Origin of the sequence: Thermophagus xiamenensis (assembly GCF_900112795.1) — a bacterium.
In the GTDB taxonomy this organism is placed as follows: domain Bacteria; phylum Bacteroidota; class Bacteroidia; order Bacteroidales; family Marinilabiliaceae; genus Thermophagus; species Thermophagus xiamenensis.
This window is the reverse complement of sequence record NZ_FONA01000013.1, coordinates 1-57671: the sequence shown is the minus strand read 5'-3', so window position 1 is coordinate 57671 and position 57671 is coordinate 1. Positions and strand designations below refer to the sequence as shown.

Sequence of the window (57671 nt, the reverse complement as noted above, 5' to 3'; positions counted from 1 at the left end):
ATCACATCTTTTTTATAAACAAAAATAAATTACGCAAGCATGAAAAAAAGACTATTGTACCTGTTCATCCCTATTGTTCTTTTGTCCATAGTTACCTGTAACCGTGTACCAAATACAGGAAAAGTAGAACTCAAAACGCAACTGGACAGTTTAAGTTATGCCTTGGGATTTTACGAAGCCAACAGCTGGAAAAACAATTTAAAACAAATACCCTTCGATACGATCGACTATAGGAAAGTAGCCTTATCATTAAAGAACTCAAACCTGTTACAAAGATATATAGACTTTCGCCATAAACAGTTTGATTCAATTAACGTTGAAATCTTCAAAAAAGGATTTTTTAATGAATTAGCCTATGACCATTCCTATTTTACCGAAATGACAGCCGACTTATATATTCGTAAAATCTACCAACAAATAAGGGAGAGAAAAGATAGCTTGAAAAATGCCAAAGCCAGGGAAAATCTTAAAAAGGGAGAAGAATTTTTAAACAAAAACGCTCTTAATAAAGGAATTATTTCATTAGAAAGTGGACTTCAATATCAAATTATAAAGGATGGAAAAGGTCCTAAACCTAATGCAACCGATAAGGTGCGTTGCACATATCATGGTACACTGCTGGACGGAACCGTTTTCGACAGTTCCATTGAACGTGGCGATACGGCCACCTTTAGAGTGAACCAGGTTATTGAAGGATGGAAACAGGCTTTAATGTTAATGCCAGTAGGTGCCAAATGGAAATTATTTATTCCTTCCGACCTGGCCTATGGAGTAAATGGAGCGGGTGATAAAATTGGACCTAATGAAACGCTTGTATTTGAGGTGGAATTGATAGAAATTCTTTAAAACACCATCAACCTCTTTAAAGGACACAATTTTAATAACAAAAGCAAGGAGATGTTCATTTTCCCCACGATACATCCAAAAACGGATTGGACGTCTCCTTTTTTTATAATTCACATTTTTATATCAGGGAAACTATACCCTTTAGATTTTTGACTTCACGGGAAAAATACAGCTCACCACAATCCCAACATCTACCACATAAAATTATACATATAGAACTTGCCTATCAACATTATCCATAAGATACATTGAAAACACTCACAAAAAAGAGTGAAACTGTTAATTACAGCCCCACTCCTTTCACACACAACTAATAAAACCTATTAAAACGTCAACAATATACAATAGAAATTTAGAATTTAGAAATACCGGCTAAAAGAAAATCATTCTACAACCGAAAAATGAAAAAACAAGCATGGCCGAGTTAGCTTGTAACTGTAACAAAATTATAAACTTACTGCCATTGCTTTTCATTAAACCAATTACAAAAATTTAATCCGAATATTTAAATGGTATTCAATCAATGGCTACCTAATTGATTACCACGGGATTTCCAATCTTTTCAGCTTCGGAAGAAATGTATGCTTTAAAATTTTCGGGATTTTTCCACTTTTCATTTTCCAGCCCCCAAACTGCAAAGAAATAATGCCGTGCTGGTTTATCGGCTTTTATTTTTTGAGCTACATAATAAGTTTCTGAAATAACATGACTAAAACCTTTCTCCACCACTGTTTGGTAACCTCTTTCAAAAAAATTGATATCAGTAGTCCTGGCAATCCTGGTAACTTCATTGTCCTTAAGCATCACGGCCATTCCGAGTTCATCATTATTTTCTGATTGTCGGTCGTGTGTGCCTATTACACGATACCCGGGTTCAGCCTTAAACTCAAATGGATCATTCGTAAGCTTGCTTGTAACAATTCCTGTAACCAGTTGTTTAGTCCCTTCAAAATCAGAAACAGTTACATCTGACATAAACCAATATTTGCCAGGATAAATAGTAATTCGCTCAACAGCCGACAGGGATTGATTTGCCACTTTCCAACCTTCGTATTTAAGATCAAAGACAGAACGAACAGGCCCTTCAGTAATCTTTTCAAAGGAATATTTTTCAGTAGATCCCAAACGGTAAAGAGAATCAGCCTCTAACATGGCCAGTCCACCGGCACCTAAAGAACTTCCACAGTGCAAAATATCCATTCCCCAATCAGACAGCTCATGATAATTAGGTATATCTGGAGTATGAAGCTTATCGAGAATGATATCGGGTTTTAGCTTCCCAAATAAGTCCTTTATATTTCTAACATCAAAATAGTTACGAAACCCCATTTTATCATTTTCCCAGCTTACACTTTCTCCCTGTGCTATAATTTTAAACCCTTCAGAAATAGATGGAGCATCATATTTATCTACCTCTTTATAAGAACTATCTGATTGAAGAATACCAAGTTGGATATTGGTCCGCATTGGAAAATCCGGATACTCATTTTCCGGTATTGTTACTACATTGAGCGATAAAGTTTCAGAAGGCTTAAAATCAAGCGTAAAAACAAGTTCATCCCATATACCATCTCCATCCATATCATCAACCTGGGACGGAACATATTTATTATCGAGCTTAAGTGCCACAGCATATCCATCCGGGATTTCACCATAACGCTGTTCCAGCTCAGTTCGTTTTACTATAATGGTTTCATCTATTCTTTCCACATCCAAAGGATTAGAAACCACGAGCAATTGTTTTTTAGAACAAGAGGATGTCCACAAAAGTAAAAAAACTGCAACTCCAAGTATTATTTTTATTCTTTTCATAATTAGGTAGTTTGTTTTGCTATAATGGTCAAAAGGAATACATAAACTGTTCTTATTTATTTAGTAACAGTCATGACCTATTCATTGGGCAAATCGTTTTCACCTTTAACATACCCAAAGTTAGCTAAGATACCACCATCAACGTATAATACGTGTCCGTTTACAAAATCACTAGCCCTACTGGCCAAGAAAAGCGCAGCATTACCTACATCTTCAGGGTCACCCCATCGACCTGCAGGCGTACGTGTCATTACCAGGTCATTAAAAGGATGGTTGCCTTCACGAATGGGCGCTGTTTGAGATGTAGCAATATATCCGGGCCCGATTCCATTTACCTGAATATTGTACTTGGCCCATTCACAAGTCATATTGGCAGTAAGAAGTTTCAGTCCTCCCTTTGCGGCGGCATAAGCCGATACCGAATTGCGCCCATAAACGCTCATCATTGAACAAAGATTAATAATTTTACCTTGTCTCTTTTTTATCATACCAGGCACCACCCGCTTCGAAACAATAAAGGGGGAAACCAAGTCCACATCTATCACCTGTTTAAAATCTTCGACAGGCATCTCCAACATTGGCACCCTTTTTATCATACCGGCATTATTCACTAAAATATCGATAGACCCTACATTATTTTCAATGGTTGAAATACCTTGGTCCACCTCCTTTTCCTTGGTGACATCGAAAGCCAATGCGAATACTTCAATTCCTTCTTTTTTGAACTCAGCTTTGCTTTGTTCCAATTTTTCTTGCGATCTTCCATTGATAACAACTTTTGCACCGGCTTTCCCAAGCGTTTTGGCAATGGCCATACCAATGCCATGACTTCCGCCGGTAACCAAAGCCACCTTACCGGAAAGGTCAAATAATTCCTTTAAAAAATTCATATTTAAATTTTTTATCTGGGTTAATCAAAGTTTATTGTTATTAAAAACATAAAACTCACCTGAGTCTATTATCCTGTCAATTATCCACATTATTTTCTAAGTACAGCAGACAAAAGAACTATTATTGGTAATTCAAATGCTATATATTCCAACATTTGGGACTTACCATTATTTTGTTCAAAAACTTGCTACTGTTTTTTATTTTAAATCCTGCGGGCCACATTTCTCCATATCATCATAGTCAAGGTTTTCACCAGCCATGCCCCAAATAAAGGTATAATTTGAAGTTCCAGCAGCACTATGGATACTCCAAGAAGGAGAAATAACGGCTTGCTCATTTTTCATCCAAATGTGTCGGGTTTCATTGGGTTGACCCATAAAATGACAAATTGCCTGATCTTCCGGAACTTCAAAATAAAAATAGGCTTCCATCCTGCGAGTATGTGTATGGGCAGGCATAGTATTCCAAACACTGCCGGGTTTCAGTTCAGTCATTCCCATTTGTAATTGACAAGTCTTCACGACACTATTAACCAACAGTTTATTAATTACCCGGTGGTTGGAACTTTCAAGGGCACCAAGCTCTACTATTTCTGCATCGTCACGCGTTACTTTTTGGTTGGGGTATTGATGGTGCGCAGGTGCTGAATTAATGTACAAATGAGCCGGTCGGGAAGCATCAACGGAAGTCATAATAACGTCTTTATTTCCACTGCCCAAATAAAGGGCTTCCTTATATTTCAAAATATATTCATTTCCATCAGCGATAATTTTGGCATCACCCCCGACATTAATAATGCCCATTTCACGGCGTTGAAGGAAAAAATCGGCCTTCAGCTCTTTAAACGTTTCAAGCTTCAACGGTTTATCAGTTGGAACTATTCCCCCTACAATATATCTATCATACAAAGAGTAAACGAGGTTAATTTCTCCAGGTACCATCACCTTTTCAATAAGAAAATCCTTACGGATCCTATTCGTATCGTAACTCTTGAAATCGTCTGGATGTGCGGCGTACCTTAATTCGTAATTCATAACTTTATTTTTTTAGATCAACATTATTAATATTTAACTATCTGACAAAGACTTTATAATTTTTTAAAAATAAACAACTTAACCAATTGTGCGGTTAAATTTTCAGGTTTCTCATTACCTTTTCCTTGCCCCACCTTTTGCACAAACAAATGAAGCTTTTCCTTTCCTTTCCATAATTCCGTATCATAAGAGGGTTCCCATTGGCCAACATCAAATCCGGAAATTGTTGTTAAAGACCAATTGTTTAAATTACGCAATGGAGCCGATGAAATACAAATATTGTTATTTTGCTCCCTATCTCGATAAATCACATACACTCTATTCTTTTTTTCAGACAAAATAACTTGTGGCCTGCTAACAGGAATGCGACGTGTACCCCCACCCTTAAGAGAAAAAGGCATTTGACGCTTTGTGACTTGTGAAACATTCCATTGCCGATCTTTAAGATATACCAAATAAAATTGAGGAACAGTATCTCCAGATTGAGTCCAATAAGTAGCTATAAAAGGCTGTCCCTTTGAATCTGCATAAATAGAAGTCTGATTAATAAGATTGCTACCTTGGGGAATTTTCATCGCATACTCAGCTGTTGAAGCGGTTATTGGAATAACCAGAGGTTCATCCCGGCTGGTTACCCAATTTTCCCCACCGTCATAAGATTTAGCATAACAAAGATCATGATTCGTAAAGATATCCCAGGACTCACGCCAAACCCAAGATATATGAATAACCCCGGATTTATCCACACACATTTGCCAGTAAGGATTTCGCTCTCCTTCGCCATCGATTAAAGAGTTTTGAATCCTACGCCAAGTTTTTTCTTTAGTATAATATCTGTTTAATACTAAATTTCCCTTTCCTGAAGCTCCATGACGATAAGCAAACAACAAATCGCCATTGGGTAATCGATAAAATTCAGGATAAGTAACACCTTGATCTTCAAAAGAACCTACCATTTGAAGTTTATTAGTTAAATCAAGGGCCCCAGGTCGTTTGCTCCGGCAATAATTCAGAGGACCATCGTGATGATCCCATGCCAAATGAAGATAACCATCACCATCAACCATGATACTTATACTATTGTGAGCATCATAAACATTTCCTTTCAAATTGGTTTGCTTTATTTCCCAGTGGTCATTTTTTAGAGAACGCTTTCCCAATGTTACATATCCTAAAGTATCATACCAGGCAATGTATTGAAATTTCCCGTCACTAACCACCGAATTTTTTCTAAATATTGTGGCATTTATAGATGTTTTGGCCCATCCTTCAGCCAATTCTAAAACTCGATATTTCTGAGATAATACTGGAAAAACCATTAAACAAAATATTAAAATAAAGCAACTCTTTTTAAGCTTCATAGTTAAAAAATTTAATACAGCAAAAACACCTTAATACCTTTTTCTTCATTTAATACATTAAACTATCTAACATCAAAATTATCACCTTCGTATTGAAACATAGCCGATGTAAAACTATTCATAGAAGAGGCTCTGGGAATTAAGCTAACCGGTATTAGAATTTCTTCTTCATCAAATTCATCTTTCTCTAAATTACTTATAATGGAACGAGCAATTTGATTACCCATTTCAAAAGCATTTTGCTCAACAGAAGTAAGGCCCGGTTCCACCAAACCGGCAAAAGGCTCATTGGCAAAGCCGCAAATTTTAATTTCTTGCGGGATTTTTATTCCCATATCCCTCAACTGTTTTAATGCGCCCAAAGCGGAAAAATCACTGGCGGCAAAGATGGCATCGATCTTTTGGTTATGGTATAAATTTTCAGCAGCCTCTTCACCAGACTCTTGTACTATACAATTTTCAACAACCAAATCCGGATCAAATTCTATATTACTTTGTTTCAGTGCATACTTGTACCCTTCGAACCTCTCACGATAAACATTAACATGAAGTGCCCCGGCAAAATGTGCTATTCTTTTACATCCATTTTTTATTAAATGCCGCGTACTCCTTAATGCCCCCAAAAAGTTGTCATTGATTATTCGAGGACATTTAACTTTATCAGTAACACGGTCAAACTGAATCAAAAGAATACCTTCAGAGATAATATCCAACAAATGATCAAATTCATACGTTTCCACTGAATGAGAAATAATAATAGCGCCCACTCGGTTTTGCAAAAGTGTACGAACTGCCTTGCGCTCATCCTCTTCACGTTCATGGGTTTGGCATATAAGCAGACTATAACCGGCAGGATTAAGAATTGCCTCCACGCCACTAATAACATGACTAAAAAAATGCCTGTTAATCCGGGGAACAATCATACCAATTGTATCGCTTCTTCCCCTTCGAAGAGAAGAAGCCAATGCATTGGGCCTATAGCCCAGTCCTTCGGCTACTTTTAAAACAGCAGACCGAGTTTTCGCACTTACCCGTTGATTCCCAGCCAAAGCCCTAGATACTGTGGATGGGGTTATTCCCATTTTATTGGCTATATCTGTTATGGTTACATGCTTCTTCGCCATATCGCGCCTTCTTGATCTACAAAAATACAAACGTTTGCACTTAAAACACAAATTTTCCCACTTTTTTCTTTATATTTAACTTGGCTTTTACATCAGAACTTACAAATCTTTACCCCGAGAAGTTGTAATACCAGTTTTACATCACAAAAATCCTATCACCCTGTTTACCAACTCTTTATAGTCATAAATCTTAATTGAAATTAGTTAAACTTCAGTATTCAATAGATTTAAATATTAAATTCAAAGAAAAAATCATAAAAAAATTTGACAGGAATAAATGAATAATATATCTTCGTGTTCGTTAACGAAAAATACTTTTCAATTTTCTAAACTGAACGGGGTAATATCAAAACTAAAAAATAAACAGGCTATAAAACGTACATGACGAAGAAAGTTTGTCACAGCAAAAAATAAATTGAAACAGAAAACAAAATATTAAAAATTAAGCCACTAAACTATTTGATTAATTCATAGATGGTTAGGGCAATAAAAAACTGTACTAAACATCAATTTTCAAAAAACCAAGCTTAATACCCAATAGACCAAACAAATAAAAAATTAATTTTAATGAATATGAAAAGCTTTATTCACCCAGACTTTTTACTTGAAAGTGCCACTGCAAAAGAGATATTTCATGATTACGCAGAAGGGTTGCCTATAATCGATTTCCATTGCCACCTTTCTCCCAAATTAATTGCAGAAGATCACATATTTGACAATCTAGGGGAAGTTTGGCTTGCTGGAGATCATTATAAATGGCGGGCTATGCGAACAAATGGAGTGGACGAAGAATATTGTACCGGCGCTCATTCCTTTTATGAAAAATATTTAAAATGGGCAGAAACGGTTCCCTATACGGTAGGTAATCCACTTTATCATTGGACACATTTAGAATTGGCACGTTATTTCAATATCTTTGATCTTTTAAATCCTAAAACTGCTGACGCCATTTATCAGAAGGCATCAGAAATACTGAAACAGAGAGATTTTTCCACCCGAAACCTGCTAAAAAAAATGAAGGTGGAAGTAGTTGGAACCACCGATGATCCTGCCGATAGTTTGGAATATCATATTCAATTAAAAGATTTCGAAGTAAAGATTCGCCCCACATGGCGTCCTGACAACTTGATCAAGACAGAAAATCCTGAAAAATTTAATCAATATATTAACAAATTGGAAGAAGTTAGTGGTTCAAACATTTCTTCTTTTGCCGAACTATTGAATGTATTAGACCAACGGCATGCCTTTTTTCATGAAACAGGTTGCAGGGCTTCAGACCACGGATTGGACAGAATGTATTATACCGACCAGGCAGGTACAGACCCAGAAAAAGCTTTTCAAAAGCTCAGAAAAGGGCAGAAACTCAATGATCAAGAAACAGAAGGCTACCGCTTCCACATCATGCTGGAACTTTGTAAGCTTAACCACAAAAGAGGGTGGGTACAACAGTTTCACCTGGGAGCCATGCGAAACAATAACACCAGACTTTTCCAAAAGTTAGGGCCTGATACTGGTTTCGATTCTATCGCCAACCCGCAAGACAGTTATAAAATATCACGTTTTCTGGACAGCCTGGATGTTACCAACCAACTGGCAAAAACGATCTTGTACAACCTCAATCCCGCCGACAATGAAATGTTTGTTACTATGATCGGCAACTTTCAGGACGGAACTGTTCCCGGCAAAATGCAATATGGAGCAGCCTGGTGGTTTCTGGATCAAAAAACAGGAATGGAAAAACACCTGGCTGATCTTTCGGCACTGGGTCTTCTTTCCAGATTTGTTGGCATGGTAACCGATTCAAGAAGTTTTCTATCATACCCACGTCATGAGTATTTCAGAAGAATAGCCTGCAATTACATCGGTCAAGAAGTTGAAAAAGGCGTAATTCCTAAAGACCAGGAAATTTTAAAGAACCTGGTAGAAGGTATTTCATACAAAAATGCTAAAGACTACTTTGGTTTTTAAATGTTTTATCGTGGATGGTTTATAGCTTTAGTTCCCATAAAATAAGATCACAACTATTAATCACTATTGTTATATAGTAAAAAAAATTATGAATCCTAAAAAATATTCCTATTACTTTTTCGGAATTCTTTACGGAATATTAAATAACCTATACTAAAAAATTAAGCCCAACAAAAAACCTATATAAAATTTTATAGACATGTCAAGCAAAAAAGTTATAACCTTCGGAGAAATTATGCTAAGGTTATCCACACCTGACTATCAGCGCTTTGCACAAGCCACCTCTTTCGACATTAACTATGGAGGGGGAGAAGCTAATGTAGCTGTTTCATTGGCTAATTACGGAATTAATGCCAGTCTGGTTACCCGCCTTCCTCAAAACGACATTGGAAGAGCTTGCCGCATGGAATTGGAAAAGTATGGTGTTGATACTAGTAATATCCAATATGGTGGAGAACGATTAGGAATTTATTTTCTTGAAACGGGTGCGGTAGCTCGTCCCAGCAAAGTGGTGTATGATCGCGCACACTCTTCTTTTGCAACGGTAGAACCAGGTACTTTTGACTGGGATAAAATTTTTGAAGGGGCCGATTGGTTTCATTGGACCGGTATTACACCTGCCGTTTCGCAAGGGGCCGCTGATGTATGTTTAGAAGCCATAAAAGCCGCCAATAAAAAAGGCATTACAGTATCATGTGACCTAAATTACCGAAAAAATTTATGGAAATATGGTAAAAAAGCTAATGAAGTAATGCCAGAATTGGTGGCCGGGTGCGATATTGTTCTTGGAAATGAAGAGGATGCTGAAATGGTTTTGGGGATTAAACCGGTAGGCGTAGATGTCACCGGTGGCAAAGTTGAAGCTGCCGCATACAAAAGCGTTTCAGAGCAAATCATGAAACAATTTCCAAAAGTAAAAAAAGTAATTACCACTTTAAGGGGTTCGATTAGCGCTAATCATAATACTTGGTCGGGTGTTTTATTCGATGGTAAAAACCTTTACACAGCACCAACCTATCAAATTACACACATAGTTGATCGCGTAGGTGGAGGTGACTCTTTCATGGGTGGATTAATTTATGGGCTTCTTTCCTATAATGATGATGAAAAAGCACTGCGTTTTGCAACAGCAGCATCTTGTCTGAAACATACCATACATGGTGATTTCAATCAGGTTTCTGTATCGGAAGTTGAAAAACTAATGAGCGGAGATGCTTCGGGACGTGTATCTCGTTAACACAAATCAAAATTCGTTTTTCAAAATTTATGATAATGGCTAAGTATAATAGAATAGAGGTTTTTCAAACCATGAAGGATACAGGGGTGGTGCCGGTATTTTTCCATCCCAATATTGATACTGCCCAAAAGGTATTAAAAGCCTGCTATGATGGCGGTATTCGGGTTTTTGAATGGGTTAACAGAGGCGATTTTGCTCATGAAATTTTCAGTGAACTCAACAAATTTGCTTTAAATGAATTGCCCGGAATGATTTTGGGAGCAGGATCCATTGTTGACGAAGCCACTGCAGCCTTGTATATTCAGGTAGGTGCTAATTTTATTGTTTCTCCTCTTCTTAATGAGCAAATTGCCAGAATTTGTAATCGTAGAAAAATAATGTGGGCACCCGGCTGTGGATCAGTTTCAGAAATAGGTAAAGCAGAAGAATTGGGAGCAGAAATTGTAAAAATTTTCCCTGCCTCAGAAGTAGGTGGACCTTCATTTGTTAAAGCTGTTAAAGGACCTTGTCCATGGACTAATATAATGCCAACAGGTGGTGTCGATACCTCAAAAGAAAATCTCCAAAAATGGTTCGACGCTGGAGTCACTTGCGTAGGAATGGGTTCTAAACTCTTCCCTAAAGACATCATTGAAAAAAAAGATTTTAACGCTCTTACAGAAAAAGTAAAAAGCTTAATTCATACTATTCAGGAAATTAAAAACAAAAATTCATGACACCAATAAAAAATCTCAACTTAAAAGATAAAGTGGCAGTCATCACTGGTGGTGGCGGCATTATCTGTTCTGTGATGGCCAAAGCCTTAGCAGCAAAAGGAGTTAAAACTGCCATTCTTGATCTCAAGAAAGAAAGTGCTGAAAATGTAGCAAATGAGATCAAAAGTACCTATGGCACTGAAAGTATAGGAATTGCTGCCAATGTATTAGACAAAAGCAATCTTGAATCGGCGAAACAGATCATTAATAACAATTTGGGATCTATAGATTTTTTGATCAACGGCGCAGGAGGAAATGCCCCTTCTGCAACCTCTAAAGCAGAAAGAATTGAGCCGGAAAACCTGGATCAGTTGGAGGATACTTTTTTTGGGTTGCAACTTGAAGGTTTTGAAAAAACTTTCGACCTCAACTTTAAAGGCACTCTTCTCCCCACCCTTGTTTTTGCTAAAGATATGGTACAAAAACAAAAGGGCGGTATTGTCAATATTTCATCTATGAACTCATACCGTCCGCTAACAAAAATACCGGCTTATTCCGCATCTAAAGCAGCCATTAATAACTTTACGCAATGGCTGGCGGTCCATTTTGCTAAGATAGGTGTACGAGTTAACGCTATTGCGCCTGGTTTTTTGCTTACCAATCAAAACCGTTTTCTGCTGATTGATGAAAAAACGGGAGAAGCCACTGCTCGAGGGGAAAAAATCATCAATGGAACCCCCATGGAACGTTACGGAACTCCTGAAGAGCTCACTGGAACCTTAATTTTTTTACTTTCTGATTGGTCGGAATTTATCACAGGTGTCGTAATACCTGTAGACGGAGGTTTTAGTGCTTACAGCGGTGTTTAATCATAAAAAAATATCACAATGAAAATTAAAAGTCATTACAAATATGCCATGGTTGTTCCTACCAGTATGGGGGTAAGAATAACACCCGAAAACGGACAACCTGTACATTGCAGTGATACCTTTAAAATGCAAGCCACCAGCGCCGAAACCAATGTAGCAAGTATTTCTTCCTACCTGGGATTACCTGTAAAGGTGCTGACCACATTTGTTAAAGATAGTCCAATTGCCCAATTTATAAAAAGTAATCTACGAAATCGCCATATGGATTATGAAGGCGTTGAAGTAGAACAAGGAGGTCCCTGGGGCTATCGTCATCAATTTAATATTGCCGACAGCGGCTTTGGCGGAAGAGGCCCGAGAGTACATAATGACCGAGCAGGAGAAGTAGGCCGAACCCTTAATACAAAAGACTTTGATCTGCAAAGAATATTTGGTCAGGAAGGGGCCGGTATACTGCACCTTTCAGGCCTGATTGCGGCATTATCCCCCGAGACAGGAAATTTCTGTCTTGAAGTGGCTCGTGCGGCAAAACAACATGGTACGGTTATTTCTTTTGATTTAAACTATCGGGCATCATTCTGGAAAGACCGTCAAAAAGAGCTAAGAAATATATTTACAGAAATAGCTTCTGTATCAGATATTCTTATAGGAAACGAAGAAGATTTTCAGCTATGTCTAGGCATAGAAGGTCCCGAAGCTGGCGGTAAAGAAATTGCCAATAAGATTGAAAACTTTAAAGAGATGATAATGCGAGTTAAGCAAACCTTTCCAAATGCTTCGGTGTTTGCCACAACGCTCCGCCAGGTTATCTCGGCCAACGAACACCTGTGGGGAGCCATCATGCTCGTAGGAGATAATTGGGAAGTCATAGAGCCACGTCCCATAAGAGTTTTGGATCGTATAGGAGGTGGTGACGGATTTGTTGGAGGAATGCTTTATGCCATTCTCAAAGGCTGGGAACCCCAAAAATGGATTCAATTCGGATGGGCTTCGGGAGCTTTGGCAACGACATTCCTGACCGATTATGCCCAACCAGCAGATGAAGAGATGATTTGGAGCCTGTGGAATGGGAATGCCAGAGTTAAAAGATAAATCAATCGGCAAATATTCCTTAGTGGGTGTTTAATAAGGTTATTTTTCTCTAAATAAAACGACCATAAAAAGAGACTTACGACAAGAACATGTATAAAATGATTTACAGGTAAAAGACAGATGTAAAACTTTTTACATTTATATTTTGCTGAAAGGGAGGGATTCGCCTTCAGACGATGACCAGGAGCTTTGTCGAATTTATCTTCTTAAACACCCACTTTTAAAACAATAATATTAGTTCCTGGTTCTTTGGTTTAGCTAGATTGTAAAAATAGTCATCAATTAACGTTATGACAAAAAATAAAGAACATATTGGAATTGGATACTTTAAAAGAACAGAATAAAACAATATGATTTATTTTCAAAAAGGATCGGAAAAAAGTATATTAAGTTCAGAGGACTTAAAGGAAGGACTATTTACAGCACTTGAAAAATTAGGCAGGCGTCAAAAAGTATTAGCGGTACCACCCGATTATACCCGCTTTCATTCCCGAGCCGGCGAACTGACTACCTATGTCTATCAATATTATGGGAAACAATTAACCGATATACTTCCCGCTCTTGGTACACATTCACCCATGACACCCGAACAAATTAATCATATGTTCCCGGGCGTTCCATCTAATCTATTTAGAGTTCATGACTGGCGAAATGACGTGGTTACCACGGGAATGGTCCCGGGAAGTTTCATTTCAGAAATCACAAATGGTCAAATTGATTATGATTGGCCCGCACAAGTTAACAAAATAATTAGAGACGGTGGTCATGACCTAATCCTCTCCATTGGTCAGGTTGTACCTCACGAAGTTATTGGTATGGCCAACTACAATAAAAACATATTTGTAGGAACAGGAGGAGCTGAAGGAATAAATAAAAGCCACTTTATTGGTGCAGTTTATGGTATGGAAAAAATTATGGGCAGGGCCAATAATCCAGTGCGCCAAGTATTGAATTATGCATCAAAAAAATTCATTTCACATCTTCCAATAATTTATGTACTTACAGTCATTGGAAATGATGACAAAGAAGGGCTTGTAGTTAGAGGATTATTTATTGGTGATGATGAAGAGATTTTTGAGAAGGCAGCAGATCTTTCTATAAAAGTAAACTTTGAAATGGTTGAAAAACCATTAAAAAAAGTAGTCGTTTATCTCGATCCTACCGAATTTAAAAGCACCTGGTTGGGAAACAAAAGCATTTATCGCACGCGGATGGCCTTAGCCGATGGCGCAAAATTAATCGTTTTGGCACCTGGCCTCAAGGAATTTGGAGAAGATCCCACTATTGATAAATTAATACGCAAATATGGATATAAAGGAACGCCTGCAACGTTAAAAGCTACCAATGAAAACAGGGATCTCAGAGAAAATTTGAGTGCTGCTGCCCACTTAATTCATGGCAGTAGCGAAGATCGGTTTTCCATTATTTATTGTCCTGGATTCCTTTCAAAGGAAGAAATAGAATCAGTTAATTTTGAATATGCCGACCTAAAAGAGATGTTGAAAAAATATAATCCTGAACATTTGCAGGATGGTGTAAATATTATGCCTAACGGAGAAGAAATATTCTTTATTTCCAATCCGGCGTTGGGACTTTGGGCTCACAAAGACCGATTTAGCAAATAAAAACATTTCATCAATGATGTTGTCACCGAATTAGGCTTTCTATAAATCAGAAATTGAAAAATTCGGATCATTAATATAGAAAATTTAAGAAATACGTATTATTGCGAAAAACTAAAACTAACAACAAAATATAGATAACTATGAAACAATTATCTGACATTGGGCTCATCGGGTTGGCCGTTATGGGCGAAAACCTGGTATTGAATATGGAAAGTAAAGGCTTCCAGGTTTCTGTTTACAATCGTACCGTTGAAAAAGTTGATAACTTCATTAATGGTCGTGCCAAAGGGAAAAACATCAAAGGTACCCATTCACTGGAAGAATTAGTTCAATCGCTGGAACGTCCCAGAAAAGTAATGATGATGGTGAAAGCCGGGGAAGCTGTAGATAAGCTTATTGAAAGTTTGATTCCATTATTGGAACCGGGCGACATCATCATTGATGGTGGTAACACCCATTTCCCTGATACAGACCGCCGAACAAAATATGTAGAAAGCAAAGGACTTCTTTACATTGGAACAGGTGTTTCAGGAGGTGAAGAAGGGGCCTTAAACGGACCATCTATTATGCCAGGTGGTTCACCCAAAGCTTGGCCAGAAGTTAAACCCATATTTCAATCCATTGCTGCCAAAGTAGAAAATGGAATTCCTTGCTGCGACTGGGTAGGAGAAAATGGCGCAGGCCATTTTGTTAAAATGGTACATAACGGCATTGAATATGGGGACATGCAAATCATTAATGAAGCCTACCACATAATGAAAGAACTACTGGGAATGACGGCCGATGAAATGCATGAAGTATTCAAGGAATGGAACAATGGACCACTTAATTCTTACCTTATTGAAATTACCAGGGATATATTGGCCTACAAAGATGAAGATGGCCAACCCCTCGTTGATAAAATTCTGGATACCGCCGGTCAAAAAGGAACTGGAAAATGGACAGGGATATCAGCACTGGAACTAGGAATACCATTAACCTTAATAGGTGAGGCCGTATTTTCACGATGTCTTTCGGCAATCAAAGAAGAACGTGTAACGGCTTCAAAAATTTTGGAAGGTCCAAAACCCCAATTCAAGGGTGACAGAAATGCTTTCTTAAATGACCTGCATGATGCCGTTTATGCATCAAAAATCATTTCTTATGCACAAGGATATGCATTAATGAGTGCTGCAGCCAAAGAATACGGTTGGAAACTTAATTATGGGGGCATTGCGCTTATGTGGCGAGGAGGATGTATCATCCGATCAGTCTTTCTTGGTAAAATCAAAGAAGCTTATGACGAAAACCCAAACTTAACTAATTTATTATTAGCACCATTCTTTAAAGAGGTGATTCATAAAGCACAAAATGGTTGGAGAAAAGTTGTGGCTACAGCCATTGAAAATGGTATTCCTACACCGGCCTTTGCATCAGCCCTGAACTATTACGATGGTTACCGACATGATAGATTGCCTGCTAACTTATTACAAGCCCAGCGGGATTATTTTGGTGCCCATACCTACGAACGTATCGACCAGCCTAGAGGAAAATTCTTCCACACCAATTGGACAGGGAAAGGTGGGACAACAGCCTCGACCACATACAATGTTTGACACAAAAACTGATAACAATGAACAAACTAATTACAGTTTTATTGGCGATACTATTTTTCGCCTCGGCGGGATGTGGATTAAAAAAAGAGGTGAAAGTTCTTAAGCTTGGACATGGCTTGGATACCAAACATTCTGTTCACATTGCCATGGAATTTATGGCCAAACGTGTTAACGAGTTATCCAATGGAAAATTAAAAATAGAAATTTATCCCGGTGGGGTTCTTGGCTCCGAACGTGAAAGTTTGGAGCTACTCCAACTGGGAAGTCTGGATATGACAAAAGTTTCCTCTGCAGCATTGGAGGGCTTTGTAGAAGAATATAAGATATTTGGTCTTCCATATATTTTTAAAAGTCGGGAACATGCTTTTGCTGTGTTAGATGGCCCTTTAGGACAAGAAATCCTTAACAAAGGGGAAGAATATTGGTTAAAAGGTCTTTGCTTTTATGATGCCGGTGCCAGAAGTTTTTATTCGTCTACACCCATCCAAAGCCCAGAAGACTTAAAAGGATTAAAAATCAGGGTTATGCAGAGTATAACTTCATTCGAGATGGTAAAAGCAATGGGTGGATCCCCTACTCCAATTTCTTGGGGTGAGTTATATACGGCTTTGCAAGGGAAGGTAGTCGATGGTGCTGAAAATAATCCGCCTAGTTTCTATCTCTCACATCATTATGAGGTTTGTCGTTACTACACTCTTAATGAGCATACCCGACTCCCGGATGTTTTAATTATGAGCACACATGCGCTCGAAAAATTAACATCCCAAGAAAAAGATTGGTTGATGCAAGCTGTCAGAGAATCGGTTCCCGTCCAACGTAAAGAATGGCAAAAATCAGAAGAAAATGCTCTTAAAGCTGTTATTGAGGATGGTGTTGAAATCATCAAACCAGACAAGCAACCCTTTATTGATGGGGTTTCTGAAGTTTATAATTTGTATAAAGACAATGAAAAATTGTGGAATTTAATCCAAAGAATTCAGCAGTCCGCACCTTCTGTTAAGGCACAATCAGAGAATTCTAATTAGATAGTTTGAAAAACAGTTGATCTTTCTAATTTACTGATTTCATTTTTTTATGAATGATTCATTTTAATATGCAAAAAGAAAACCACCAAATATGATTCTCCGAAAGAAAATAGACAAAATACTAGAAATGTTTCTAGTAATACTAATGACTGCATTAGTATTAGATGTAGTATGGCAGGTAGCTAGTCGCTACCTATTTTCCAATCCTAGTTCATTTACAGATGAATTGGCGGTTTTTTTACTAATATGGGTTGGAATGGCCGGTGCTGCCTATGTGAAAGGGAAAAATGAACACTTAGCCATTGACATTCTTCCTGAAAAACTAAAGCCACCCAAAAAGAATCGATTAATGGTTTTTATCAACATTTTAATAATTCTATTTAGCTTAACTATTATGGTTATTGGTGGTGCATGGCTGGTTTATACCCGATTTAGACTAGGACAAGTATCTTCTGCACTGCAGGTACCCATTGGTTATGTTTATATAATTGTACCTATAAGCGGGTTGCTTATGATTTACTATTCTCTGGATGATATCAGAAAATTAAACAAGGAATACAAAACACTCATCAATTCAAAAAATAAAAAGAATTAATTATGGAACTAGATATCCTGGGTATTCTCGTCCTCATTTTTTCGTTTCTGTTTTTTCTGGTCATAGGAACACCTATTGCTTACAGCATTGGTTTATCGGCATTGGCCACCATGTTAGTAAGCTTTGATACCCTTCCCGCATTTTCCACTATGGCTCAGCGAATGGCCACTGGCTTAGAAAGCTTTTCTTTATTGGCAATTCCATTCTTCATACTAGCAGGACAGCTAATGAATTCGGGAGGTATTGCCATGCGACTTATTGAGTTTGCTAAAGTCATAGTAGGTCGTCTACCAGGTGGTCTGGCCTTAGTAAACGTTACAGCCAACATGCTTTTTGGGGCTATATCTGGGTCAGCTGCTGCATCAGCATCCGCCATTGGAACAATCATGTCTCCCAGAATGGAAAAGGAAGGTTATGATAAGAACTTCTCTGCAGCTATAAATGTTACGTCAGCAACAACGGGATTATCCATCCCCCCAAGCAACGTCCTAATTGTATATTCACTGGCAAGTGGAGGAGTCTCAATTGGAGCTTTGTTTCTGGCAGGATATTTACCGGGTATTCTTACCGGAATAGCTCTAATGCTGGTGGGTGCAGTCTATGCCTATCGAAAAAAATATCCTGTAGCAGAAAAAATTCCCTTTCGCGCTGCCATAAAAAAATTTCTGGATGCCATTCCCAGTTTAATGATGTTGGTAGTTGTAATTGGTGGCATCATCGCTGGCCTTTTTACTGCCACTGAAGCAGCAGCCATCGCAGTGGTATACAGTCTGGTTTTGGCACTCATCTACAAAGAAGTATCCGTTAAACATCTACCCAACATCATTATCAATACAATTCGTACTACCGGAATGGTAATGTTGTTAATTGCTTCCTCGATAGGATTGTCTTGGGTAATGTCGTTCGAAAACATACCACAAACGGTTAGTAACGGACTTCTTTCATTGTCTTCCGATCCTTTTATTATATTGATCATTATTAATTTAATACTCTTGTTTGTCGGGATATTTATGGACATGACGCCGGCGGTTCTCATATTCACCCCAATATTTTTACCCATTGTTACAGCACAACTGGGACTGGATCCCATCCATTTTGGAATTATAATGATATTAAATTTGAATGTGGGACTCTGTACCCCACCTGTAGGCTCTGTATTATTTATTGGTTGCAGTGTTGCCAATTTAAAAATTCAGGACCTTGTAAAACCCTTGATTCCATTTTACATTGCAATGATAGCGGTATTATTACTGGTCACTTTTATCCCTGAAATAGCTATGTGGATACCAAAGGCCTTTGGTTATTAAAAATAAATATTAAATCAACCAGTTTAAATCATCCGTTCGTTTTCAGAAAATTATCATACATGAAACAAGTAAGGATAAAAGATATTGCACAAAAGGCTAACGTTTCTATTGGAACCGTAGATCGTGTTTTGCATAATCGTGGTGAAGTAGCGGCTAAAACGCGAGAAAAGGTACTTAATATTGCAAAAGAGATGAACTACCAACCCAATATCGTTGCCCAAGCCCTCACCACAAAAAAAATCTATAAAATATCAGTTTTAATTCCAAAAGGGGGGAATGATAATATTTACTGGTTATCTCATCCCAAAGGCATTGAAAAAGCAGTAAAAGAATTACAACCATTTTCTGTAAAAATTAATTATTATTTTTTCGAACTACATAATGAAGCTGATTTTTTGAAACGAACGGATGATATCTTGAATAATTTACCAGACGGTGTTATACTCGCCCCTATTCTTAAAAAAGAAGCCATTCAGTTTTGTAAAAAGCTGGACGAACATAAAATTCCCTATATTTTCATCGATACTTTCATAGATCAAACCAACTGCATATCATTCATTGGTGAAGATGCTTTTCAGGGTGGACGAGTTGCCGCAAGCCTGATTGATTTTGGCCTGGCACCCGAAAAAGATATACTTATCGTTAACTTAGCTAAAGATTTAGAAAATACTCAACATTTAAATCGCAGAAATCAAGGATTTCTTAGTTACTTTTTAGATTCAGGGAAAAATATCGGAATGAAAATTACAATCGAAATTCCTGTGACAGATCAAAAGGTTGTTAACGAAAAAATGGATTCCATTTTTCAAAAGAACACAAATATTGGTGCCATCCTCGTATCTAGTGCTAAAACCCACGTAATTGCTCGATATTTAGAAAAAAGAAAAATTAAACCGATTCTAGTCGGCTATGAGGTTACAAAAAAAAATGTAGAATACCTTAAAAAAGGAATTATACATTTTTTAATCGGTCAAAAACCTATGGAACAATCTGAAAAAGCCGTAAAAAGATTATTTGAATATCTTACTACCCGTTCCATTTCTATGAAACACGAATTTCAACCCGTGGAAATAATTAATAATGAAATAATTACAACACTTTAAACATTATATCATTAAATAAGGAATCATGAAAAAACTCGCAAAATACTCATTTGGGATGGGCGACCGATTTGCCCATCAGGCATCGTGGCAACTAAAAGCCATCACAGAAATTGAAAAACAAGGAATTGAAGTAACCCCTGTTTGGAATAAATCAAATCGGGAACATACAACCATCGGTAGTAAACCAGAAGATAACCGAGATGCCGCCCAAAAAGCGATTCAAAAGGCCGGCTGGTCAAAACCATGGTACATTGATGCGGACCATATTAATCTCGACACGGTAGATAATTTTTTGGAAAGCTCCGATTTTTTCACCATTGATGTAGCCAGCTATATCGGAAAAAAAGGAGATTCCAAAGAGGAGGAAACATTCATTAGCAAAATGAAACCATTAATTGGTAATCTAAATATTCCAGGTGTTAATTCTCCATTCAAAATTACGGAACAACAATTACGTAATATCGCAGGTCAATATTTGCATGCTGCCTTTATGGCTGGAGAAACCTATAAATACATTGAATCAGTCAAGGGGAAAGGGAACTTTATCACCGAAGTCTCTATGGATGAAGTGCCGGAGCCACAAACACCCGTTGAATTATTCTTTATACTGGCCATGCTTGCCCACTATGGTGTTCCAGCCCAAACCATAGCGCCAAAGTTTACGGGCCGTTTCAACAAAGGTGTGGATTATGTCGGGGATATTGAAACCTTTCGAAAAGAATATGAGGCCAATTTGATGGTGATTGATTATGCCATACAGAAATTTGGATTTCCTCCTGAATTGAAACTCAGCATCCATTCCGGATCTGATAAATTCTCCATATATCCCGTCATCAAAGAGTTATCACAAAAACATAACAAAGGTTTTCATTTAAAAACCGCAGGAACCACCTGGCTTGAAGAAGTTATAGGATTGGCTATGGCTGGAGGTGAAGCACTGCTTTTTGTAAAAAACATATATTCCAGAGCACTTGACAATATAGAAAAACTGTGTGCTCCATATGCCGATGTGATCGATATAAACACAGACAACCTGCCAAAGCTTTCTGAAGTTAATAATTGGACAGGTGAAGAGTTTGCAAACGCCTTACGGCACGTTCCTGACCACCCCATGTACAATCCTGATCTCCGTCAGCTCATTCATGTGGCTTATAAATTGGCGGCAGAAAATATTAATCAGTTCAATTCATTTCTTGAACAACATTCAGAAATTGTTGGAAAATGTGTTTTTGAAAATTTGTATAAAAGGCATGCTGAAAGGTTGTTTGTTTTTTCCAATTAAGGCAATGAAAAACAACCTTTAGTAATTGCGAGGATAAACAAGAGCCACAGCCACCAACAGCGCCCAACTATGGGCGAAAATTGGTGGCTCCTTTTTTTAGACTAAAAACTTTTTAGCCTCTTAAATTATTTACAGGTGGAATTAATGGCTTGTTAAACCTAATTACCCACAATTTTTAAAATTGCAATATCAAAATTAAAAACTTGCCATAACTTCAAAAGAGTTACTGAATGATAAAAAAAGAATTACTTCCATGAAAGGTCTTTTACATATGTTATAAATTTTTCAAAAGAATTGAGATCCTCTTCCTTTTCGCAAGCTGATGTAACCCAAGTTGATAAATAATGGCAGGGTTTAGATACCAATTCAAATTGCTTTTCCTTTTTCGTGATACTTTCAAAGTCGTTAGGATCAAAAATAATTGCAGCACCAATACTTATTTGAAAAGCAGCCACATCTTCCGGATGAATACCCCAGGTACAAATGAAGTTATCTCCCTGTTTTGTATCGGTTTTATCATGATAATTAATTCCGGTAAGAAAATGAACAGGATTATCGGAAAAGGCAAATGCCTCTATTTTGGCTTCGCGAAAACCTGAAAACACTGTTACCCTAACAAGTATATCTACAGTATCACCCATATAGGGGATATCTTCCGAAAGCATCTCCATATAGGAAAAATTTGCTTCCTTAGCGACACGCGCCGTTCGACGAGATACAGGATTAAGAAAAACAGATTCCTTCCTTTTTGGATCCCACAATCTGACGCCACCTAGACCAACGGTTGATCCAACTTTGTACTGATCGGCTCCCCACCCCTCTTTTTGCTGTTCAACAGTAGGATACCACTGAGCTTCAGCCAACTCAAGACCAGGACGCGTTTTATTGTAAACATCCACCGCAACTTTATAATCGAAATAAAGTCGAAGTCCAATCCACTCATTCTCAATGGCAGGACCGTGATGAGCCAGTTTTTGATACAAATCACCGCTTTCGGATGTAATTTCATGTTCTTGAGTTTTGCTACCTTTCCACCTTAGACTAATATCAGTCATATTTTGGGCGTAAAGACCGAAATTTAAAAACGCCAATGTTATAAAAGCCAAATGTTTCTTCATAAAAAATTATTTATTTCATTAAAATATAATTTATCTAATTCATTGGTCTAATGGAACTCGCATTACTTAAAGTTTATACATGTTCTTGTTGTGACAAACCTCCTTAGTCATGCTCGTTTCATTAGTATAAAATTCACTTAACTCACTGAACTATTAGTTATTAAAATCAGTCATTAGTGGTTAGTCTTTAGTCATTTGTTAATGAACACGAAATCACTAATGACTGTTGACTAATGACTATAAACTTCTTCTGCCTTCTTCCTGTGCACTTCTGCCTCAGTTTTATATATGTCCTTTTGTGGCTAAAATCGCCATGCTCGTTTCATTAGTAAAAATATTATACAAGTAATCGGTCAAAAAAAACTCGCATGACAATCAGTTTAAACGTATTCTTGGGGTAACAACCTTGGTAGATTATGTTCGTTTTATTCGAAAACCAAGTCTTATCCCTAAATCTTATAAAGATCAATTATCCGAAAACAAGCTCAATATTACAAAACCCTTTTAATGGTTCCAAAAAACAGTCAAAAACCCCAATACACTATTAAAAATGGTTGATCATCTCATTCATCCACACTTCAATGTTAGAATATATTGGAGAAAGAGAAAAATCGGATGCATCAGAAGGATCAGTTTTATCCAAACCTTTAGCCTCCTCCCAGTCATCTGGCATTCCGTCCAAATCCTGATCACTTGGAGCAATATTCTCCACTATGGAAGGCCAACCTCCAACATCATTTTGTGAATCAATGATTCCACCATTTCCATAGGTTGCAGTACCGGTTCTTACTTCACGAATAATTCTCGCATCAATAGAATCCCTTTTGAGGGACGCGCCAACATGATCCAATACTTCATCATAAGCTTCCAGGGCCGTTAAAGGTACGTAATCTGAAATTTCAAAGGGAACGTCTACCAACAAGGAAGGAACCACCTCCTTATTCCCCTTAATACCTAGAACATTATTTGCCGTTACGGCATCATTATTAAAAAGAATATTTCCAGAAATAAAATATTTTCCGTAAGGTTCATAAGGTTCGAGAAATTTTTTTCCGGCACTTTCTGTAGTCGAAGGACCTGGTTTAAAAAAGTTATTGATAATATTATAGTTACCACTTTCACCACCATAAATACATTTGAACTGCCAATTATAAACTACATTATTAACAAATTCGGCTCGTTCCAATTCGGGATGCTTGTGATAACGACTACCCTGGAGTCTGGGATTACGACTAGTGTTATGTGCCAACAAATTGCCAATAAAAGAGGCGGTTTTCCCGCCCCAGATACCGCCATAGCCATGGTCGCCTTTATGATGTACCGAATGGTTCATACTTTCACTAATAATACACCATTGCAAAGTCACATTTTCATTATCATATACAGAGCAGACTTCATCACTACCCCAACTGAAGCTGCAATGATCGACAATGACATTTCGATTATTTGTACAGGTAAAAGCATCCATCTCTTCTCCCGCAACATCTCCCGGTCTTACCCTCAAATAACGAACAATGACATTATCTGCCTTTATTTTCAGAGGATATCCTCTAAGACAAATACCATCACCTGGGGCAGTTTGGCCCGCAATTGTAATATCGCCATTATTGATGTCAAGGGCCGACTTTAAATCGATATTGCCAGATACTTTGAATACCACAATCCTTGGGCCGTGTTTTCGAATAGCATGTCTAAGGCTTCCAGGTCCGGAATCATTCAAGTTAGTAACTAAAATGATTTCTCCTCCCCGCCCGCCAGTAGTATATTTCCCAGCACCTAAAGCTCCGGGAAAAGCAGGAACAGGTTTAATAACATCTTTACCGGTTCCATGAGCAGAACAGGCACAAAAAGTAAAAATAATCCAATAAAAAAAAACAAATAATCCTGTTTTATTCATAATCTATCGATTTAATTCAATTGCAGCAAGGATAAAAGGTGCCACACCTTTGGGATCGTTATCCACTTGTTTTTCGGAAATATAATACTCGAAAGATCCATCCCTGTATGGATGACCACCCAGTCCGCACCCACCACAAATATGATGCATGGTAATGAGCCCATTTTTATCCACGGTAACGAGATTGTCCAAAATGGCATCAAAAACATTATTAGCAACCTCCAGAAACGATTGGTCCAGATACCCTTTTTTAGCACCTTTGGCAAATGCATAGGCAAACATGGCGCTACCGGATCCCTCAATATAATTTCCTTCCAGATGTCCCAAATTTAATACCTGGAACCACAACCCGGTCTCTTCATCACGAACTTTAAGCAGAGCCTCAGCTGTTGACTGAAAAACAGAAATAATGGAATCTCTTTGGGGATGACTTTCTGGGAAAAAATCAAGGACATCCACTATAGCCATCATATACCACCCCATAGCCCGGCTCCAAAAATTCGGGGAACAGCCGGTTTCGGGGTTTGCCCATCGCTGTTGTTTACTCTCGTCCCAGGCGTGATATAACAGACCAGTTTTTTTATCCAGTGTAACCTTATAGGCCAAGAGAATCTCATGAGCGACTTCATCAAACCATTCAGGGGCATTAAATTCCCGGGCATACTGAGCCAGAAAAGGTGTTGACATATAAACCCCATCGAGCCAAATTTGCCAGGGATAAATTTTTTTGTGCCAGAAACCACCGGAATTAGTTTTAGGATGTTGTCGCATTTGTTCAATATGAAGCTCGATAGCTTTTCTATATTTGTCTTGCCCTGTTCGTTTATATACGGTGATAAGATTTTTCGCAGGATTGATGCGGTCGATATTATATTCTTTAGGGTTATAGTGGCGGACGGTACCGGAATCGGTCACAAAATAGTCGACGTAATCTTCCATATATTGAGAATAAACCGAATCGACATGTCCTAATTTGTCAATGGCTTGCCCTAACATAGCGACATCATATTGCCATTTAATTTTTTCAGGATTTTGGTAATTTACAAGGGAAGGATATTGAGTAATAACCGAATTGGCCATTTTTACCGACCATTTTGGGTTATTATCATCTGCACTTCGATTCTGGCATCCATAACCACACCCTAAACTACAGATAAAAAAAAGTAAAAGCAGCTGTTTCATCTTGAATATTCATAAAAACAATAAAGGTATCCATTAACTAAACCGAAAGGGTAGAATCCCCTTATTCGGAAAGAAAAAAGCGAGAGTGTCTAAAAAAGCAATTTCTACTCTAAGGAACTCTGGAAAATCATTATAAAACCCTATAAAACAATACTTAAATAAAGTACCACAAAAAAAATCCAGAGATAACTGAGTTTTTAGACACCCTCACAAAAACATGCAACCCATTTAAGGTAACCACCTCATATCCCCAATTTCATAAAAAATAATGTCTTCATGCGAAACGGTGAAATCAGCATTTTCAGGATCTGCAAAACCGGGATCAACTGTCAGATAAGTTGATGTTGCGTCAAAATGCGTGAACCCATTATCATACAAATTGGGAGAATTATGATAGTTATTTCGGTCGTATTCAACGATATTAGTTTCTGACTGACGAGAATAATTAGCCAATACGTTGCTAAATAAATTCTTTCTAATATAGATTGAATGATCGGCATGACGAACATACATAATCCTCCGGGTTGTCCCTTCTTTATTAATTACATTGTATAGGGTATTATTTTCAAAAGTAACCACACAACTATTTCCCGGGAAATTGGTTGAACCACCTGAATCCATCCGAATTAAATCTCTGTCAAAAGCACTGTTATAAACAGTATTATTGATAAAATCAAGTTTTTTAGTCATACCTCCCCTAAAATCAATAAAGTCACCACCGTCGCAAACAATATTTGAATATATAGTATTAGTAATGGTGACAGACTCGATCAATACAGCTTTGCTGGCATAGAATACGCCTTTTATGTAATTGGATATTTCACAGCCATCGATCACCACATCACCGTAAGGAGTAGCCAATTCTTCATCGTAAACAATGGTTTGGTTACCGTCGGATGTGGTACCATCCAAAATTAAGTTTCTTAATTCGAGGCCAGCGCCCCCACTCATACGAATAACAGCACCTTTAATTACAGGTTTTTCATTTGGATCAACCCCTTTAAGGGATATGGTATTACTTACAGAAATATTGCCATCGATAACATAATCACCCGGCATCAATGCAAAAGCATCATCTGGTTGGGCATTGGCAATAATCTCCACTAAATTATCTTCAGGAAATACCTGAATGGCTCCGCCCAAATCAATAAGGGTTCTGAAGCTTATGGTGCCTCTTGTGTCGTTATCCCTCTTCATTACGGCCACATAATCGGTTTCACTGGCTAGTCCTGTAATGAGAGCAGCACCTGCTGCAATTTCATCCTCCGTAATATTATGAACAATATCACCAGGCGTTAGAATAATTGTTGTCGCAACTTCGCCTGCGGGCCAGCGTAAAACTACGGAATTGTGCGTTAGGTCATCAGGATTAATATCGTAAAAGATTTGTTCAGTTCCTGTGATAAAAGAAGCACTAACCCATTTAGAATCGGCGATATCATCAGCCACAGCCTTAACTCTGACCGAATACTCCGTTTCCCCTCTAAAACCGGGTTCCAGATAAGGAAGATCTTTCATAGTCAAACCGGATTTTGTTTTGACAGGGGTACCGGAAAAATCTTCATTGCCATTTTCATAAAACTCGACTTCATAACTGTCGGCATTACTAACAGCCTCCCAGGTTAATCTTGCCGAAGTTTGATTAATCACTCTCACCTCCAGGTTAGTTGGTGAAAAAAGACGACTAACCTTCAGTTCCGTGAGTTCCGGGTCAATATCGTCGGAACAGCTGTATACAAGAGCGATTCCGACCAATCCAAACAATATCAATAAGAATTTTAAAACTGAGTTCATAGGAATAGAATTTTCATATTTTTAACATAAGGACTATATTCTGCATGTTTAAAATCCGATTTTGCATTTGTAAAAGTTTTTTTCAACCAACGGAAACAAACACGCTTTGAATAAGGTATACTAGTAACCGTAACCATCATTGGTTAACATTCCATTACTAGAATCGATAAACACCTGCCAAATAGGCCAGTATTGTTGTTCATCAGGATCATTAACGTAAAGTGCGTCCCAATAAGTAACCAAATCGCCTTCCGACTCCATAGTCCACTCTTTACTTTCAGAATACCCTAAGGAAGCACCTTCTTCATCTGTATCGCCAAAATTTAAACCATAAATTTCTACAGATTCACCATCTTCAGCTGTACGGAAATAAATATTCCGGGGTAAATTAGCATATTTTCCTTCCCGATTTTCCAATTGCCTTAGTTTTTCAGCCGATTCCTGCAATTTTTGCCCCAAAAGATTCCACCGTATAAGATCAGCTTTCCGAAGTTTTTCACCCACAAACTCTAAAGCCCGTTCGTCAACAATAGCATTAAAGAAGGCTTCTTTGCTAGTGGTTACTTGAGCCATATAAGCATCCACTTTTTCAGGATTATTTGGGAAAGCTCTTTCACGCACAGCTCGCAAATAAGGCGCAGCGGCATCAGGACCATCGAGTTCATTGATGGCTTCGGCTGCCATTAACAATACATCGGAATACCTCATATAGAGAAAATTCAACCCATCATCATTGGGTGCCTCCACTCTTCGTCCAGCCTCTTCATAAAGCCATTCATACCGATATTTTCCAAAATAAAACTTATTCAAATTGGTTGGCACTTGCACACCATTGGTCCACTCATAAGGAACACAAGAAACATCCCGCCGAACATCATCCACATCGAAATCATAAAAAATAGCAGGGTTAGGACCATTACTTCCGCCACGGTTTTGACCGGTATATTTATCGGTAGTTGTATGCCGTACCCCGAGGTCAAAGATTACCCGCCCACGTCCGGCATCAAAAGGTATTTCCCACAGAATTTCCTTACCAGCGACATAATCTTCCCTATGGAGGGAACGGAAGACCCCTTCAAAGGTTTCCAATTGGGCAGTTCCACTGTTAATGACATCAAGGCATTCATTTTTTGCAATTTCGTACATTTTTTCAGGTGCAAGATCTGGGTCATTACTACGACGGATACCATCAGGTCGTTGTCCATAGCCACCTGCTGCCAGTGCCAGCCGGGCTCTTAACCCTTTAACAAAAGCTTTATTGATCCGTTCAGTAGAAGAAGTGATTTCAGTTTCATTAGGCCATGCAACCAACTGGGCAGCTTCTTCCAGATCTGCTAATAACTGTTTATAAATAATGTCTCTGTCGGATCTTGGAAGATAGACCGTTTCGGCATTAACCGGTTCAAATCGGGCCGGCACATCGCCCCAAGCCCTAAGCAGATCATTATAAATAACTGCGCGAAGTGTCAACACCTCGCCCAATAGTTGGGCCATATATTCATTATTTTCGACATCCCCATATTTTCGCAAACCGCGGATGGCAACATTTGCACGCTCAATGCCTTCATAAAATTTAGCCCAGGCATTGTTTTCGGTATTCATATTACCATTGTTCACATTGGTATTATAGTTGGACAACCTGGCTTTGTCACCATCCACATCCTTTAAAGAATGGGTTACCTCTGTATCGGTATTCATCCCGTAATAAAGAATGAAACGACCTCTATATGAATTGGTTTCACCAAAAGAGTGAATAATACCTGCAACGGCTCCCTCAGCAAGGCTGGGGTTGGAAAAAATCACGGATTCATCAAGTGAAGACTCCGATTCAACTTCAAGAACATCTTCACATGATGTTATTAATCCTCCGAAGATTAACATCCATATTATTTTAACTAATAAGTTTTTCATCGCTAAACAATTTTCTTGGTTATTGATCTTACACAACCTACATAAATAAACTCAGATAAAATTCTAAATTAAATACTTAGAATTTCAAATTCAAACCAACCACAAAAGATCTGCTTTTGGGATAGGCGGAATAGTCTACACCAGGAGTTAAAGGGGTTTTCCGACGAGTAGAAACCTCCGGGTCGAAACCGGAATAATTGGTCCATACAAATACATTATATCCGCTAGCATATACTCTGAAATTTTGAATTCCGAATCTTGAAACAATATTGTCAGGAAGAGTATATCCCAAAGTAAGGGTATTCAATCTCAGGAAAGAACCGTCTTCTACTGCCCAGTCGGAAAACACATATCTCTGCATATAAGGTGACCACATAGTTGTGTTGGCATTCATGGCCGCCAACTCTTCAGGATCGTTGCTAATGGTGCCGTCTTCCCTAAGGTTGGTCCATCTCTTTCCATCTTCCATAATGGTCAACATATTTCGGGAATGGTACTTGCTCGTTGAAGTATATTCAATTTTATTGGCATTGTAAATATCGTTTCCGTAACTCCAGTTAAAGGCTGCCGAAAGGTCAAAACCATAGGCTCTGGCATTAATAGTGAATCCGCCGGTATGCAAAGGATTGGCATCACCAATTTCAACACGATCGTCCACATCAACAATATCATCACCATTTTCATCATACAATTTCATTGACCCTGGTCGCAAAGTGCCAACTACCGGAGAACTATCAACCACCCCATCTTTAAGAATCCAGGCTCCATCAATATATCCCTGAAAATCGTCAACCTCATATCTTCCCGCATTTCTGTATCCCAACATTTTACCAACAGAACCACCTTCAGCAATAATGTAATCGGCACCAATTTCGGTGGATGCCCAACCGGAAGCCTGAGTAAAAGTATCCATCAACCCCAAGGAAATGATTTCATTTTTATTAAAACCAATGTTTCCACTGAAATTCAACCCAAAGTTGGGATTATTAACAGCCACCCAATTTAATGTGACCTCTAATCCTTTGTTTTGAGTTTCCCCCATATTTCGGTATTGATTATCATACCCTGTTCCGGGCGTTGGAAACTGAATGAGAAGATCCTTGGTGTTGTTGATATAAGTTTCAAGAGAACCATTTAACCGGCCTTTGAATAACATGAAATCAAGACCCAAGTTCCGAGTAATGGTTGTTTCCCACTTAAGATCAGGGTTGGCCATGGTTTTGGAAGCCGCCCAATAACTGTCAAATCCATTAACATAATTAGTGGTTTTAACCTCAAGTGTTTGTACCATCTGACCGGAAGGGATATTATTGTTACCGGCCGTACCGTAACTAAATCGAAGTTTTAAATCATCGAGCCAGGTAGCAAACGACTCCATAAATGGTTCGGAAGTAATACGCCATGCTACAGCAGCTGAAGGAAAATATCCCCATCGGTTACCCTCGGCAAATTTGGAAGAACCATCCGCTCTAAAGGTGGCACTAAAAAGATATTTGTCATCAAAACTGTAATTGGCCCGGCCAAAAAAGGATAAAAGAATATCATCAGGATTGATATAATTTTCAATAGAATGGGCTGCCCCTTGTGCCGAGAGAGCAGAAGCCTCATCTAAAGTAAAGGTTTCTGGAAGTCCGTGAACAGTTGTCGTATGAGACTCTTGTTTAGTGATAATATATTCCTGCCCCATAAGAAGATTTAAACCATGCCTATCACTTAACAGATCCTCAAAATCGAAATTAATGGTATTGGTATTTCGAAAGGAGGTTCTATCTCTTTTAGTAAAAACAATGGCTGGCATCCCTTTATAATCGGCGGAAGGTCGATCTTTCACATAATAAGTAGTTAAACCATAAAACCTTTCATCATTATACCGATAGTCATCAAGCCCGACCTCAGATTTTAAATTCAAGTTATCGAAAATTTCCCAATTTGCTGAAGCATTCATATTATACCGTCTTCTTTTTTGAAAACGGTCATTATCTTTAATGGCCGTAACGGGATGATACAAATTAAATTCCTGGTCGGTTTCACCAGAATCGGTTAACCCAGATACTGGAAAAGGAGGATAAATCATAGCATATTTTAGCCTTGAATCGGCAGAAGAAATTTCGTTTTGTTCATTAGCTCCTCCCCCTTCAATATTTATTTTGGAATATCGAACAGAAAAATCAAGGGTTACTTTTTCATGAGCTTTATTGCTCATTTTCAACAAAAGGTTGTCTCTTTTATAGCCCGACATTTTCATAATGGCTTCATCATCCATATGGCTGTAGCTAAAGGCATAATTGGTTTTGTCACTACCACCATTAATACTAAGGTTGTGATTAAAAGTAAATCCTGTACGGCCAAAAACCTGTTCCTGCCAATCATTGCCATCCACTTCCCGGTAAAGATCCAAATCCTGATAATTTCCAAAAAAGTTGGTATATTTTTCCGGTTCATTGGCCAAGAGAGATCTTTCATATTGAAATTTTGCGTAATCGTATGGGGATAAAACATCCAAGGTATTAGCAATCCTTTTCCAAGCAGTATAAGCATTATAGTTAACAGAGACTTTTCCTTCAGTGCCTCTTTTGGTAGTGATAATAATCACACCATTAGCGCCTCTCGATCCATAAATTGCGGTAGAGGAAGCATCTTTTAGGACATCAATAGACTCGATATCGTTAGGTGAAATATCAGAGATACTCTCAACAGGAAAACCATCCACAATAAGAAGCGGAGTATTATCACCTGTAATAGATCCCCCTCCTCTGACACGAATGGTTATTTCAGCATCTGGCGCACCTTCGGTAGTGGTAATTTGGACTCCGGCAAGCTTACCCGTAATAGCCTCGGCTGTAGTAGCCACAGGGATATCCTGAAGTGTTTCGCCAGACACGGAAACCACAGAACCCGTGAGATCCCGTTTCCGCACCGTACCATAACCAATAGCCACTACTTCATCTAGTCCAATAGAAGTCTCTTCCATTCTCACATTAATAATGTTCTGTCCATTAACAGGAATTTCCTGATCGGCAAAGCCAATAAAGCGAAAGATCAGAACATCATTTTGTGGGTCGTTTACCGTTAAAGAATAGGAACCATCCATATCAGAAACCGTTCCAGTGTTGGTTCCCTTAATAATAATGTTAACGCCAGGTAATGGTTCACCTGCATTATCAGTAACAGTTCCTCGAACAATAGGTTGCTGGGCACTCCCCACCGATGATAGACCGAAGAGAAGAAACCAAATAAACAACGTTTTAAAACAATAATTTTTCATCATAACAAATACTGATTTAGAAAAATAACAGATAACAGCTTTATGATTTTTAGGCATTTTTTACATTTACTAAGATAGAACGATTCATTCATCTGAGATATCCGAAAAACTATCTAAAAAGATGTTATAAATCATTATTAACAATAGGGGACAAAATGACAAAACCCTAATATTCAACAAGAAACCAAAATACAACAATTTTCATTTTGAAGGTGGAAGATATTATCTTAAGAATATAATTTCTTTAAAAGAGGTAGTTTACAATGCAATTGGATCACCAAAATGGATCGATAAAAGTAATTCTACAACAACAATGCTCGTTTCTTTAGTGTAAAACACATTTAATTCATTCGTATATAATTTATTTAACTCATTGGCCGAATGAAACTCGCATGGCTTAAAGTTTATACATGTTCTTTTTGTGACAAACCTTCTTAGTCATGCTCGTTTCATTGGTATAATTAAGCTTGTGTTACCGTAATTTTACACATATGCTTGTTGTGATAAACCTTTTTGGTCATGCCAGAATTAGTTAGAATGAAGACGAATTAACTGTCCTATCAAATTAAATTACAGATTTGATTTTTATGGGAAAGATCAAAAGAAAACTGAAATACAACAATCTATAAACACCAAGAATTAAACTACAAACAACCATAAAAAATCAAAAAATTATTGCATTTTTGTTATAAAAAAGACTCCCTCTATGGAAAAACGACTTTATAACATGGAGAAATTACTTATTGTTCTATGCATATTTTTTAACACCTCAAAAATAATTGGACAAGAAATATTCCGGTTTGATCATATTGGGACTAGGGAAGGACTGTCACAAAACACAGTTTCGGCCATATTTTGTGACAAGGAAGGTTTTTTGTGGATTGGTACGAATAATGGCCTTAATCGCTACGATGGATATAGCTTTAAGGTTTTCAAAGGCAATAACCAGGAATCAGGGATATTTATAAATAATCGAATTACCAATATTTGGCAAGATGCTCAGGAATACATCTGGTTTGTCACACATGATGGATACTATCATTATTTTCATCCGGCAACAGAAGAAATAAACTCCATTCCTGACTTTTTAATACAAGAGACCAACGATAATTCCATTGTATCTGATTTTTGCGCCTACGATCAAAATGAAATTTGGGTAGGCCTGAGCTCATTAGGTGTCTACCGACTCATTTATGACGAAAAAAAACAACTGTACCAAACCAAACATTTTCTGAATCGTGGACAGTATGCTTTGTCCAACAACCATGTATCCTTTGTTCGACGTGACAGCCTTGGTAATTTATGGATTGGAACGGAAAGAGGAATAAATTTTCTATCTCGAAACGATTTGGAAGGCAACATGCCAGATTTCCAACATTTTTTCGTAGAATACTCCTTCACCACTTTTTGCGAAACAGCTGATGAGATATGGTTTGGAACCCGAAACAACGGGATATTAGTTAGAGCGAAAAAATATGGCATATTCAGGCAAATAAGTGATCCAACAGGAGACAAATTAACGGGAAATGCCTCAACACTTTTATATTTGTCAAAAGAGCAAGACCTTTATGCCGCATTCGAGAATGCAGGGTTATACCGCTACACCAAGGAATCAGGTGAGTGGTTGTATATCCCCACAGCAGGAAAAAACATAGACCGGATATACGAAGACAGATTCGGTCAGATATGGATTACTTCAGACCACTTCGGAATAGATCGTTACGATCCTGTAACAGGCCAATCAAAACATTACAGGCTGTGTCCGCCCGGCCGGGAAAATCCAACAGATTTGGAACGTCATGTATTTTTTGAAGACAATCATAATAATTTTTGGATAGGCCTTCATGAAGGCGGTTTGTCTCTTTATTTAAGAGATAAGGACGAATTTCGGTTCTATTTAAATGATCCCTTTAATGCTAACACCATAAGTTCCAATATAGTAGCAGGGATAACCCATGACCGATCGGGTCAGCTGTGGTTAGGGTTGGGCCAGTATTTAGGAGGAATCGAAAGGGTTGTTTTGCGAAATCCCGGATTCACCCACATACTGCCTCAACCTGAAATAAAAGAAGTTTCCGACAATATAGTTCGATCAATCCACGAAGATAACCATGGACGCTTATGGATAGGCACCAAAGCCGGAAGATTACACATATTGGATTCATTGTACACTCCTTTAGCAACTTACGAAAAGTTTCAAACGGACAAGGGCATCATATCAGCCGCCAACATATATACCATCATTACAGATCAAAAAGGTTATATATGGCTTGGGACCAAGGGGAAGGGTCTATTGGTTAGTCAAAGACCTGTCAATGAAAATTCACAATTATCCCAAATACATTTTTACCATTATTTTCACTCTGATGATGATCCCCACAGTCTTACACACAATAACGTATATTGTATCAAAGAAAATCGAGATGGAACAATATGGATCGGCACTTATGGCAACGGATTAAGCCTGGTGGTTGAAAAGGAAAATGGGGAAAGATACTTTAAAAACTATCACAGTCGGAATAGTACCTTAGGGAGCAACATGGTACGCCAAATATTGTTTGATTGGCAAGGACGCATGTGGGTCGCCACAGCTTATGGACTGTATATGAGCGAAGAGGCTGAAAAGGGGAAATTTTACGGATTTTTACACAATCCCAAGCATCAAACCAGTTTAAGTTATAATGATGTAATACATATATTTGAAGATTCCCAAAAAGAATTATGGTTTGCTACCCTTGGTGGAGGTATTAATAAATTGGAAAACCTATCGGATTCGATTGCTACCTTTTCCAGAATAGGGAGTGACAATGGTTTAAGCAATGATGTGGTAGTGGCTTTGGAAGAAGACCACAAGGGAAACCTATGGATCAGTACTGAGAACGGCTTGAACCGATATAACAAGACAGATGGAACCATCGAAGTATTCAACACCAACAATGGATTAAGTTTTAATATGTTTATGGAAAACACATGCTTGAAGAGACGAAACGGAACTATTCTGTTCGGTGGTTATAAAGGAATAGAAGCACTTGACCCTGATAAATTGCAAGTTAAAGATTTTGAACCCAATATCGTTTTAACCAATTTCCGGCTGTTCAATAAAGATGTTTCCATTCGAGACAAAAATTCACCATTACAAAAAACCATTACCTATACTCACCATTTAACGTTAAAACACAATCAATCTAGTTTTAGCATAGAATTTTCATCTCTTGATTTCCAGGATCCGGGAATAGTACAATATGCCTACATTCTTGAAAATTTTGACACCGAATGGAACATGACGGGAAATCAAAACAAAGCCACCTTTACCAATTTGCCACCAGGTGAATATGTATTTAAAGTAAAAGCAACTAATCGTAAAGGGGGGTGGATCGAAGCCCCGCGCGGGTTGAAAATTACAATATTACCGCCATGGTATAAAACCACCTGGGCTTATGTAGGTTATTTCATGGCTCTTATACTATTTATGGCAGGGATTAGAAAAACCATAGCAAAAATCAGCAGATACCGCAACGAACTCATGGTAGAAAAACGAATAAACGAAGAGAAGTTAAAGTTTTTTACCAATATCTCTCACGAAATAAGAACTCCTCTTACACTGATTATTGGGCCATTGGAAGATATTAAACAAAAGGCACAAAAAATATCTCCCGAAATTAACCGTGAACTGATGATTATATATAAAAACGGGAAACGAATGCTTCATCTTATCAACCAGTTATTGGACTTCAGGAAAATACAAAACAATAAAATGAAGTTAAAAGTGGCACCATTAGATATAGTCCAATTCTGCAAAGAAATATATGAAAGTTTTCTACCTCTAACCCGCCATAAGCAACTGGAGATGAGCTTCAGTTCAGACATATCACAGGCCGAAATATGGGCCGATACAACCAAATTGGATATAGTTTTATACAATATTTTAAGTAATGCAATAAAATTTACACCTAAAGGAAAAAAAATAACAATATCGCTACATAATACGGCAAAAAAAGTAATCATAAAAGTAACAGACCAAGGCAAAGGCATTCCGCAAAAAAATATCAGTGATTTGTTTACACGATATACCATTTTAAGTAATCAGGAAGCAACCGGGACGGGCATAGGTCTCTCTCTGGCCTATGAAATAACTCGTCTACATGGTGGAGAATTAACGGTAGAGTCTAAAGAGGGACAAGGCAGTACCTTTAAAATTTTTCTGCTTAAAGGACAAGAACATTTTCAAAAAAGGAGCGATATTGATTTTATAAATCCATCAGAGAACCAACACCATCCGGTTACGAATGATGTTTTGGAACCAGATCAGGAGTTGATAACTATAACAGAAAAGATAACTGATCCATCTATTCAGAAACCATCAGCATTGGTCATTGAAGATAACCCGGAAATACTCTCATACATCTGTGCGGCACTTAGTGAAAATTTTCAAACAGTGAAAGCATCCAATGGAAAGGGTGCCTTGGATATTCTCAATAAAACTCAGCCGGATATTATTATCACTGATGTTATGATGCCGGGAATTGACGGAATGGAGCTCACTCAAACCCTAAAGAAGGATTTTGCAACGAGCCACATCCCGGTCATCATGCTTACAGCCAAAACGGATATTGAAGATCAGATTTCCGGATTACAATGCGGAGCAGATGCCTATCTTCCAAAACCTTTTAACACCAAATTACTCAACACAATCGCACTCAACCTGATAGAACAAAGAAAACGTATAATATCGAAATTTAGAGACAACAAAACTATTGATCCGGAAACATTAAAAGTAACTAGTAAAGATGAAGAATTCCTGAACGATCTGGTAGCCTATGTCCAGGAACATTACAGTGAAGAGTTTACCATCGAACAACTGGCCCAACAATTGTGCGTAAGTCGTACCGTCTTTTATAATAAAGTAAAAGGCCTTACGGGCATGAGTCCGGTGGAGTTTGTTCGACAACTAAAGCTTAAAATTGCTGCTCAATTACTCGAAAAAGGTTATAATGTATCAGAAGTTTCGTTCAAAGTCGGATTTAACGATGTTAAATATTTCAGTCGACAGTTTAAAAATCTGTTCGGATATCCACCCAGCCAACACACGGTAAAACACCTGTAAAATGATACTGTTTAAAATATGGTGTGTCTGAACTGGAAGAAAAAGGTCTTCTCAGCTTAGTTTTACAAACGAAAAAATAGAAGTATAACTAAAAAGAGAAGACCTTATGGAATACACAAAGGAACAATTAACAGAGTTAATAAGCAAACATTTAACAAAAGGGGAAGGGCTACATAACCTTTTGGAATTAAGATAAAAAATTAACCATGATGCAAACGTCGGATTCCCAAAACCAAATACTAAAGAGGAATACGACAATTACCTTCCAACTGGATTCAATTTATTTTGGAAGTTTTTTTGAGGAAATGGTAACTCTCCCCTCTCGCAAACCATCAGCCATAGCTTTAATTTTTATTTCCCCAGGCGTACGAGTTGATCTAATAATCAAGAGAGCCTTTCCCTGAAAAACTTTTCTTTCATTGGAAACAAAAGGTTCGTCGCTCAAAACATCGGCACTTCCGACGGCAGCTATCGTTCCTTCTCCTTTCACTTCAAACCGAATGTTATGGTCAGCATCGGGGACAATTACACCTTTTTTGTCAACCACTTTTACGGTTAAGTAAGCCAAATCCAATCCATCAGCGTTTATTTGTGATCTATCGGGTTCCAATACAACACGGAAAGGTTCACCGGCAGTAATTAATTGATGCCGGGCCACCTCCTTACCGTCAATTCTGCTAACTGCCCAAATCTTCCCGGGTTCCCAGGGGACAGTCCATTCCAGGTATTTATGCATGGCAGGACCGGTGTTAACAGGATTATCGGGATCATACTCTTCAGCAGTATATCCTTCGATATTCTTAGTATAATAAAGTTCGGGCACTTTTCGAATTCCTAAAGATTTTCCATTCAGGAAAAGTTCCACTTCCTGACAGTTGGTAAAAGTATAAAGATTAACCGAATCTTTTCCCTCCCAATTCCAATGAGAAAACATGGGTTGGTAGCGTAATTGAACCTCGTTCCAATATTTTTGCCTTTCCTCGTTGGGATTGAAAGTAGCAATGTGAACCATTGGAGTTTCGCTAAACAGGCTTTGGATATAATAACTAAAAGGTTTCCAATGGTCGTTCCAGTCAATAATACCGTTTGGCCAACCCTTGGATGGCCACCCAAAAGATTCTCCTAGGTAGTCGGTTCCACCCCAGTAAAATAATCCCACAGAATTTTGATGATTAAAATTAAACCATTCGTTACCAAGGTTGCCCACCTGAGCTTCACTAAGGATAAAAATGAGCTGAGGATAGTCGGCTTTATCGACGGGCCAAAACTCTTCACGATAATTGGTACTAACCACATCCATATAAAATTCCATCTCGGGAGGACCTTCCCGATAATAGTTTTTTGTACGATAAGCACCGCTTTTTCGTGATGGGTGGAGGGCGCAGGTAACTTTACGCGTGGGTTCAAAAGAGTGAATAAAATCGCGCATTTTTTTCATCATAGGAACACCAAACTGGTAACGGGGACTCCTTTGCTGATGAGTTTCATTTCCTACACTCCATATAAATACGGAAGGGTGATTACGGTCGCGTTTAATGAAAGCCGTCAAACTTTCTTGCCAATGGAGATTAAAATCGTTTCCCTGTCCAAAAAATTGGTCGCTCCATTTATCAAAGGCTTCATCCATAACCAGCATTCCGTTCCTATCGCACCATTCCAGGATGAATTTATCATGAGGATTATGAGCCAACCGTATGGCATTGCATCCCAATTTTTTTAATCCCTCCAAACGGCGTGCGTATCCTCTTTCAAAAGCAGCAGCACCTAAGGGTCCCAAATCATGATGGATATTAACTCCTTTTACGAGTACTTTCCGACCATTGAGTAATAAACCTTTATTACGATCAAATTCGATGGTACGTATGCCAAAAGTTGATTCATAAGTGTCACACACACGGCCATCTGTCATCACCACTGACCTGACCTTATAAAGGTTAGGTGAGTTTAGGTCCCACCTCAAAGGGTTATTCACTGTCGCTTTTTGAGAAAAAATGTAGACCTCCCCGCTACCTATAGGCGCCACGTCAGTGACGGAAGCAACCACTTGGCCTGACGGTGCAATTATTTCGGTTTTCAAGGTAACCTCAGAACTATCCTCTTCATCGTTTACGATCTCCGTATCGATCAACACCTTAGCAAGATCATCGGTAACAAATGGGGTACGAATATAGGTTCCGTTATAGTCGACATGCACTTTATTGGTAACGTGCAAAATAACATCCCTGTAAATTCCTTCACCGTTGTACCACCGTGAACTTTCCATATCTGTATTGTCATAACTAACAGCAATAAGATTGTTCCCTTCCTGAACAACGGGAGTGATATCGACAATGAAATTTTTATAGCCATTTAATTCATGCGCCAACATTTCACCATTAATAAAAACGCGAGCATCACGATAAACACCTTCAAATTCTAAAAAAACCTTTTTGTCATGAACTGGGAAATCGACCTTAAGCCATTTTCGATACCACCCTTTACGCCGCGGTAAAAAACCGTTTTTACGGTCGGCGTTTAGAGAGTCCTTGACGAAAGGACCTGCAATGCTGGCGTCATGAGGGAGATGTACTGTGGACCAACCCGAATCATCAAAACCGGGATCCTGAGCTCCACTAATTTCGCCAAAAGCATGTTTCCAGCCGAAATTTACTAATGTAGAAGTACGATGAGGCAATGAAGCCTTTTGCGATTGAGCGTTAAGAACAAAACTAATGCTCATTAAAAATATAAAGAATCGAATTCGTGTCATAACTATAAAGGTCAAAAGAAAAACAATTGATCGAAACAAGTTACTCAAATAGGTTTTGATATCCTTTAAAAGCAAATTTAATTTAGAAATTTTTGCCGTAAAGCTTCAACTTCCTTGTCACCAATGGCCTGAAGTTGTCCGATGGGTTTTGCCATGGTAAGGGATTTGGCACTGAATTCGGCCACTTCTAGCCGATCGAAGGTTTGCAATAATTTGTCGCCAGTAACCAAAACCGAATCATTTTCAATGATCACAGCGGGAATATCTTTAGAAATAAGTTCAGGAATAATCTTCTTCCCTTTAAAGTGAGAACCGAACGGTACTATAGGCACATCCTGAAGAAAAATCCAGCTTTCTGGGATTGTGCGCACGTCAAACTTCTCACCGGTAACACCAAAAGCCATAAGATATGGAGATTGGGTAAGAATAATAGAATTGATTTCAGGGTGTTTACGATAAATTTCCTGGTGTAACCAAACGGAACGACTGGGTACTTTACCAGGTTCCCTTTTCCCATCGCGAATTTGCACAATGTCATCGAGGGTAATATCCCAACGAAGAACATTAGTAGGTGTGATCAAAAAATCGTTATTTCTCCAGCGACAAGAGACGGTACCGTAGGAACTGATCATCATTCCTTGCTGGCACGCTCTACGAACAATATTGGTGATTTGCTGACGGATTTCCCGCTCATCCGAGGGATATTCCACATGATCTTGTTCAGGTTGCAACACAGGAATCTGAGATTCAAAACTTTCAATATCTTCATCGCTCAACGACTTAACCGACCCTATCGTTTTAGCATTAATAATAGTTCTGGCGCAAAATTCGAGAGTTTCAAAACGCTGAAAGGCATCTTTTAAGTCAGTTCCTCCAACAACAACGCCATGGTTTTCCATAATGACAGCATTATAGGCTTCTTTAAAAACTTTGGCGATATTGTTGCCCAACAACTGGCTTCCTGGAAGTTCATAGGGAGCATATCCGATGGGGCCACAAATATTTTTAGCCTGAGGAATAACATTGGTATCGGGAATAGTGTGAACAATGCTGAAAGATACCAAAGCGGGTGGATGGGCATGGATCACCGCTTTGATATCCGGCCTGTTATCGTAAATAGCCTTATGAAAGGGAAATTCGGAGGATGGTTTATGAGGCCCTTCAACAGTACCATCGCTTCGAACCACCATAATATCCTCTCGCCTAAGCGACCCCTTGTCTATGCCAGACGGGGTCACCCAAATATCGCCGTTACCATCAATAACAGAGATATTCCCACCGGTTGTAGTAGTTAATCCATGATAATAAATCCTGTTAATAGTATGAATGATCTGATCACGGGGATGCATCAATTTGGTATCAATTTTCATATTGGTCGGATATAAAATAATTAAAATGTTACCTGTTTTAAATTTAAATTGATTTCTGGTATTGGCTGCTCACCAAAAATATCAGCAATAACCATTGCAGCTCCGAGGGCCGATGCATTATCAATGTTGGAGGTATAAACATTCATTTCCGGGAAAAATGCGGCTATTAATTTCACAAAAATTTCATTTTTGGCAAACCCACCAGAAATGAAAATATTCTTTATGCCGTTTGTTTTATCAAGGATTAAATTAATGGACCGAACATTCATGCGAGTTAAATCAAACATAAGGCGGTGATAAGCCTCTTCAAACGAATTAAATGCATTTAAGTCGATCTGGTCATCAACAAAATTATCGGGAACTCCGAACCTAAAGAATGCACTGGAAGAATTTTTCCCATCCTTCATAAAGCTTTTGATTAGTTGATCATTGGCCACCACTCTTTTAAAATAGTCATTTCCTACATTAAAATGTTCACACAACCTATTTACATTCAAGTCGTGAATATGCCCTAAAAAGAATCTGGAAGATTTTACAGGCTTTTTATCAATACTCAGATAGGAAAGACAATCATTTTTGAGTTGCTCCAAAGTTAACGGATGATGATTAAAAGGATTCATATTGATGCACCAGGTACCGGTAGAAAGCAGAATAAAGGGCTCAACTTTAGCCAACAAATAAGGAGCCAGAGAGGCAGAGCTGTCGTGAATTCCGATTCCTACCCATAGCTTATTTCCACCAAAATCTATTTGGAACTTTTCAGAATTATTTATGGGTTGGGGTAAAAATATTCCTTCTTTTAGGAGCCAGGGGTGGTACGTCATGGTATCAAAATCCCACAAACCTGTGTGGCAGCCAATAGAAGTATAATCGGCGACTACCTTTTGTGTTAAAATAAAGGACAGATATTGGGGAAAATGAAGGATATGATTAACCTTCTTAAATAGATGGTCTTTGAAACGTTTCAACCAAAGTATCTGGACCCCAGAATTGAGCATGGCTTCCAATGGAGGACTGGCTGTTTTACGGCAAAATTCATCTTTCCCACCATTGTCCTGATACCATTGATTTTGGACGATTTCCGGAATAGGCTTCAGGTAGTTGTAAAGAGGCGTGATACGTTGCCCCTTATTGTCCAAAAAGAGCAGGGAGGCCCCGTAGGTGGAAAAGTTAACTCCCAAAACATTAAATTTTCCACCACGGAGAAGCCTATCCAAAGAGGTTTTGACCCACTCTTCAATAAAATCAATGTCATCGCACTCAAAGCCGTCATCGTCCAACACAGGTGGTATTTTTTGTTCGTCCTGATAGACCAGCTCCAATTTTGGGTTGAACAAAAGCAACTTTTTATTGGTTTTACCAACGTCAAAAACGGCGATTACTTTTTCCATATTACCACAAAAAATTCATTTTCTTTTTTTCAGGACCTCATTTTCATAATTCACAACCTCTGTTATAAAATCGCCACCAACAGGGACATTATTTTTTAGACAATAATAATCCCAAACGGCTCCAAACAATCTGGTTTTCATGGTTTCCATAAGAGCCAGACGCTCGAAATAGCGAGCATTTTCCTCATAATTCAGAAGTGTTTGTGTGGGTTCGAGCAAAGCTTGTAAGAATGCTTGCTGGGTTGCCCTGGCACCGACCACATAAGCACCCACACGATTCACACTGCCATCAAAGAAATCGAGACCTATATTCACCCGATTCAAATAATTGTTACGAACAATTTCTTGAGCAATGAGCATTATTTCGTCGTTCAGGGTTACAATGTGATCACTATCCCAGCGGACCCCGCGAGTTACATGAAGTAAAATTTCATCGAGAAATTGTAAAACCGCGGAAATTTTGTCCCCAACTTGTTCAGTAGGATGGAAATGACCATTATCAAGACAAAGTAGTTTTTTGTTTTGAATAGTGTACCCCATGTAAAACTCGTGGGAACCGACCACCATTGCCTCGGATCCAATACCAAAAAGTTTGCATTCCATAGCATCTTTCAGGTATTCTTTAGGATATTCTTCGGCATAAATTTCATCGAGAGAATTCTTGAGGATAGCCCTGTAGCCTGCCCTGTCGACCGGATAATCTTTTGAGCCGTCAGGGATCCATAGGTTATGAACAGAAGGGGTTCCCAGTTGTTTTCCAAATTCAGCAGCAATTTTACGGCATGCTTTCACATGATCGATCCAGAAACGACGTATTTTTTCATTTTTGCTGGAGAGGGTAAAACCATCATCAGCAAATGGATGAGAAAAACAGGTGGCATTAAAATCCAATCCTATTCCCTGTTGTTTAGCCCAGTCGATCCATCCCTGAAAATGTTCCACATCAATAGCATCCCGATCTACCTGTTTTCCGTCAAATTCACCGTAAATAGCATGTAGACTCAGTCTTTGTTTACCGGGAAGTAATGAGAATACCTTTTGCAAATCGGCTCTCATTTCGTCAATAGACCTGGGTTTACCTGGATAATTACCTGTAACTTGAATACCACCTCCGCCTAGTTCTGCGTCGGGGGTTTCAAATCCACTTACATCATCAGCTTGCCAACAATGAAGGCTGACAACAATTTCATTCATTTTTTCAAGAACGGCATCGGTATCGACACCAAGATTGGCGTATTGCTCTTTAGCAAGGGCATATGCCTCTTCTACGTGCTTATTTTTATTTGTCATAAGTAAAACGGTTTAAATTAGTTTAAAATGCCCATTATGAAGAATAAGCGTCAATCAAACCGTTTATTTTCCCGATCTGCCACAACGCTTACCTTCAGGGTTAATTATTTGTATTCGATTAAAACTATAAACTCACAACGAAAGTAGATGCAATAAGTACAATAATCCCAGCCACTAAGACCCACATTGTTTTTCGGCTAGCACCTTTCCACTCTTTCAGAATAATTCCCCAAATATTGCTAAAAGAAATGTTTAAAGCCATTAAAATACTCCATCCAAAAACAGCAATATCCTCAGGGAGTTTGCTTTGTCCCATGCCCAGGAAATGAAACTGTAGAAACCAGAGAAATCCGGCCAGAAAGGTAAAGAACAGGTTGTTAAAAAATATATGTAGTCCGGACCCAAAATAGTCACGATAAGTTTTCTTTTTTATATTTAAATATACACAATACACAGCATTGGTCAAAAATCCCCCCCAAAGAATAAAGACAAGAGAAGGGTTCTTGAGAAACAAGGGATTCGTTCCGTAAGAACGAGTAAGCTCCTCAATAGGTTTGGCAGCTTCAAGCCCATAGTTAAAGCAGGCACTCATAACACCTGCCAGGACGGCAATCAAAATTCCCTTCTTTAAAGCGAACTCAGCAACGGCTGCCTTTCGCTGTTCCTCGGACATGGTTTTATTTTTCAATGACCCGGCATAACCAATAATGGCAATGCCTGCCACACAAATTCCAACTCCCAAAACCAAAATCAATGACAAAGATTCGTCGGGATTAACCAGGGGTGGCACTAATGTACCAAAAGCAGCGGTTAGACCAAGAGCAAGACTTTGTCCCAAAGCAACCCCCAAATAACGAATAGAAAGACCAAAAGTGAGGCCTCCAATTCCCCATAAAATACCAAATAAAATGGCCAACATTTTGGGTTTTGTCGGAGCATTAGCCAACACCTCGAAAAGTGCGTTATCAGGAACTGTGAGCCAGGCGAACAAAAAAGGTACCAGTAGCCAGGCAGCAAAACCTTGCATAATCCAATAACTTTCCCAAGACCAAACTTTCACCTTTTTAAAGGGAACGTAAAAACTGGCAGCTCCAATACTACCAATGGCAATTAGAAGAATTCCTTGAATTGCATTCATAATCAAGAACCAAATAAAAGATTAAAAACATTAAACAATTCTCAAAAGTATTTAAACCCCAAAAACCAATCAATACACAAACTGGCATTTGAGTTAACTAATTTGACACTTGTTTATAAATTACAATTCTTTAAGTTAAAATCATCACAGAGAAAAACAAACATGCCGGAAATTACCAATTCATATTAATGTCCAATAAGATAAAAGATAAAATAAAGATTGCATCCTCTCAACACTGGTTAATTTTTCCAAAATAACGATTCAGAAACCAAAACAACAGCCATGAATATCAGGTTTTAAATCAAATCAATAACACTCTTGCCAGGTTAAACAATAAATTTTAACTTCCCGGAAATAGCTCATTTTCAATAATTACTTTAAAAAAACACAAGTATTGGGTATTACAAATAATTCACTATTTTTACCATCCTAAAACATTTATTAAAAAAAACATAAAGGGGCCATTATGGAGGATTTCTTTAAATATCTTACTACTAACCAAGAAGATAAGGAATGGGGCATTTCCTTCAATGTAGTAGGATGTGCCACCGTTAAACCTGGAGCCATATACCCTTCACCTGAACACCCGACAGGTTATTTTTTTCAATGGGAAAATGGCAGGATTCTTTCCGAATACCAAATTAATTACATTACAGAAGGGAAAGGTATACTGGAAACAAAATCAGGGAAATTTCATATTAATTCGGGAACGATCATGCTCATAAAGCCGGGAATGTGGCATCGCTACCGACCGGAAAGAAAAACCGGTTGGACAGAACATTATATTGGTATTGAAGGGGATATAGTAGAAAGACTATTCAAAAACCCGATACTAAACTCTAAAACACCAATAATAGAGTGCGGATTAAAAGAAAGTTTTATTGATTGTTATTATAAGATTTTTGAATTAGCTCAGAAGGAACGACCAGGATTTCAGTTAATTTCATCCGGGATAGCGATCAGGTTGTTAGGCTCTTTGGTTTCTTACGTAAAAAATCGTCATTTTAAAGGAACAGCACTTGAATTAGCTATGGAAAATGCCAAATTCATAATTCGGGAAAATGTAGATAAAGAAATAAATTTCAAAGAGCTAGCTTCCTCTTTAAACCTCGGGTATTCCTACTTTAGGAAGATGTTCAAAAAACACACGGGAGTATCACCGGGTCAATACCATTTACACCTTCGATTAATGAGGGCGAAAGAGTTATTATTGTCTACTGATATGTCCATAAAGGAAGTAGCCTATGAAACAGGTTTTGAATCGACACATTATTTCAGCCGCTTATACAAAAATAAAATGGGCGTTCCCCCTTCTGAAGTCAGGAAAAAGTAAATGCCACATTAAAACACCCCATATAAAGAAAAATCACTGGTGTTGCAATACATAAACGAAAAAAAGCTAAAATTGATTCTATTGGTTTCCAGTTTTCGAGAAAGATAAAGAACCGGCTGACCGGTGCGAATATTTAAATATTCACAAATTTTTTCATCAACAGCTTCAATTGCTTTAAGATATTGTTCTCCACCCTTTATTTCTAACTGATAGTTTTGACGAAGAAGATCAAACAGAGATTTATTGTCTAAATTCCGTGAAGTAAACCTAGGCAAATTGATGTTAGGCAAATAAGTCTGTTCATAAAATATTGGATGATCGTTAACAAATCGAACTCTCTCAAAATAAATACAGCCTACTGTCTTAAATTCATCGCTCAATGCAAAAAAGAAATCCGAAGGCCAATTTTGAACGCGGGGACGAACTACTGTAGTCGTTTTTAAATTTTTCTTTCCTATAGCTGTAGTGGTTCCTGCAATCGACAAAATACCAATTCCTTTAGGTAATTTATGAACAATACTTCCCAGCCCTTGCTGCTTCTTTATAAAACCTTCGTGAGCTAATAAATCCAACGCTTTTCGAACCGTTGGACGAGTTAAATTATGAAGGGCACACAACTCATTTTCTGATGGTAACAAATCGCCCTCTTTATAAATCCCGTCAACAATTCCTTTACGGAGCTGCTCATACAACCGTCTGTAATGCGGAACTGATTTCTCTTCCATAACGATTTTCATTCTGTATTTCCTACAAATTTAGAATTATTTTAAAAAATAAGGAAAATCCTGAATATATATATTTAACTTCTTGTATTTACAATTGAATTAACCTGGACTGCTCAATCAAATAAACCAACTATATTTCAACACACAAATCACCTTTCTAAATATTTTCACATTGATAACCTAAAGAAGCTAATTTACTAAAACATACAAAATCCAAAATAAAAAATAATATTTGCATATTATCAGGCAATATCCAATACTTTTATAAAACACCCATTTTACATATAAGAAACTAAGACACCATTTCTTAAGTGTTATTTCAGAACCCAAAACGTTAACGAAACCAATATCCAAAACAGTTTTAAAACAGCTCCCGCATCAAGCCCAACTCCTTACAATCAATTAATCCACTGAATATCAATATACCTAAAACACTTCACAAATAATCATTCATTTTATTGTTCAAAAATTGCATTTTGACAAAACTTCTTTATATTTGCACTTGTATTTACAAGTTAAAATATTATGGCAATACCGATTATCATGCCCAGGCAAGGTCAATCTGTTGAGACTTGTATTCTCACAGCACTCTTAAAAAAGCCTGGGGACACAGTTAGTAAAGGAGATATACTTTTCGAATACGAAACAGACAAAGCTTCCTTTGAAGAAGAAGCCCCGGAAGACGGAGTATTTTTGGGCGCCTTTTTTAATGAAGGAGATGAAATTCCTGTTTTAGAAACAGTTTGTGTTATCGGACAGGAAGGTGAAGACATTTCTTCGTTTGCACCAAAGTCCGGAACACAACCTGCTGTTTCTAACGATGAAGCACCTTCTACCTCCGACACTCCGACTGACGTATCCGCGCAGGAAAACAATCTTTCTCAAAAAGAAGTTGGATCGGACCATGTAATCCGAATTTCGCCACGGGCCAGAAAAAAAGCTAAACTGGAAAATGTTCCTATCCATGAACTGTCAGGCAGTGGTCCCAATGGCCGTATCCTAGATAAGGATGTAGAGGAATGGTTAAAAAGGAACAGAACAAAAACTGCTACCAGGCAACCCTCACATGCAACTCAGCAAACAACTCAGTCAACTTCTGTAACATCATCGCAACCAACAGTTTCGCCATCTGCAGGTACAGCAGGACTTTCTAATGATGATTTCGAAATCAAGCCGATGACTAACATTAGAAAAATTATTGCAAAAGCAATGTATAACTCATTGCAGTCATCAGCTCAATTAACACACCATTTGAGTGCTGATGCCAGGTCGCTGTTAGCTTGTAGGAAAAAGGCCAAAGAGTTGAATCTGGACCTTACCATCAACGATTTTATTTGCTTTGCTGTGGTTAAAGCTCTTAAAAAATATCCGCAGGTAAATGCACACCTGATAAATGATCAAATTAAACAATTTAAAGGTGTACACCTTGGAATAGCAGTGGATACCGAGAGAGGATTGATGGTTCCGGCAGTAAAAAATGCCGACGACTTTAACATCAATGGTCTGTCAAGAAAAATGCACGAATTAGCCTCGGCCTGTCGAAAAGGGAGTGTTGATCCTGACCTAATTGCACCCGAAGCAGCTTCCTTTACAGTATCAAATTTGGGTAACTACGGCGTGGAAATGTTTACGCCGGTAATCAATTTGCCACAAGTAGCCATTCTTGGCGTCAACACCATAATTTACAGGCCCAAACCTCTGGAGGATGGAAATTTGGCTATTATACCCCATTTGGGATTAAGTCTTACCTATGACCATAGGGCTTTAGATGGTGGCGAAGCAACACGCTTTGTTAAAGAAGTAGCCAACCAAATTGAAGCATTAAAACCCGACCAAATTTAATCCAGACAAACAACTAAATTTATGAGTTCTCAAAGCACCAACCCCTTACCTTGATCAAAGTTTAAATAAAAATAGTTGCCTGCCTTGATCTTAAAATCATAGTTGGCAATAAGACAACAATAAAAAATTTTCGATTATGCCGAAAAATCTATTCATAGATCCTGAACAGGTTCGAAAAAGCAATAAAATAAAATTCAAAGACATTCCTGTCAATCAATACCATCGCTCATTAAGTGAAGAAAGAAAAAATTTCAGCGATGACGACCTCAAACGCATTTATCACGATATGCGTTTGATTCGTGAATTCGAACAAATGTTGAATTTAATTAAAACAACAGGGGAATATCATGGCATAAAATATAACCATCCCGGTCCCGCTCACCTTTCCATTGGCCAGGAAGCAGCAGCGGTGGGTATGGCTTATACTTTGACTGTGGATGATTTTATCTTTGGCTCGCACCGCAGTCATGGTGAGATCCTGGCTAAAGGATTAAGTGCCATCCATCAGCTAAATGATGACGATCTTATGGATGTTATGGAAAATTTCTTCGATGGCACAATTCTTAAGATTGTGCAAAAAAATCACAAAGGCAATGTTAAATCCTTGGCCAAACGCTTTCTGGTGTACGGTACGCTTGCCGAAATTTTTGCAAGAGAAACCGGCTTCAACAAAGGCCTTGGAGGTAGCATGCACGCCTTCTTTATCCCCTTTGGTGTATATCCCAATAACGCCATTGTGGGTGGAAGTGCCGATATCTCAGTAGGTGCAGCTCTATTTAAAAAAGTAAACCGTAAACCCGGCATTGTAGTAGCCAATATAGGTGATGCTGCCATGGCTTGTGGCCCGGTTTGGGAAGCCATATCATTTGCTACCATGGACCAATTTTCTAAACTTTGGCCTGAAGACTTAAAAGGCGGGCTGCCCCTAGTCATTAACATCATGAATAATCAATATGGCATGGGCGGACAGACCTGTGGCGAAACAATGGGGTATGAAATAGCGGCACGCATAGGTGCTGGCGTAAATGCCGACCAAATGCATGCAGAACGGGTAGATGGATACAATCCTCTGGCCGTTATCGATGCCTACAAACGCAAAAGAAAAATTCTGGAAGAAAAGAAAGGTCCGGTTCTTCTCGATGTGTTAACTTACCGCTTCAGTGGCCACAGTCCTTCTGACGCCTCTTCATATCGTAGTAAAGAAGAAATCGAAGCCTGGCAAAAGCAAGATTGTATATACACTTATGCCAATGAACTGAACAAGGAAAACATCTGTTCCAAAAAAGAACTAGAAGAGATAAATTCTGAGATCCAGGCCTTAATCAAAGAAATGTTGGAATTAAGTATCGATGATTCTACCTCGCCGAGGATGGATCTGGAGTCTGATCCCGACAAAATTGGCACCATGATGTTTTCCAACGGATCGGTAGACAAAATGGAAGACCGCGAACCGGAAGTTTTAATGCCTTTAGTAGAAAATCCACGCGTTAAACAAATAGCTCGAAAAGAACGGTTTGCTTTTGATGCAAATGGCAAACCATATTCAAAAATGAAACAATATCAATTACGTGATGGCATTTTCGAAGCTATTATAGATCGCTTTTACAAAGATCCGACACTTATTGCTTTCGGCGAAGAAAACAGAGATTGGGGTGGTGCTTTTGCCGTTTATAGAGGATTAACGGAAGCTTTACCCTATCATCGATTATTTAATGCACCTATTGCCGAAGGCGCCATTGTGGGTGTCGCCATAGGTTATGCCATGTGTGGTGGCAGAGCTCTGCCGGAAATCATGTACTGCGACTTCCTGGGACGAAGTGGTGATGAAGTTTTCAACCAACTCCCCAAATGGCAGGCTATGAGTGGTAATGTTCTTAAAATACCCGTTGTGCTGAGAGTCTCAGTGGGCAGCAAATACGGAGCCCAACACTCTCAAGACTGGACCTCGTTAGTGGCTCATATTCCCGGATTAAAAGTGGTATTTCCGGCAACACCATACGATGCCAAAGGATTAATGAATAGTGCCCTGCAAGGAACCGATCCGGTAATCTTTTTCGAAAGCCAGCGCATATACGATGCAGGTGAACAGTTCCATGAAGGTGGAGTTCCTGAAGATTATTATGAAATTCCGTTAGGAGAACCCGACATTAAAAAATCGGGCAACGATATCACCATCCTAACTGTTGGGGCAACTCTTTACAGAGCATTAGAGGCAGCCAAAATTCTCGATGAAAAATACAACTTCTCGGCTGAAATAATTGATGCCCGTTCTTTGGTTCCTTTCAATTACGAACCGGTAATTGAATCTGTAAAAAAGACCGGAAGGATAATTATTACCGGAGATGCCAATAGCAGGGGATCTTTCTTAAATGATTTTGCAAGAAATATTAGTGATTTGGCTTTCGACTACTTAGATGCCCCACCGGTGGTGGTTGGCTCTCGCAATTGGATCACCCCCGCCCACGAATTGGAAGAAAGCTTCTTCCCACAACCACATTGGATCATAGATGCCATTCACCAAAAAATTGTTCCGTTAAATGGGCATAAACCCAAAGAACGATTTGATGAAAATACAATGATTCAAAGACATAAAGAGGGAGTTTGAAAATAAAAACGTTAGCCTTATACACTTTAAAATTTGTTCAATTTAGTTAGTTTGGAGGATAATAAATTGAAAATGGATTATTGGACAAAATTTCCGGCACCTGATTCGTTGGAAGAACAATCATTGAAGATTGAAAAACCTGAAAAAGGCCATTTGCCTTTAATAAACGGTCATCTTCATACACCTTATTCTTTCAGTGCTTTTGCTTCGGCCGAACAAGCTATTGACTTGGCGGCAAAAGAAAACATAAAAGTTGCCGGGATTAATGATTTCAATACTGTTAATGGCTATGCCGATTGGGCCAAAGCTTGCCTGGCCCACGGCATAGCCCCGCTTTTTAACATTGAAATGATCGGTCTCAATACCGAAGATCAGGCTCAAAATTTAAGGGTTAATGACCCTTCTAACCCTGGACGAACCTACATTAGCGGTAAAGGATTATCAACCAACCCTTTACCCGACGATGTGAAAAATTGGTTAAATATTGCAGTAAACAAAAGCAATGGGCAATGTGAAAAGATGACTCAATTGTTAAACAATCATCTTAAAGCAAATAAGGCGCCTTTTGTGCTTAACTTTAATGAAATATATGAGCAATTAACATTAGGACAAGTTCGGGAACGACATATTGCCCGAGCTTTACGACTTAAGGTAGAAGAAACATTCCCCTCAGAGCAGGAACAAATGCATTTCTATAAACAAATCACGGGTGAAGAGATATCTGTTTCCGACCCCGCAATAGTTGAAAATACGCTTAGAGGTGCTTTATTAAAGGCCGGAGGTCCCGCCTTCATAGCTGAAGATCCCAACGCTTTCGCAGATGTGGATACCATCAGAAATCTAATTTTAAAAGCCAAAGGTATTCCTACTTATCCGTTTTTAGGCGATGCTTTAAATGGTAAATGCACCGATTTTGAAGAAGAGCTCGAGATTACCATGAAAAAGCTCAATGAGAGAGGTTTTTATTCAGTAGAATTCATCACAACCCGTAACAGTTTAAGTTATCTTGAAGAAACAGTTCCTAAGCTTTGGAACAACGGCTTCTTGGTCACCTTTGGAACCGAGCATAATACCGCGGCCATGGAACCCTTAGTACCTAAAGCAAAAGGGGGTGTTGCCCTATCTGAAAATTTGCTATGGATTAATTTTCAAAGTGTCTCAATCATCCTTGCACACCAATATCTTACAGCAAAAACAGGTTATGGTTGGTTAGATCCTACATCCGGAATACCAAACATGGAAAATAAGGATAAATTCATCAAAATTGGATGGTCCATAATCAACTCGGCTTAATAGCATTAGTTATTGAAAATTATTAATTATTGTATTTCCCTGGCATCTTTATCTTTTCAACCAAAGAAAAGGTGCCGGGAGTTTTTAATTTTATGTATATAGATGATCATCAACATCCTTAACAGGAGGATGGTTTAATTAAAATTGACTCACTTTCATTTTCTGTAACGTACTATTTTCATAAATCCCCATAAATTTTAATCAAATGCCTGTGAGTTATTCAAGGGGAGTTATAAAACATTAAAAAAGAAGAGATTCAAACATTTAAATTCTAATTCAATTATGAATCAACTTTATAAAATTATAGCAGCCATTAGGATGAAAGCCAGTAGCGATATTCTTGCTACCGCGCAATTTTTCCCTGATAAAAATATTTCCACTAAAAGCCAGGCTATTGCTGCAGGTTGGCCAGCCCAAATAATTACAGAAATAAGCCCGAATATTACCCTGGATGAATTAAAAACCCTGACCATTGCTTCATCCCCCAATATGGTTGTCATCCCAAATGAGGGGTATATACTGGCGGCCCCATCTGCCCGTGACATTGAAAAAATAATCACCTCTAAATCAACCAATGATGATTATTCTTTACCTGAAGGACGAATGGCCGGAAAAACGGTAATTGTTACCGGCGCCGCTCAAGGATTTGGGCAAGGCATTGCCGAATCGTTTTTCCAGGAAGGAGCCAACGTAGTGATTGCCGACCTGAACGACGTCAAAGGCACCCAACTGGTCAATCAATTAAACAAAGAAAATCGCGCTAACAAAGCATTTTTTGTTAAATGTGACGTCTCAAACGCCGCTTCCGTCGAGGAAATGGTCAATTTATCTATTATTCGCTTTGGAGGTATTGATACCCTCATCAGCAATGCCGGAATTCTCAGAGCCGGCGGTCTGGACGAAATGGAACCATCCGTCTTTGAATTAATGACCAAAGTAAATTATAATGGTTTCTTCCACTGTGCCAAGGCAGGTGCTGCCATCATGAAGGTTCAAACGAAAATGAAATCCAACTATTTTGCCGATATCATCCAAATCAACTCAAAGTCTGGATTAAAAGGAAGCAATAAAAATTTTGCTTATGCAGGCGCCAAATTCGGAGGAATTGGACTCACCCAATCATTCGCGCTGGAATTAATGCCTAACCGAATTAAGGTTAATGCCATTTGTCCGGGTAATTTTTTTGAAGGACCGCTATGGAGCGACCCGGAAAAAGGATTGTTTATTCAATATCTCAATGCAGGAAAAGTACCGGGTGCAAAATCCATCGAAGATGTAAAAAAACATTATGAATCTCAGGTGCCGGCAGGACGAGGTTGCAGAGTCATAGATGTTGTCCGGGCAATTTTCTATGCCATTGAACAAGAATATGAAACAGGGCAGGCTATCCCCGTTACTGGTGGACAAAACATGTTATCATAGGCGGACATAAATAGACTATTTTACATTAAGTTAAACCCTAACCCTACCATTTTTAGCAGCTCGTTACATAGATGATATAAACAATTAAATCCAGCATAACCTAACCGGCAAGAACAAGTGTAATATTTTCCCGACCATATGGTTAGCAAGTTATATTACAATCGATCAACCATTCAAAACAGGAAATCATGAAAACAACAGCAGTAAGACTATACGGAAAAAAAGATCTTAGATTAGAAACCTTTGAATTACCACCCTTAAAAGATGATGAAATACTGGCCAAAGTGGTTTCAGACAGCATCTGTATGTCGTCTTATAAAGCCGCACAACAGGGAACCGACCATAAAAGAATTCCCAATGATGTAGCCGAGAAGCCTATTATTATTGGCCATGAATTTGCCGGTGAAATTATAGAGGTGGGTGACAAATGGAAAGACAAATTTAAACCCGGTCAAAAATATTCCATTCAACCGGCCATATATTACGAAGATGGACCAGTAGGGGTACTCAGTGCTCCCGGATATTCTTATCCTTATATTGGTGGTGATGCAACTTATGTAATTATTCCCAAAGATGTTCTTAAACAAGATTGTTTACTTGTATACGACGGCCCCGGTTATTATCCCGCATCATTATCAGAGCCATTGAGCTGTGTTATTGGAGCTATGCATGCAAATTATCATACCATTCCCGGCTCATATGAACATAAAATGGAAATTGTAGATGGAGGGAAAATGGCTATTTTGGCCGGTGTGGGTCCCATGGGTCTGGCTGCCATCAATTACGTCATTAATCGTAAAGATCGAAAACCTTCTTTATTAGTGGTTACAGACATAGATCAGGCACGCCTCGACCGCGCCGCAGAAATTTATCCTGTAGAATTGGCTAAAGCTAAAGGCATAGAGCTCATTTACTTAAATACCGGGAATGTAAATGATCCGGTTAAGGCGCTTCAGGAAAAGGTGGATGGAAAAGGTTATGACGATGTATTTGTATTTGCGCCTGTTCCGGCGGTTATCGAGCAAGCCGATGGCATCCTGGGCTTTGATGGCTGTTTAAACTTCTTTGCCGGTCCTTCAGATCCTAATCTTAAAGCTAAAATGAATTTCTACAATGTGCATTATGCCTACACGCATGTGGTTGGAACTTCCGGAGGTAACATGAACGATATGAAAGAGGCTTTGCAAATCATGAGTGAAGGCCTGGACCCCGCCGGATTGGTAACTCATGTAGGAGGACTCAATTCCGTGCCGGAAACAACTTTAAACTTACCCAACATACCGGGTGGTAAAAAACTTATTTACACGCATATTGATATGCCCCTCACCCCTATTTCCGAATTTGCCCAAAAAGGCGAAAAAGATCCTTTCTTTGCCAAACTAGCTGAATTAGTAGCCGCAAATAAAGGACTATGGTCAGTTGAGGCTGAAGAATTCCTTTTAAAAAATGCGCCCAAAAGAATTTAATTTCCGGGGAAAATATTACCCTTTCAAAATTATTAATTGCACCTTTGCACCCAGAAAAAATCAATTGTAACATGTACTATTTAGCCGATACTGCAAACATTGAAGAAATTGAAAAATTATTGTATTATTTCCCTTTAGAAGGCGTAACTACTAATCCTACCATTTTAGCTGCCGAAAACAAAAAATTATCTCAAATCCTTCCGGAATTGATAAACCTGGTCGAAGGAAAAATGTTACATGTCCAGATGATCAGCAATAAGGCAGAAAGGATGGTGGATGAGGCAAAAAAATACAGAGAAATTGTAGCGGATAAATGCGACTTTTATGCTAAAATTCCAATTTCTAAAGAAGGTTTCCGAGCCATTCCTTTATTAAAAAAGGAAGGGATAAAAGTTACAGCGACAGCCATTTTTACTCACTTACAAGCCTTAGTCGCTGCACGTGCCGGTGCTGATTTTGTGGCTCCTTACGTCAACCGGCTTGATAATATATCTTCACACGGTATTGAAGTGGTTGGGCATATCGTAAAAAGTTTTAATGATTTCAGTTTACCAACAAAAGTACTTGCTGCCAGCTTTAAAACTGTTGACCAGGTACATCGTGTCACACTTACAGGCTGCTATTCGGCAACTATTAGCTATGAATTATTAGAACGTCTCAGAAGTCATCCCATGACAGATACTAGTGTGGCAACTTTTACTAAAGATGGAGAAGATTTATATGACATCCCATTTTAATTTTTTAATGTCGTTATAAAATCTTTTGCACTTATTGATTTACCTGTTAATTACCAATATATAGGGAAATTCCGAAATACTCTATTTCTTTGATGGAAAAGCTATTATCACTATCTTTGAGCAAACAAAAAACCCCGAAATTAGGCACATTTGCCTAAAAACGGGGTTCAAAATTTTACTAGTAGTGGTAAAGGTACAAAGAATTCCGAATTTTCAAGCGACACTTCCGTTATTTTCTGTTGAAGATAATTTTCATTTTCTATACAATCAGTTTTTACAAACTGACCTTGGAAAGATATACACAGCCATTCCGTGGGACGATCTGGTACGAATATTTAAGTTGCGGGAAAACAAGAAAGGACCGGCCAGTATATTTTCCCCCCGAGGGAAAATAGCGTTAATGTTTCTTAAACATTATTCGGGCTGTTCAGATAAAAGGCTGATAGAGCAGTTCAATGGAAATATCTATTATCAATTTTTTTGCCAGACCTTTCTTGAGAAAGGCGAGTATATAAAAAACTACAAGATAGTAAGCCAAATCCGTTGTGAGATATCGAAAAAACTGGATATCAAGGAAA

The 57671-nt window shown here is 38.4% G+C and carries 39 protein-coding genes; 22 read left to right on the top strand and 17 right to left on the bottom strand.

All coding sequences use genetic code 11. From position 1 onward, the window contains the following. Window positions 1–39: 39 nt before the first annotated feature. Window positions 40–846 carry a BamJ family beta-barrel-assembly machinery protein gene (gene bamJ / locus BM130_RS09240; protein ID WP_010528095.1) on the top strand — a complete coding sequence of 269 codons (807 nt, stop codon included), beginning with the start codon at window positions 40–42 and terminating at the stop codon, window positions 844–846. Window positions 847–1377: 531 nt separating this feature from the next. On the opposite strand, the gene BM130_RS09235 is transcribed toward bamJ, so the two are convergent. The 5 genes from BM130_RS09235 to BM130_RS09215 form a co-directional block, all read right to left on the bottom strand. Then, complete coding sequence (locus BM130_RS09235) at window positions 1378–2658, bottom strand: DUF4861 domain-containing protein (protein WP_010528096.1); 1281 nt, start codon at window positions 2656–2658, stop codon at window positions 1378–1380. A gap of 77 nt (window positions 2659–2735) precedes the next feature. Further along, window positions 2736–3548: a gluconate 5-dehydrogenase gene (locus BM130_RS09230; protein WP_010528097.1), complete on the bottom strand. Its 813-nt coding sequence runs from the start codon at window positions 3546–3548 to the stop codon at window positions 2736–2738. A gap of 198 nt (window positions 3549–3746) precedes the next feature. Beyond that, the gene (gene kduI, locus BM130_RS09225; protein WP_010528098.1) at window positions 3747–4583 is read right to left on the bottom strand and encodes a 5-dehydro-4-deoxy-D-glucuronate isomerase; all 837 of its coding nucleotides are present in this window, start codon (window positions 4581–4583) and stop codon (window positions 3747–3749) included. 53 nt (window positions 4584–4636) lie between these two features. Next, entirely contained in the window at window positions 4637–5902 is a 1266-nt protein-coding gene (locus tag BM130_RS09220) for a BNR repeat-containing protein (RefSeq protein WP_010528099.1), read from the bottom strand. A 104-nt stretch (window positions 5903–6006) separates the two neighbouring features. After that, a complete protein-coding gene (locus BM130_RS09215) occupies window positions 6007–7068 on the bottom strand; it encodes a LacI family DNA-binding transcriptional regulator (protein ID WP_010528100.1) in 1062 nt (353 codons plus the stop codon). Between the two features lie 567 nt (window positions 7069–7635). Between BM130_RS09215 and uxaC the strand changes: the two genes are divergently transcribed. The 12 genes from uxaC to BM130_RS09155 all read left to right on the top strand — a co-directional run bounded on the left by uxaC (window position 7636) and on the right by BM130_RS09155 (window position 21461). Further along, complete coding sequence (gene uxaC, locus BM130_RS09210; protein ID WP_010528101.1) at window positions 7636–9036, top strand: glucuronate isomerase; 1401 nt, start codon at window positions 7636–7638, stop codon at window positions 9034–9036. 199 nt (window positions 9037–9235) lie between these two features. Beyond that, a complete protein-coding gene (locus BM130_RS09205) occupies window positions 9236–10273 on the top strand; it encodes a sugar kinase (protein ID WP_010528102.1) in 1038 nt (345 codons plus the stop codon). Between the two features lie 35 nt (window positions 10274–10308). Continuing rightward, window positions 10309–10989 carry a bifunctional 4-hydroxy-2-oxoglutarate aldolase/2-dehydro-3-deoxy-phosphogluconate aldolase gene (locus BM130_RS09200; protein ID WP_010528103.1) on the top strand — a complete coding sequence of 227 codons (681 nt, stop codon included), beginning with the start codon at window positions 10309–10311 and terminating at the stop codon, window positions 10987–10989. Beyond that, window positions 10986–11837 carry an SDR family oxidoreductase gene (locus BM130_RS09195; RefSeq protein ID WP_010528104.1) on the top strand — a complete coding sequence of 284 codons (852 nt, stop codon included), beginning with the start codon at window positions 10986–10988 and terminating at the stop codon, window positions 11835–11837. Before BM130_RS09200 ends, BM130_RS09195 begins: the two co-directional genes overlap by 4 nt. An 18-nt stretch (window positions 11838–11855) precedes the next feature. After that, window positions 11856–12929, top strand: a complete 1074-nt coding sequence (locus BM130_RS09190; RefSeq protein ID WP_010528105.1) for a sugar kinase — start codon at window positions 11856–11858, stop codon at window positions 12927–12929. A 350-nt stretch (window positions 12930–13279) separates the two neighbouring features. After that, entirely contained in the window at window positions 13280–14554 is a 1275-nt protein-coding gene (locus tag BM130_RS09185; protein ID WP_010528106.1) for a nickel-dependent putative hexonate epimerase, read from the top strand. 140 nt (window positions 14555–14694) lie between these two features. Continuing rightward, window positions 14695–16149, top strand: coding sequence for a decarboxylating NADP(+)-dependent phosphogluconate dehydrogenase (gene gnd / locus BM130_RS09180; protein WP_010528107.1), 1455 nt, complete (start codon window positions 14695–14697; stop codon window positions 16147–16149). Window positions 16150–16166: 17 nt separating this feature from the next. Next, on the top strand, window positions 16167–17174 hold the full coding sequence (locus BM130_RS09175) for a TRAP transporter substrate-binding protein (RefSeq protein ID WP_010528108.1): 1008 nt from the start codon (window positions 16167–16169) through the stop codon (window positions 17172–17174). A gap of 127 nt (window positions 17175–17301) precedes the next feature. Continuing rightward, window positions 17302–17769 (top strand): TRAP transporter small permease, encoded by a 468-nt coding sequence (locus tag BM130_RS09170; protein ID WP_237706150.1) that lies wholly within the window; start codon window positions 17302–17304, stop codon window positions 17767–17769. A 2-nt stretch (window positions 17770–17771) separates the two neighbouring features. Then, window positions 17772–19076, top strand: coding sequence for a TRAP transporter large permease (locus BM130_RS09165; RefSeq protein WP_010528110.1), 1305 nt, complete (start codon window positions 17772–17774; stop codon window positions 19074–19076). Between the two features lie 59 nt (window positions 19077–19135). Further along, window positions 19136–20179 carry a LacI family DNA-binding transcriptional regulator gene (locus BM130_RS09160; RefSeq protein WP_010528111.1) on the top strand — a complete coding sequence of 348 codons (1044 nt, stop codon included), beginning with the start codon at window positions 19136–19138 and terminating at the stop codon, window positions 20177–20179. A gap of 25 nt (window positions 20180–20204) precedes the next feature. Next, window positions 20205–21461, top strand: coding sequence for a tagaturonate epimerase family protein (locus BM130_RS09155; protein ID WP_029626658.1), 1257 nt, complete (start codon window positions 20205–20207; stop codon window positions 21459–21461). A gap of 245 nt (window positions 21462–21706) precedes the next feature. Here the strand turns inward: BM130_RS09155 and BM130_RS09150 are convergent, their stop codons facing one another. The 6 genes from BM130_RS09150 to BM130_RS09125 all read right to left on the bottom strand — a co-directional run bounded on the left by BM130_RS09150 (window position 21707) and on the right by BM130_RS09125 (window position 32631). After that, complete coding sequence (locus BM130_RS09150) at window positions 21707–22579, bottom strand: DUF4861 family protein (RefSeq protein WP_010528113.1); 873 nt, start codon at window positions 22577–22579, stop codon at window positions 21707–21709. Between the two features lie 544 nt (window positions 22580–23123). Then, window positions 23124–24476 carry a pectate lyase family protein gene (locus BM130_RS09145; protein ID WP_010528114.1) on the bottom strand — a complete coding sequence of 451 codons (1353 nt, stop codon included), beginning with the start codon at window positions 24474–24476 and terminating at the stop codon, window positions 23124–23126. A gap of 3 nt (window positions 24477–24479) precedes the next feature. Beyond that, window positions 24480–25556 (bottom strand): glycoside hydrolase family 88/105 protein, encoded by a 1077-nt coding sequence (locus BM130_RS09140; protein WP_044138773.1) that lies wholly within the window; start codon window positions 25554–25556, stop codon window positions 24480–24482. A 330-nt stretch (window positions 25557–25886) separates the two neighbouring features. Continuing rightward, a complete protein-coding gene (locus BM130_RS09135) occupies window positions 25887–27452 on the bottom strand; it encodes a fibronectin type III domain-containing protein (protein WP_010528116.1) in 1566 nt (521 codons plus the stop codon). Between the two features lie 120 nt (window positions 27453–27572). Further along, complete coding sequence (locus BM130_RS09130) at window positions 27573–29363, bottom strand: RagB/SusD family nutrient uptake outer membrane protein (RefSeq protein WP_010528117.1); 1791 nt, start codon at window positions 29361–29363, stop codon at window positions 27573–27575. Window positions 29364–29439: 76 nt separating this feature from the next. Beyond that, window positions 29440–32631, bottom strand: a complete 3192-nt coding sequence (locus BM130_RS09125; RefSeq protein WP_044138775.1) for a SusC/RagA family TonB-linked outer membrane protein — start codon at window positions 32629–32631, stop codon at window positions 29440–29442. A 703-nt stretch (window positions 32632–33334) separates the two neighbouring features. On the opposite strand from BM130_RS09125, the gene BM130_RS09120 reads away from it, so the two are divergent. Beyond that, entirely contained in the window at window positions 33335–37732 is a 4398-nt protein-coding gene (locus BM130_RS09120) for a hybrid sensor histidine kinase/response regulator (RefSeq protein WP_010528119.1), read from the top strand. Between the two features lie 280 nt (window positions 37733–38012). On the opposite strand, the gene BM130_RS09115 is transcribed toward BM130_RS09120, so the two are convergent. The 5 genes from BM130_RS09115 to BM130_RS09095 all read right to left on the bottom strand — a co-directional run bounded on the left by BM130_RS09115 (window position 38013) and on the right by BM130_RS09095 (window position 45670). After that, the gene (locus BM130_RS09115) at window positions 38013–40481 is read right to left on the bottom strand and encodes a glycoside hydrolase family 2 TIM barrel-domain containing protein (RefSeq protein ID WP_237706151.1); all 2469 of its coding nucleotides are present in this window, start codon (window positions 40479–40481) and stop codon (window positions 38013–38015) included. A 77-nt stretch (window positions 40482–40558) separates the two neighbouring features. Further along, entirely contained in the window at window positions 40559–41851 is a 1293-nt protein-coding gene (locus BM130_RS09110) for a class II aldolase/adducin family protein (protein WP_010528121.1), read from the bottom strand. Window positions 41852–41871: 20 nt separating this feature from the next. Further along, complete coding sequence (locus BM130_RS09105) at window positions 41872–43242, bottom strand: FGGY-family carbohydrate kinase (RefSeq protein ID WP_010528122.1); 1371 nt, start codon at window positions 43240–43242, stop codon at window positions 41872–41874. Between the two features lie 15 nt (window positions 43243–43257). Then, on the bottom strand, window positions 43258–44532 hold the full coding sequence (locus tag BM130_RS09100) for an L-rhamnose isomerase (protein ID WP_010528123.1): 1275 nt from the start codon (window positions 44530–44532) through the stop codon (window positions 43258–43260). A gap of 124 nt (window positions 44533–44656) precedes the next feature. Then, window positions 44657–45670 carry an L-rhamnose/proton symporter RhaT gene (locus BM130_RS09095; protein WP_010528124.1) on the bottom strand — a complete coding sequence of 338 codons (1014 nt, stop codon included), beginning with the start codon at window positions 45668–45670 and terminating at the stop codon, window positions 44657–44659. Window positions 45671–46136: 466 nt separating this feature from the next. Between BM130_RS09095 and BM130_RS09090 the strand changes: the two genes are divergently transcribed. Further along, entirely contained in the window at window positions 46137–47003 is an 867-nt protein-coding gene (locus BM130_RS09090; RefSeq protein WP_010528125.1) for an AraC family transcriptional regulator, read from the top strand. Window positions 47004–47011: 8 nt separating this feature from the next. Here BM130_RS09090 and BM130_RS09085 read toward each other — a convergent pair whose 3' ends face one another. Then, window positions 47012–47728 carry a GntR family transcriptional regulator gene (locus tag BM130_RS09085; RefSeq protein WP_138956913.1) on the bottom strand — a complete coding sequence of 239 codons (717 nt, stop codon included), beginning with the start codon at window positions 47726–47728 and terminating at the stop codon, window positions 47012–47014. 525 nt (window positions 47729–48253) lie between these two features. Here BM130_RS09085 and BM130_RS09080 point away from each other — a divergent pair. The 7 genes from BM130_RS09080 to BM130_RS09050 all read left to right on the top strand — a co-directional run. Then, window positions 48254–49570, top strand: a complete 1317-nt coding sequence (locus tag BM130_RS09080; RefSeq protein ID WP_029626661.1) for a dihydrolipoamide acetyltransferase family protein — start codon at window positions 48254–48256, stop codon at window positions 49568–49570. A 136-nt stretch (window positions 49571–49706) separates the two neighbouring features. Beyond that, window positions 49707–52175 carry an alpha-ketoacid dehydrogenase subunit alpha/beta gene (locus BM130_RS09075; protein WP_010528128.1) on the top strand — a complete coding sequence of 823 codons (2469 nt, stop codon included), beginning with the start codon at window positions 49707–49709 and terminating at the stop codon, window positions 52173–52175. A gap of 72 nt (window positions 52176–52247) precedes the next feature. Beyond that, window positions 52248–53468 (top strand): PHP domain-containing protein, encoded by a 1221-nt coding sequence (locus BM130_RS09070; RefSeq protein WP_074964359.1) that lies wholly within the window; start codon window positions 52248–52250, stop codon window positions 53466–53468. Window positions 53469–53750: 282 nt separating this feature from the next. Next, window positions 53751–54890: an SDR family NAD(P)-dependent oxidoreductase gene (locus BM130_RS09065; RefSeq protein WP_010528130.1), complete on the top strand. Its 1140-nt coding sequence runs from the start codon at window positions 53751–53753 to the stop codon at window positions 54888–54890. Window positions 54891–55078: 188 nt separating this feature from the next. Beyond that, on the top strand, window positions 55079–56356 hold the full coding sequence (locus tag BM130_RS09060; RefSeq protein WP_010528131.1) for a zinc-binding dehydrogenase: 1278 nt from the start codon (window positions 55079–55081) through the stop codon (window positions 56354–56356). 71 nt (window positions 56357–56427) lie between these two features. Beyond that, a complete protein-coding gene (locus BM130_RS09055) occupies window positions 56428–57093 on the top strand; it encodes a transaldolase family protein (RefSeq protein WP_010528132.1) in 666 nt (221 codons plus the stop codon). Between the two features lie 184 nt (window positions 57094–57277). Further along, window positions 57278–57671, top strand: a 394-nt coding sequence (locus BM130_RS09050; protein ID WP_074964356.1) for a transposase, incomplete at its 3' end; no start/stop codon positions are given.

Bases quoted from the DNA above. Each gene is read 5' to 3' on its own strand.
- bamJ (WP_010528095.1), top strand. From the start codon at position 40: ATGAAAAAAAGACTATTGTACCTGTTCATCCCTATTGTTCTTTTGTCC.
- BM130_RS09235 (WP_010528096.1), bottom strand. From the start codon at position 2,658: ATGAAAAGAATAAAAATAATACTTGGAGTTGCAGTTTTTTTACTTTTG.
- BM130_RS09230 (WP_010528097.1), bottom strand. From the start codon at position 3,548: ATGAATTTTTTAAAGGAATTATTTGACCTTTCCGGTAAGGTGGCTTTG.
- kduI (WP_010528098.1), bottom strand. From the start codon at position 4,583: ATGAATTACGAATTAAGGTACGCCGCACATCCAGACGATTTCAAGAGT.
- BM130_RS09220 (WP_010528099.1), bottom strand. From the start codon at position 5,902: ATGGTTTTTCCAGTATTATCTCAGAAATATCGAGTTTTAGAATTGGCT.
- BM130_RS09215 (WP_010528100.1), bottom strand. From the start codon at position 7,068: ATGGCGAAGAAGCATGTAACCATAACAGATATAGCCAATAAAATGGGA.
- uxaC (WP_010528101.1), top strand. From the start codon at position 7,636: ATGAATATGAAAAGCTTTATTCACCCAGACTTTTTACTTGAAAGTGCC.
- BM130_RS09205 (WP_010528102.1), top strand. From the start codon at position 9,236: ATGTCAAGCAAAAAAGTTATAACCTTCGGAGAAATTATGCTAAGGTTA.
- BM130_RS09200 (WP_010528103.1), top strand. From the start codon at position 10,309: ATGGCTAAGTATAATAGAATAGAGGTTTTTCAAACCATGAAGGATACA.
- BM130_RS09195 (WP_010528104.1), top strand. From the start codon at position 10,986: ATGACACCAATAAAAAATCTCAACTTAAAAGATAAAGTGGCAGTCATC.
- BM130_RS09190 (WP_010528105.1), top strand. From the start codon at position 11,856: ATGAAAATTAAAAGTCATTACAAATATGCCATGGTTGTTCCTACCAGT.
- BM130_RS09185 (WP_010528106.1), top strand. From the start codon at position 13,280: ATGATTTATTTTCAAAAAGGATCGGAAAAAAGTATATTAAGTTCAGAG.
- gnd (WP_010528107.1), top strand. From the start codon at position 14,695: ATGAAACAATTATCTGACATTGGGCTCATCGGGTTGGCCGTTATGGGC.
- BM130_RS09175 (WP_010528108.1), top strand. From the start codon at position 16,167: ATGAACAAACTAATTACAGTTTTATTGGCGATACTATTTTTCGCCTCG.
- BM130_RS09170 (WP_237706150.1), top strand. From the start codon at position 17,302: ATGTTTCTAGTAATACTAATGACTGCATTAGTATTAGATGTAGTATGG.
- BM130_RS09165 (WP_010528110.1), top strand. From the start codon at position 17,772: ATGGAACTAGATATCCTGGGTATTCTCGTCCTCATTTTTTCGTTTCTG.
- BM130_RS09160 (WP_010528111.1), top strand. From the start codon at position 19,136: ATGAAACAAGTAAGGATAAAAGATATTGCACAAAAGGCTAACGTTTCT.
- BM130_RS09155 (WP_029626658.1), top strand. From the start codon at position 20,205: ATGAAAAAACTCGCAAAATACTCATTTGGGATGGGCGACCGATTTGCC.
- BM130_RS09150 (WP_010528113.1), bottom strand. From the start codon at position 22,579: ATGAAGAAACATTTGGCTTTTATAACATTGGCGTTTTTAAATTTCGGT.
- BM130_RS09145 (WP_010528114.1), bottom strand. From the start codon at position 24,476: ATGAATAAAACAGGATTATTTGTTTTTTTTTATTGGATTATTTTTACT.
- BM130_RS09140 (WP_044138773.1), bottom strand. From the start codon at position 25,556: ATGGCCAATTCGGTTATTACTCAATATCCTTCCCTTGTAAATTACCAA.
- BM130_RS09135 (WP_010528116.1), bottom strand. From the start codon at position 27,452: ATGAACTCAGTTTTAAAATTCTTATTGATATTGTTTGGATTGGTCGGA.
- BM130_RS09130 (WP_010528117.1), bottom strand. From the start codon at position 29,363: ATGAAAAACTTATTAGTTAAAATAATATGGATGTTAATCTTCGGAGGA.
- BM130_RS09125 (WP_044138775.1), bottom strand. From the start codon at position 32,631: ATGATGAAAAATTATTGTTTTAAAACGTTGTTTATTTGGTTTCTTCTC.
- BM130_RS09120 (WP_010528119.1), top strand. From the start codon at position 33,335: ATGGAAAAACGACTTTATAACATGGAGAAATTACTTATTGTTCTATGC.
- BM130_RS09115 (WP_237706151.1), bottom strand. From the start codon at position 40,481: ATGACACGAATTCGATTCTTTATATTTTTAATGAGCATTAGTTTTGTT.
- BM130_RS09110 (WP_010528121.1), bottom strand. From the start codon at position 41,851: ATGAAAATTGATACCAAATTGATGCATCCCCGTGATCAGATCATTCAT.
- BM130_RS09105 (WP_010528122.1), bottom strand. From the start codon at position 43,242: ATGGAAAAAGTAATCGCCGTTTTTGACGTTGGTAAAACCAATAAAAAG.
- BM130_RS09100 (WP_010528123.1), bottom strand. From the start codon at position 44,532: ATGACAAATAAAAATAAGCACGTAGAAGAGGCATATGCCCTTGCTAAA.
- BM130_RS09095 (WP_010528124.1), bottom strand. From the start codon at position 45,670: ATGAATGCAATTCAAGGAATTCTTCTAATTGCCATTGGTAGTATTGGA.
- BM130_RS09090 (WP_010528125.1), top strand. From the start codon at position 46,137: ATGGAGGATTTCTTTAAATATCTTACTACTAACCAAGAAGATAAGGAA.
- BM130_RS09085 (WP_138956913.1), bottom strand. From the start codon at position 47,728: ATGGAAGAGAAATCAGTTCCGCATTACAGACGGTTGTATGAGCAGCTC.
- BM130_RS09080 (WP_029626661.1), top strand. From the start codon at position 48,254: ATGGCAATACCGATTATCATGCCCAGGCAAGGTCAATCTGTTGAGACT.
- BM130_RS09075 (WP_010528128.1), top strand. From the start codon at position 49,707: ATGCCGAAAAATCTATTCATAGATCCTGAACAGGTTCGAAAAAGCAAT.
- BM130_RS09070 (WP_074964359.1), top strand. From the start codon at position 52,248: ATGGATTATTGGACAAAATTTCCGGCACCTGATTCGTTGGAAGAACAA.
- BM130_RS09065 (WP_010528130.1), top strand. From the start codon at position 53,751: ATGAATCAACTTTATAAAATTATAGCAGCCATTAGGATGAAAGCCAGT.
- BM130_RS09060 (WP_010528131.1), top strand. From the start codon at position 55,079: ATGAAAACAACAGCAGTAAGACTATACGGAAAAAAAGATCTTAGATTA.
- BM130_RS09055 (WP_010528132.1), top strand. From the start codon at position 56,428: ATGTACTATTTAGCCGATACTGCAAACATTGAAGAAATTGAAAAATTA.